General features: G+C 61.3%; 54 protein-coding genes and 1 pseudogene (2 of these 55 only partly in view). 31 read left to right on the plus strand and 24 right to left on the minus strand.

What is annotated here, in order from left to right; genetic code table 11:
• The 17 genes from PH256_RS03720 to PH256_RS03800 all read right to left on the minus strand — a co-directional run.
• On the minus strand, positions 1-274 hold the start of the coding sequence (locus PH256_RS03720; protein WP_270913031.1) for a 3-deoxy-manno-octulosonate cytidylyltransferase. Its footprint begins 467 nt before the window's first position; the window shows 274 of its 741 coding nt (coding positions 1-274); it begins with the start codon at positions 272-274; its stop codon lies off the left edge, out of view.
• 144 nt (positions 275-418) lie between these two features.
• Entirely contained in the window at positions 419-1,414 is a 996-nt protein-coding gene (locus PH256_RS03725; RefSeq protein ID WP_270913032.1) for a hypothetical protein, read from the minus strand.
• Between the two features lie 2 nt (positions 1,415-1,416).
• The gene (locus PH256_RS03730; RefSeq protein ID WP_087183469.1) at positions 1,417-2,718 is read right to left on the minus strand and encodes an ABC transporter ATP-binding protein; all 1,302 of its coding nucleotides are present in this window, start codon (positions 2,716-2,718) and stop codon (positions 1,417-1,419) included.
• A gap of 15 nt (positions 2,719-2,733) precedes the next feature.
• The gene (locus PH256_RS03735; RefSeq protein ID WP_087183468.1) at positions 2,734-3,603 is read right to left on the minus strand and encodes an ABC transporter permease; all 870 of its coding nucleotides are present in this window, start codon (positions 3,601-3,603) and stop codon (positions 2,734-2,736) included.
• Positions 3,604-3,687: 84 nt separating this feature from the next.
• A complete protein-coding gene (locus tag PH256_RS03740; protein WP_087183467.1) occupies positions 3,688-4,743 on the minus strand; it encodes a glycosyltransferase family 2 protein in 1,056 nt (351 codons plus the stop codon).
• A 43-nt stretch (positions 4,744-4,786) separates the two neighbouring features.
• Positions 4,787-6,175, minus strand: a complete 1,389-nt coding sequence (locus PH256_RS03745) for a glycosyltransferase family 39 protein (RefSeq protein ID WP_270913033.1) — start codon at positions 6,173-6,175, stop codon at positions 4,787-4,789.
• 42 nt (positions 6,176-6,217) lie between these two features.
• Positions 6,218-8,374, minus strand: coding sequence for a glycosyltransferase (locus PH256_RS03750; RefSeq protein ID WP_087183465.1), 2,157 nt, complete (start codon positions 8,372-8,374; stop codon positions 6,218-6,220).
• 1 nt (position 8,375) lies between these two features.
• The gene (locus tag PH256_RS03755; RefSeq protein ID WP_270913034.1) at positions 8,376-9,590 is read right to left on the minus strand and encodes a glycosyltransferase family 4 protein; all 1,215 of its coding nucleotides are present in this window, start codon (positions 9,588-9,590) and stop codon (positions 8,376-8,378) included.
• 4 nt (positions 9,591-9,594) lie between these two features.
• Positions 9,595-10,596: a glycosyltransferase family 2 protein gene (locus tag PH256_RS03760; protein ID WP_270913035.1), complete on the minus strand. Its 1,002-nt coding sequence runs from the start codon at positions 10,594-10,596 to the stop codon at positions 9,595-9,597.
• Between the two features lie 36 nt (positions 10,597-10,632).
• A complete protein-coding gene (locus PH256_RS03765; protein ID WP_270913036.1) occupies positions 10,633-11,634 on the minus strand; it encodes a glycosyltransferase family 2 protein in 1,002 nt (333 codons plus the stop codon).
• A 30-nt stretch (positions 11,635-11,664) separates the two neighbouring features.
• The gene (locus PH256_RS03770) at positions 11,665-12,678 is read right to left on the minus strand and encodes a glycosyltransferase family 2 protein (protein ID WP_270913038.1); all 1,014 of its coding nucleotides are present in this window, start codon (positions 12,676-12,678) and stop codon (positions 11,665-11,667) included.
• Positions 12,675-13,625, minus strand: a complete 951-nt coding sequence (locus tag PH256_RS03775) for a glycosyltransferase (RefSeq protein ID WP_270913039.1) — start codon at positions 13,623-13,625, stop codon at positions 12,675-12,677. The genes PH256_RS03770 and PH256_RS03775 overlap by 4 nt, the downstream gene beginning before the upstream one ends.
• Complete coding sequence (locus PH256_RS03780; protein WP_270913040.1) at positions 13,622-14,887, minus strand: glycosyltransferase family 4 protein; 1,266 nt, start codon at positions 14,885-14,887, stop codon at positions 13,622-13,624. The genes PH256_RS03775 and PH256_RS03780 overlap by 4 nt, the downstream gene beginning before the upstream one ends.
• A gap of 3 nt (positions 14,888-14,890) precedes the next feature.
• Complete coding sequence (locus PH256_RS03785; RefSeq protein WP_270913041.1) at positions 14,891-16,126, minus strand: glycosyltransferase; 1,236 nt, start codon at positions 16,124-16,126, stop codon at positions 14,891-14,893.
• Positions 16,127-16,150: 24 nt separating this feature from the next.
• Positions 16,151-17,131, minus strand: a complete 981-nt coding sequence (locus PH256_RS03790) for a glycosyltransferase family 2 protein (RefSeq protein ID WP_087183457.1) — start codon at positions 17,129-17,131, stop codon at positions 16,151-16,153.
• A 19-nt stretch (positions 17,132-17,150) separates the two neighbouring features.
• Positions 17,151-18,269, minus strand: a complete 1,119-nt coding sequence (locus tag PH256_RS03795; protein ID WP_270913043.1) for a glycosyltransferase family 1 protein — start codon at positions 18,267-18,269, stop codon at positions 17,151-17,153.
• Between the two features lie 152 nt (positions 18,270-18,421).
• The gene (locus PH256_RS03800) at positions 18,422-18,667 is read right to left on the minus strand and encodes an IreB family regulatory phosphoprotein (RefSeq protein ID WP_058963256.1); all 246 of its coding nucleotides are present in this window, start codon (positions 18,665-18,667) and stop codon (positions 18,422-18,424) included.
• Positions 18,668-18,843: 176 nt separating this feature from the next.
• Here PH256_RS03800 and PH256_RS03805 point away from each other — a divergent pair, with 176 nt between their 5' ends.
• The 15 genes from PH256_RS03805 to PH256_RS03875 all read left to right on the plus strand — a co-directional run bounded on the left by PH256_RS03805 (position 18,844) and on the right by PH256_RS03875 (position 34,842).
• Positions 18,844-20,553 carry a hypothetical protein gene (locus PH256_RS03805; RefSeq protein WP_270913044.1) on the plus strand — a complete coding sequence of 570 codons (1,710 nt, stop codon included), beginning with the start codon at positions 18,844-18,846 and terminating at the stop codon, positions 20,551-20,553.
• A 144-nt stretch (positions 20,554-20,697) separates the two neighbouring features.
• Positions 20,698-21,828, plus strand: coding sequence for a dTDP-4-amino-4,6-dideoxygalactose transaminase (rffA, locus tag PH256_RS03810; protein WP_270913045.1), 1,131 nt, complete (start codon positions 20,698-20,700; stop codon positions 21,826-21,828).
• Positions 21,829-21,830: 2 nt separating this feature from the next.
• Entirely contained in the window at positions 21,831-23,816 is a 1,986-nt protein-coding gene (locus PH256_RS03815) for a hypothetical protein (RefSeq protein WP_270913046.1), read from the plus strand.
• Positions 23,817-23,828: 12 nt separating this feature from the next.
• Positions 23,829-25,004, plus strand: coding sequence for a hypothetical protein (locus PH256_RS03820; RefSeq protein WP_270913047.1), 1,176 nt, complete (start codon positions 23,829-23,831; stop codon positions 25,002-25,004).
• 36 nt (positions 25,005-25,040) lie between these two features.
• The gene (locus PH256_RS03825; protein ID WP_270913049.1) at positions 25,041-26,000 is read left to right on the plus strand and encodes a glycosyltransferase family 2 protein; all 960 of its coding nucleotides are present in this window, start codon (positions 25,041-25,043) and stop codon (positions 25,998-26,000) included.
• Positions 26,001-26,013: 13 nt separating this feature from the next.
• Positions 26,014-27,195 carry an ATP-binding protein gene (locus PH256_RS03830; RefSeq protein WP_270913050.1) on the plus strand — a complete coding sequence of 394 codons (1,182 nt, stop codon included), beginning with the start codon at positions 26,014-26,016 and terminating at the stop codon, positions 27,193-27,195.
• Between the two features lie 30 nt (positions 27,196-27,225).
• The gene (locus PH256_RS03835) at positions 27,226-27,600 is read left to right on the plus strand and encodes an EamA family transporter (RefSeq protein ID WP_270913051.1); all 375 of its coding nucleotides are present in this window, start codon (positions 27,226-27,228) and stop codon (positions 27,598-27,600) included.
• On the plus strand, positions 27,593-27,949 hold the full coding sequence (locus PH256_RS03840; RefSeq protein ID WP_087183447.1) for an EamA family transporter: 357 nt from the start codon (positions 27,593-27,595) through the stop codon (positions 27,947-27,949). The genes PH256_RS03835 and PH256_RS03840 overlap by 8 nt, the downstream gene beginning before the upstream one ends.
• Positions 27,950-28,097: 148 nt before the next feature.
• The gene (locus tag PH256_RS03845) at positions 28,098-28,769 is read left to right on the plus strand and encodes a response regulator transcription factor (RefSeq protein ID WP_270913052.1); all 672 of its coding nucleotides are present in this window, start codon (positions 28,098-28,100) and stop codon (positions 28,767-28,769) included.
• Complete coding sequence (locus tag PH256_RS03850; RefSeq protein ID WP_270913054.1) at positions 28,762-29,700, plus strand: sensor histidine kinase; 939 nt, start codon at positions 28,762-28,764, stop codon at positions 29,698-29,700. The genes PH256_RS03845 and PH256_RS03850 overlap by 8 nt, the downstream gene beginning before the upstream one ends.
• Positions 29,701-29,775: 75 nt before the next feature.
• Positions 29,776-30,120, plus strand: a complete 345-nt coding sequence (locus PH256_RS03855; RefSeq protein ID WP_270913056.1) for an ATP-binding cassette domain-containing protein — start codon at positions 29,776-29,778, stop codon at positions 30,118-30,120.
• A 243-nt stretch (positions 30,121-30,363) separates the two neighbouring features.
• The gene (locus PH256_RS03860; RefSeq protein WP_333766264.1) at positions 30,364-31,911 is read left to right on the plus strand and encodes an ABC transporter permease; all 1,548 of its coding nucleotides are present in this window, start codon (positions 30,364-30,366) and stop codon (positions 31,909-31,911) included.
• An 80-nt stretch (positions 31,912-31,991) separates the two neighbouring features.
• Positions 31,992-32,372: a holo-ACP synthase gene (locus tag PH256_RS03865; protein WP_270913060.1), complete on the plus strand. Its 381-nt coding sequence runs from the start codon at positions 31,992-31,994 to the stop codon at positions 32,370-32,372.
• A 114-nt stretch (positions 32,373-32,486) separates the two neighbouring features.
• Positions 32,487-32,837: a type II toxin-antitoxin system PemK/MazF family toxin gene (locus PH256_RS03870; RefSeq protein ID WP_270913062.1), complete on the plus strand. Its 351-nt coding sequence runs from the start codon at positions 32,487-32,489 to the stop codon at positions 32,835-32,837.
• 121 nt (positions 32,838-32,958) lie between these two features.
• On the plus strand, positions 32,959-34,842 hold the full coding sequence (locus PH256_RS03875; protein ID WP_270913063.1) for a hypothetical protein: 1,884 nt from the start codon (positions 32,959-32,961) through the stop codon (positions 34,840-34,842).
• Between the two features lie 73 nt (positions 34,843-34,915).
• Here PH256_RS03875 and murC read toward each other — a convergent pair whose 3' ends face one another.
• Entirely contained in the window at positions 34,916-36,289 is a 1,374-nt protein-coding gene (gene murC / locus PH256_RS03880; RefSeq protein ID WP_270913064.1) for a UDP-N-acetylmuramate--L-alanine ligase, read from the minus strand.
• A 336-nt stretch (positions 36,290-36,625) separates the two neighbouring features.
• Between murC and PH256_RS03885 the strand changes: the two genes are divergently transcribed.
• Positions 36,626-37,426, plus strand: coding sequence for an NAD(P)-dependent oxidoreductase (locus tag PH256_RS03885; protein WP_270913065.1), 801 nt, complete (start codon positions 36,626-36,628; stop codon positions 37,424-37,426).
• Positions 37,423-37,998 carry a dipicolinate synthase subunit B gene (locus tag PH256_RS03890; RefSeq protein WP_087183438.1) on the plus strand — a complete coding sequence of 192 codons (576 nt, stop codon included), beginning with the start codon at positions 37,423-37,425 and terminating at the stop codon, positions 37,996-37,998. Before PH256_RS03885 ends, PH256_RS03890 begins: the two co-directional genes overlap by 4 nt.
• On the opposite strand, the gene PH256_RS03895 is transcribed toward PH256_RS03890, so the two are convergent.
• Positions 37,995-38,579, minus strand: coding sequence for a 5-formyltetrahydrofolate cyclo-ligase (locus tag PH256_RS03895; protein WP_270913066.1), 585 nt, complete (start codon positions 38,577-38,579; stop codon positions 37,995-37,997). The genes PH256_RS03890 and PH256_RS03895 overlap by 4 nt on opposite strands.
• Before the next feature lie 226 nt (positions 38,580-38,805).
• On the opposite strand from PH256_RS03895, the gene PH256_RS03900 reads away from it, so the two are divergent.
• From PH256_RS03900 to PH256_RS03945, 10 genes are all read left to right on the plus strand, one after another.
• Complete coding sequence (locus PH256_RS03900) at positions 38,806-40,239, plus strand: D-alanyl-D-alanine carboxypeptidase family protein (RefSeq protein ID WP_270913067.1); 1,434 nt, start codon at positions 38,806-38,808, stop codon at positions 40,237-40,239.
• Between the two features lie 235 nt (positions 40,240-40,474).
• Complete coding sequence (locus PH256_RS03905; RefSeq protein ID WP_087183435.1) at positions 40,475-41,575, plus strand: DegT/DnrJ/EryC1/StrS family aminotransferase; 1,101 nt, start codon at positions 40,475-40,477, stop codon at positions 41,573-41,575.
• A gap of 13 nt (positions 41,576-41,588) precedes the next feature.
• Entirely contained in the window at positions 41,589-42,029 is a 441-nt protein-coding gene (locus tag PH256_RS03910) for a sugar 3,4-ketoisomerase (RefSeq protein ID WP_087181605.1), read from the plus strand.
• Positions 42,030-42,063: 34 nt separating this feature from the next.
• Entirely contained in the window at positions 42,064-42,630 is a 567-nt protein-coding gene (rfbC, locus tag PH256_RS03915) for a dTDP-4-dehydrorhamnose 3,5-epimerase (RefSeq protein WP_270913068.1), read from the plus strand.
• 12 nt (positions 42,631-42,642) lie between these two features.
• Positions 42,643-43,437, plus strand: coding sequence for an ABC transporter permease (locus PH256_RS03920; protein WP_270913069.1), 795 nt, complete (start codon positions 42,643-42,645; stop codon positions 43,435-43,437).
• A gap of 50 nt (positions 43,438-43,487) precedes the next feature.
• Positions 43,488-44,204, plus strand: a complete 717-nt coding sequence (locus PH256_RS03925) for an ABC transporter ATP-binding protein (protein WP_087183528.1) — start codon at positions 43,488-43,490, stop codon at positions 44,202-44,204.
• Between the two features lie 78 nt (positions 44,205-44,282).
• Positions 44,283-46,160, plus strand: coding sequence for a glycosyltransferase family 2 protein (locus tag PH256_RS03930; RefSeq protein WP_270913070.1), 1,878 nt, complete (start codon positions 44,283-44,285; stop codon positions 46,158-46,160).
• A gap of 47 nt (positions 46,161-46,207) precedes the next feature.
• Positions 46,208-48,052 (plus strand): glycosyltransferase family 2 protein, encoded by a 1,845-nt coding sequence (locus tag PH256_RS03935; RefSeq protein WP_270913071.1) that lies wholly within the window; start codon positions 46,208-46,210, stop codon positions 48,050-48,052.
• Positions 48,053-48,068: 16 nt separating this feature from the next.
• Positions 48,069-48,323: a hypothetical protein gene (locus PH256_RS03940; RefSeq protein ID WP_270913072.1), complete on the plus strand. Its 255-nt coding sequence runs from the start codon at positions 48,069-48,071 to the stop codon at positions 48,321-48,323.
• 49 nt (positions 48,324-48,372) lie between these two features.
• Positions 48,373-48,645 (plus strand): GNAT family N-acetyltransferase, encoded by a 273-nt coding sequence (locus tag PH256_RS03945; RefSeq protein WP_087183429.1) that lies wholly within the window; start codon positions 48,373-48,375, stop codon positions 48,643-48,645.
• Positions 48,646-48,895: 250 nt separating this feature from the next.
• On the opposite strand, the pseudogene PH256_RS03950 reads toward PH256_RS03945, so the two are convergent.
• From PH256_RS03950 to PH256_RS03965, 4 genes and pseudogenes are all read right to left on the minus strand, one after another.
• A pseudogene (locus PH256_RS03950) lies at positions 48,896-49,456 on the minus strand (flavin reductase family protein); the annotation flags it as partial.
• A 42-nt stretch (positions 49,457-49,498) separates the two neighbouring features.
• Complete coding sequence (locus PH256_RS03955) at positions 49,499-50,545, minus strand: acyltransferase (protein ID WP_270913074.1); 1,047 nt, start codon at positions 50,543-50,545, stop codon at positions 49,499-49,501.
• A gap of 101 nt (positions 50,546-50,646) precedes the next feature.
• Positions 50,647-51,615 (minus strand): glycosyltransferase family 2 protein, encoded by a 969-nt coding sequence (locus PH256_RS03960; protein ID WP_087183425.1) that lies wholly within the window; start codon positions 51,613-51,615, stop codon positions 50,647-50,649.
• Between the two features lie 18 nt (positions 51,616-51,633).
• Positions 51,634-52,341 carry a Crp/Fnr family transcriptional regulator gene (locus tag PH256_RS03965; protein ID WP_242956099.1) on the minus strand — a complete coding sequence of 236 codons (708 nt, stop codon included), beginning with the start codon at positions 52,339-52,341 and terminating at the stop codon, positions 51,634-51,636.
• Between the two features lie 129 nt (positions 52,342-52,470).
• On the opposite strand from PH256_RS03965, the gene PH256_RS03970 reads away from it, so the two are divergent.
• The 4 genes from PH256_RS03970 (at position 52,471) to PH256_RS03985 (ending at position 56,694) form a co-directional block, all read left to right on the plus strand.
• The gene (locus PH256_RS03970; RefSeq protein WP_270913075.1) at positions 52,471-53,553 is read left to right on the plus strand and encodes an ABC transporter substrate-binding protein; all 1,083 of its coding nucleotides are present in this window, start codon (positions 52,471-52,473) and stop codon (positions 53,551-53,553) included.
• Positions 53,540-54,298, plus strand: a complete 759-nt coding sequence (locus tag PH256_RS03975) for an ABC transporter permease (protein WP_270913077.1) — start codon at positions 53,540-53,542, stop codon at positions 54,296-54,298. Before PH256_RS03970 ends, PH256_RS03975 begins: the two co-directional genes overlap by 14 nt.
• Positions 54,295-54,858 carry an ATP-binding cassette domain-containing protein gene (locus PH256_RS03980; RefSeq protein ID WP_270913078.1) on the plus strand — a complete coding sequence of 188 codons (564 nt, stop codon included), beginning with the start codon at positions 54,295-54,297 and terminating at the stop codon, positions 54,856-54,858. Before PH256_RS03975 ends, PH256_RS03980 begins: the two co-directional genes overlap by 4 nt.
• 231 nt (positions 54,859-55,089) lie before the next feature.
• Positions 55,090-56,694, plus strand: coding sequence for an MBL fold metallo-hydrolase RNA specificity domain-containing protein (locus PH256_RS03985; RefSeq protein WP_087183421.1), 1,605 nt, complete (start codon positions 55,090-55,092; stop codon positions 56,692-56,694).
• A 151-nt stretch (positions 56,695-56,845) separates the two neighbouring features.
• Here the strand turns inward: PH256_RS03985 and hemW are convergent, their stop codons facing one another.
• Positions 56,846-56,983: the 3' end of a radical SAM family heme chaperone HemW gene (gene hemW, locus PH256_RS03990; RefSeq protein ID WP_270913079.1), read on the minus strand. Its footprint extends 954 nt past the window's final position; only the last 138 of its 1,092 coding nucleotides appear in the window; its start codon lies off the right edge, out of view — the gene reads right to left on this strand; it ends in the stop codon at positions 56,846-56,848.

Consider the following 56,983-nt stretch of genomic DNA (forward strand, 5'->3'; position numbering starts at 1 on the left):
ACAGGTCCGCGTCCAGCATGCAGCTCACCTCATGGATGCGGGCGGTGGGGGTGTCGTGGTCGGCCCGGGTCATGAGAGCGGGCATGTCGTACCGGCGGCAGACCTCCATGATCCGCTCGTCGTCGGTGGCGATCACCAGATCGTCCAGCTTCTCACATTTCTTTGCCGCCTGGTACACCCACCAGATCATGGGTTTGCCCAGAATGTCCGCCAGCGGCTTGCCGGGCAAACGGCTGGACTGGTACCGGGCGGGAATCACGCCGATGATTTTCATAGGAACAACCTCCTTGCGGGCCCGTAATATGAACGATGGAACGGGCCGCTTGATTTCAAAGCATTCAGGGCAATGCCGCACAATTCCAGGTGGTGGAGCGCGCTGGAAAATTTTTTGTGAGCGGTGTTGCCTCCGGAAAACAGTTTATCCGAGCAGAGCCAGCGCCTGGTCAAGGCTCAGCTCCAGCTTTTCGTCCGCCACCTCCAGGGCCTTGAGCACGGTGGATTCCACCGTCACCGCCTTTTTGAACCGGAAGGGCAGCGCAAAATTCAGTACCTCGCTGGGCATGGTGCGCTCCAGGATGACTGCCTCCGGGAACAGGCGCGAATAGTCAAAGGAGTCCCGGGGATGGGTCTTGATGAAGAGAGGCCCGCCGGTGCAGTGAGCCTTCACCACGGCAGTGAACATCCTCTGCTGGGTCTCGCCGTCCAGCAAGCCGTCCGGCACAAAATCCCGGGGCAGAAACAGCACCGCGCCCTCGGCCTTTTCGGGCAGCGGCTGGGTGAGGAACACCTGCCGGATCAGCCCCTTCTGGGCCTCGGTAAGCCGGTGGAACCGGTCGGTTTTGGAATCCTCCCGAAGCTTTTGGGGGAACAGATTGGTCTTTGCAGCGCACTCAGTCTCCACCGCGCTGACCCGCTTGTAGTCGCCCCAGTACAGATAGCCGTAGCCCAGCTTCTGCCGCAGCCGGAAATGGGGCTGGGCCCGCTGCTCGTCGATGATGGGGTGGCTGGGGCGGCAGGTACTGGCCATGGTGTCCTCACAGAGCACGTAGGGGGCCTTCAGATCCTGCAGGTAGCGGCCCAGCACGCTCCAGTCGTTGTGAATGTAGATGGCTGCGTAGGCCTTGGGGTCAATGGAAAAGCCGTAGTATTTTTCCACGTTGCGGCGGCCCATGATCCGCTGCAACAGCAGCGTGCGCAGAAAACCGGGCTGAATAGCGCTGCCGCAGGCGTTTTCGTCAAAAACCCGTACACAGCGGAACAGGCCGGTGGCGGAAAGCCGCCCGGCCAGTTCTTCGGTGTTTGGAATGACACTGCTCAGGATGAGGTCGGGGGCCACTGTGTCCTCCATGGCCCGGACCATCTCCACCAGCACCTGATAGGCGGTGTGGCAGATGTATAAATTGGGCAGACCCATCGTCAGTTTACCTCGTTTGACTCAACGACCACCGGCGGGAAATGGATGTGACCCCAGCCGCTGGACCACTCCGGCAGGGTGCGGTCCATGTTGGTGATCTCGAAGGCGAATTCCTGGGCGGGCTTGTCCAGGCAGGCGGCGTTGGCCAGCTCCCGCTCGAACACGTCCAGATAGAAGAAATACTGCCCCTCGCTGAAGATGGAGGTGTCCACCGTGAACACAGTGGAGTAACGGCGGCCCGGCTGGGCCTCGCCCAGGGTGATGGGATGGGTGATGCCGATGGGCGTGGAATCCCGGTAATGGAAATTCAGCTTCAGGTTCACCGCGTCGAAGTGCTGCATGACCTGCCAGTCGATGCGGATGCGCAGAGGCTCGCCCGCGGCAAACACGCTGCTCTCCTTGTCCAGGAAGGTCAGCCGCTCCACCCGCAGCCGCTTGCCGGCGCTGGTGTTCATGCGGCCGATCTCGCGCAGGTCGTAATCCACCACGTTCACGTCGGTGGTGTCCATATAAACGGCGATGGCGTCGTCCACGTTGCCGTCGAAGATCACCTTGCCCTTGTCCAGCACCACGCAGCGGGTGCACAGCTGGCGGATGGTGCTCATGTTGTGGCTCACATACAGAACGGTGCGGCCCTCCTGGCCCGCCACGTCGCTCATCTTGCCCAGGCACTTCTGCTGAAACTTCATGTCGCCCACGGCCAGGACCTCGTCCATCACCATGATTTCACTGTCCAGATGGGCAGCCACCGCGAAGGCCAGCTTCACGAACATGCCGCTGGAATAACGCTTGACCGGGGTGTCGATGAAGTCGCCGCATTCGGAGAACTCGATGATCTGGTCCAGCTTGGAATCCACCTCGGCCTTGGTCATGCCCAGAATGGCGCCGTTCATGTAGATGTTTTCCCGGCCGGTCATCTCCTGGTTGAAGCCGGTGCCCACCTCCAGCATGCTGGCGATGCGGCCCTTGATCTTGATCTCGCCCTCAGTGGGTGCGGTGATGCGGCTGAGCAGCTTGAGCAGGGTGGACTTGCCCGCGCCGTTGCGGCCGATGATGCCCAGCGCCTCGCCCTTGTAAACGGTCAGGTCCACGCCGTTCAGCGCCATGAAGGTCTGGCCGAACAGGCGGGTGTCGGTGCCGATGGGCAGGTTGGGGTCCTCCTTGCCGCGGATGCGGGCCCACCAGCTCTGCAGGTCAGCGGTGAGGGTGCCGCCGCCGATCTGGCCCAGTTTGTATTGCTTTTTTACGCCGGATACCTGAATGACAGGCTCTTTGCTGTGTACCGGCTCGCTGTGATTGGACATGCAAAAATCCTCCTGTTACACGGTATCCATAAAGGTTTTTTCAATGCGGCTGAACAGCACCACGCCGATGGCCAGCAGCACCACGGTCACAATCAGGCTGTAGACCAGTCCGGTGGGGTCCACGCTGCCGCAGCCCAGCAGAGCCATGCGGAAGGCCTGCACCGGGGCGGTCATGGGGTTCAGGTTTACAATGGCGCTCAGGATCGGCTGGTTCGACAGGCTGGTGGTGGAGTACACCACGGGGGTGGCGTACATCCACAGCTGCACGCCGAAGGTCACGGCGATGGCCAGGTCACGGTATTTGGTGGTCAGGCTGGAAACGATGATGCCCACAGCAAGACCCAGCAGCATCACCTGGATGATGCACACCGGCAGGTAGACAAGCCACACGGTCATGCTCAGATGGCCGAAGGTCTCCTGATTGAAAAAGAAGAAGACCCAGAACACCAGGAACATGGCAAACTGAATGAAGAAGTTGATCGCCGCCGTGAGCACCTGGGACAGGGGAATGGTCAGCCGGGGGAAGTAGACCTTGCCGAACATGCCGGCGTTGGCCACGAAGGTGTTGGCGGTGTTGTTGATGCAGGCGGCGAACATGGTCCACAGGGTATTGCCGGCCATGATGAACAAAAAGCTGGGCGCGCCCTCGGTGGGCAGCCCGGCGATGCCGCCGAAGATCACATTGAACAGGATGGTGGTGATCAGCGGGTTCAGCAGAATCCACAGCGGGCCCAGAATGGTCTGCTTGTAGATCACCGCAAAGTTGCGCTTGGTGAACAGGGTCACCAGGTCCCGGTAATGCCAGAGCTCTTTCAGATCGATGTCGAACCAGCCGGTGCGGGGTTTCACAACGGTGGTCCACTGCGGTTCATTGGGCTTAGCCATCAGCGTATTTCCCTTTCTATTGCGTAATAAGGCAAGAAAAAACGATAAAATATCATGTAATTATACCATGCCGCGGCAAAAAAATCAAAAACGGGCCGGGCGGGCGAAGCGCTGGCCAATGGCCTCCAGCTTGCCGTAAAGATCGGGCTTTTCCTCCCGCAGTCTCCACAGCCGGGCCAAAAGGCCGGGCGAGTGCATGCGCATCGCCACCGCCAGGGGCGAAAAGCGGCCAGCCTTCTTTAAGCTTGCGCAGAGTGCAGCGGTCTGGGGCCAGGCCAGAACTTCCGCCGCCCGCTGTTTGCGCCGGGCCTTGCTGCCTTCGCCCCGGCGAAGGATATCCTGCACGCCGTCGGAGATGGTGCACAGCCAGCTGTGGCGGATGGCGGTCAGGTCGGCGGCGGGGCAGTGAAAGACCTGCTCGCAGTCGCCGGTCAGCCGGGTGAACAGCCGCATCCACAAATCGCAGAAATCCGCCCGGTAGCGCTGGGTCAGGCTGTTTTCATTCTCGGCGGTCTCGTAAAAGGTCTGGGGTTCGCGCAGCTTGAAAAAGCCCGCGCCCCCGGCGGCGAAAAAGGCCTTGCAGTAGTCCAGGCAGAACAGAAGGTCCTCGCCCAGCGAGTAGCTCGGGTCAAAGCGCAGCCCGGCGGCTTCGATGCGCTGGCGGTCAAACAGCTTGTTCCAGGGCATGGAAAGGCAGCAGTCCAGATACATCCAGCCGGTCTTTTCCACCCCGAAAATCTCGCCCTCGCGGCATATCTCCAGAGGCAGTGCGTCCTGCTGCAGGGCGTAGGGCCATACCACCAGCCGGTCCGGGTTTTGGGACTGGGCAGCCAGGGCACTTTCCAGTGCGTGGGGGGCCAGGGCGTCGTCCGCGTCCACGAACACCACCCAACGCCCCTCTGCGGCGGCAAGCCCTGCGTTGCGGGCGGCGGAAACGCCGCTGTTTTTCTGGTGGATCACCCGCACCCGTCCGTCGGCCAAAGCCAGGGCATCACACAGGCCGCCGCTGCCGTCGGCGGAGCCGTCGTCCACCAAAAGCAGCTCCAGGCTGGTATGGCTCTGGGCCAGGATGCTCTTGACGCAGCGGGGCAGGGTGGCCAATGCGTTGTACACCGGCACGATCACACTGATCAGATCCATGGGTCAGTCCTCCAATGCAGAGAAAATCAATGGCAGATCCGGATCAGCTGATCCGGTAGATGGTGAAATTGTACTGACGGTCGATGCCGCCGGTGAATTCCTCCTGGATATGGCTTTGGGGCAGCAGGGCCTGCAGCTCCTCCAGCGAGCGTTCCGTGAGGAACAGCCCCTTCAGATCAGGGGAGATTTCCGGCGTGTAGGCCACCGAAAGCTCCGGCAGATAGTAGGGCAGAATGGACCAGGTCAGGCTCTGAAAATCGGTGGTAAGAGTCTCGCCGCCGGTCAGCTCCTGCGCGGCATAGGACTTGAACTCCTCGGTGCCGGTGCTGTATTCCTGCTGGATGGCCTGCGGATAGGAGAAGAAAAAATTCACGGCCAGCAAGGCCACCAGGGCGTTGCGCAGCAGCAGGCGCTGGTCCAGCTGGTGCAGGGCGATGGCAAGGCCCACGAAGAGAAGCCCACAGGCGGGATACATGTACCGGTCCACATACAGCGGACGGATCAGCTTGGAAAGCACATACCCCACCAGAATGGTACCGGCAAAGGTGAGCATGCACAGGAGGGCAAACCAGGCGCCCGGGCGCACCGGGCGGGAGAGCAGCAGCTGGGCAAAGCCCACCAGAACCACCCCTGCAAGCAGCAGAAACAGGGTGACGAACTCTCCTCGGAACAGGTAAGACACGGTGTCGGTGATCTGGGTGAGGGCGAACTCCTCCAGCCACCAGCCGGTGCGCACCTGGGAGAACTGACGCACGAAAATCGGCAGCCAAGGGGCGTAAAGCACCACGGTGGCCAGGCAGAACACGACGCACTGCTTCCAGTTGCGCAGGTCCTTTTTCAGAAGAGCGATCATCAAAAACAGGTAGATGAAGCACTCGGTCACCACGCAGTAATAATGGGTGAATGCCGCGCAGACCCCGGAGAGGATGAACACCAGCAGGGTTATTTTGCTGGAAGGCCGTGCCCACAGGGCGTAGGCAGAAAGCCCGCTCAGGGTCACAAAGAACAGTCCCCAGGTGTACATGCGGATTTCCACATTCATTGTGAAGGCGGCGGGGCAGAAGCCGATGAGAAACACCGTGGCAAAGGCAAGCGAATGAAAGTGCTCGGGAAAATAGCGGCGGAAAAAGCCGGTGACCAGCAGGCAGGTGAGCACCACCGGAAGGATGGAAACCACTTTCACCACGGGCACCGAGCAGCCGAACACCATGGTGAACAGCTTTGCGATGTAATAATAAAGCGGAGGGTGCACGTCGGCGATGGTGCCCTGGGTGATCCCGGCAAAATCCTGGCGCAGAAGCACCATGGTAAAGGCCTCATCGGTCCATACCGAATCGTTGAAGCTCAGGGAAAGATACACCAGCGGAACGGCCAGCAGCAAAAGCAGCAGCAGTCCGTTTTTCAGGCGGGGGGAAATGGTCGGATTGTTCATAAAAAACCTTCTTCACGGTAAAGTTATCGTGTGCGGGCCCGGTCAGGAATGCTCCCGAGTTACGATCCGGTAGAAATCCCGGTAATAGTGCCCGGCGGTAAAGCTCTTGGCACGGTCCCTGCCTGCGGCGGACATTTCCGTCCGGCGTTCCGGGTCGCTTTGCAATGCGGTGATCGCCTGCGCGATGCGGGCGGAAAGACCGTCGCCCCGGGGCAACACAATGGCGCCGCTGCCTGCCACGTATTCCGGCAGGCCGCCGCTTTGGGTCACGATCAGAGGGCAGCCGGAGGCCATAGCCTCCACAGCCACCAGCCCGGCGGCCTCCTCGATCAGAGTGGGCACCACACAGACCTGGGCCGCCTGATAGTAGAGGGGCAGCACTTCGGCGGCAACCCGCCCGGCGAACCGGACACGGCCGTTCAGCTTATCCGCCCGGCGGCGCAGCTCGGCTTCAAAGGCATCGCTTTCGCCGTGCTCGCTCTGGCCCACAATCACCAGCTTTATCCGGGAATCCGGCAGCTGCTCCATGGCGGCCATCAGCTCGCCCACACCTTTCTGGGGCTCGATTCGCCCGCAGAACAGCACGAGAAAATCTTCCTCGGAAAGACCGGTTTCCCGGCGCAGCTGCCCGGCCTCCAGCGGGCGGGCAGGGACAAGGAATTCCGGTGCGATGCAGTTGTGCAGCAGCCGGACCTGTTCTGCGGCGTGGGTGCTGGTGCTCAGCCAGAGCTGCCGCACGTAATCGCTGATGGCAAGCACCAGACCGAACTGGCGGTCCAGCGCAGGGGTGCTCTCGGCGATGCCGTGCAGGTGTGCGGCCATCCGCTGCGGATCAAGCCGGGCGGAGGCCTCCTGCCAGGCGTCCAGCTGGCCGCCCTCCACAGAATACAGCTCCGCATTCAGCCGCTTCAGAAAGCCCAGCGCATGGTGCTGGTATTCCTGCCAGTAGACCGGGCGGCGGGCAAGCCGGGCCAGCCGGAAGCGAATCCGGTGCAGCAGAGTACGCACGGTCCCGGCGGGGGGAACAAAGTAGATCAGGCTTTGAGAAAAGCGGGCGCTGGCGGCGGCTGCCTGCTCGTTCTGCACGCAGACCAGGGCCAGCTCCAGTTCCTTATGCTTCTGATTTTCAGCCATCAGATGGGTGGCCAGACCCTCCACTGCCCCACCCTTTACCGCGGGTACGGGCAGACCGGGAGGCAAAAGCAGCGCCACCCGTTTTGCTTCGCTTTTCGGGGGCAGCGGCAAAGGCTGGGTGCACCAGCGCAGGCAGCTGAGCTTTTCCGGCAGAGTGAGCGCCTTGCACTGCTTCAAAAGAGGAAGCAGGCACCGCAGCTCCGCCTGCACCCCGTGCCATCGGGCAGCCACCGGCCAGGTCAGGTTATCCTGCGCGCCCGCACAGAGGGAGAGATACCGCCGGAAGCAGCCGGCCAGCGCTTTGTCCAGTATGGTGCGGTCAAAGCCCTCATCCCGGAAAAAGCGGCACCAGTCGGCGTGAGCGCTCACCCCGTCAAAGCTGCCGGGGGTGATGCCGTTGCGGCAGATGCTGCCCTGGCGAAGCCGGTAAAAATAAAGGGGCGTATCCAGGCAGACCACCTGCTCACAGGCCGCGTACAGCCGGTGGGCCACCGCGTCATCCTCATGGATGAGGCCCTCCGGGTAGCGCAGGCTCTGCCAGAGGCTGCGCCGGTACAGCTTGTTCCAGGCTACGGTGTAGCAGGTGGAGTTCTTGCCGAAGAATTCCGCCAGCAGCGCCCGGCCGGGGAAGACTCCGGCGGCGGTGGGGCGGGTAATATCGGGCTGGTCCAGAGGGGAGCCGTCCTCGTTCACGTCCTCCACGGCGCAGAGGGCCATGTCCGCCCCGGTGGAGCGCAGCGCGTGATAAAGCTGCTCCAGGTAATCCGGCGCAACAATATCGTCCGCATCCACGAAGGCGAGAAATTCGCCCCGGGCCGCCTCGATGCCGGAATTGCGGGCGGCGGAAAGCCCGCCGTTTTTTCGGTGGATCACCCGCACCCGGCCGTCCTGCGCGGCGTATGCGTCACAGAGGGCGGCGCAGCCGTCCGGGCTGCCGTCGTCCACCAGAATCAGCTCAAAGCCGGAAAAGCTCTGGGCGAGCAGACTCTCCACACAGGCGGGCAGAAAGCGCTCCACCTTGTATATCGGCACGATCACGCTGATGGTGCAGGCCGGGCTGTTCATATCAATTCACCTCGTCCTCCGGGCCAAGCAGCGCCCGGAGCATGTTGTCGTAATAGGCCGCACGGCTGAAAGCCCCAGCCCGTTCCAGACCGGCCCGGCGCATGGACTGCCGCCGCTGCGGGTCTTGCTTCAAGGCCAGAATGGCATCGGCCAGCGCATCGGCCAGCGCGGGAACGCCGGGAACCGGCGTAAAGCCGAAATCCCAGACCTCATCCCGGGGCAGCAGAACCGCGCCGCTGCCCTGTAAATATTCCGCCATGCCGCCGCTCTCGGTGGCAATCACCGGGCAGCCGCAGGCCATGGCCTCGATGGCGGTGATGCCCGCCGGCTCGTCCCACAAGGCGGGGAAGCAGGCGGCGTCCGCAGCCCGGTAGTAGGCAGGCATCTGGTCGTTGGGCACAAAGCCGGTGAAGATCACCCGCTCGCCCAAAGGCTTTGCATCCTGCTGCAGCTGGTCGAAAAAGGGGCTCTGGTGCTGGGAGTCAAAGAAGGGGCTGCCAGCGATCACCAGCTTCACATGGGGATCGGCAATCTGTTTCAGCGCCTCCACCAGCTTGTGGGGGCCTTTCTCCGGGCAGATACGCCCGCAGAACAGCACCAGAAAATCCTCCGGCGCAAGGCCCAGCTTCTGGCGCAGAGCCTGCCGCTCCGGCGCAGGGCCGGGGCAAAAACGGTTCAGGTCCACGCAGTTGGGCACCAGAGCGGTGCGCACGTTCGTACCGGCCCAGCGGTCGGCCACATATTGACTGATGGCCAGCACTCCGCCGTACATGGAGTCGGTGAGCGGGCTGGCCGCGATCTGCATGTGCAGATGGGCCCACATTTTCTCCCGGCCCACACAGGCGGCAATGGCCTGGGGCTCATTCAGATCGCCGCCCTCGGCCACGATCAGATCCGGCTGCTCCCGGCGGATCAGGCGAAGCACCTGATTGTACCAGGGGTCCAGCGGGGCGGGACGTCCGGCGCGGCGCAGAAGCCCACACATCGGCCCCCACAGGCCTCGGTTTTCCCGGTGGGGAAGATAATGGATGACGGTGTGCTTGTATTCCTTCGAGCGCTCCATGGCCTTCGGGTCCGGAATGCTCACGCAGACCAGACGCACCCGGCCCTGGCGCTCGTTTTCCTCGATCAGATGGGTGAGCAGCCCCTCAACCGCGCCGCCCCGCACTGCGGGCACCGGCAGGGCGGGAGGGGGCAGAAGAAAGATGGTTTTCATCCGCTTACTTCTCCCCGCTCATCCGGCCCCGGGCGGCGGCCAGCTTGTAGCACAGCGCGGGGCTTACGCAGAACAGCACCGCCCGCAGCTTTTCAAACCCGGCCACGTGGGGGTTCGAGAGAATGCGGGGCAGCAGCTTGTTCAGCTTTTTCTTGTGCAGGGCAAAGCCTGCTTTCAGTTCACCGGACAGCGGCCCCGCCAGATTGGCGTGTACGTAGAACAGGTAGAACACCTGCCAGTAACGGGCCACCGCCCAGGCCGCCAGATCCTCGTAGCCGGTCTTGCCGGTGAAGAAGTCCACCCAGCCGCCGTACAGGCGCAGATCGTCCAGCCGCTTGGCCGAGAAGGCCAGGGCGGTCATGCTGCCGGTGCGGGTGCGGTAGTAGTAGAGCGGCTCGTTGGAAAGCACGATCTCGTTGCCGTCATAGATCTTGTCCATGATGTTGGCGTCGTCGCCGTAGAACATGGTCTCGTCGTGGCGCACGTTTTTGAACAGCCGCGCGTCGTACAGCTTGTTCCAGGTGACCATGGAGTACATGCCGCCGTTCTTGAACACATCCAGAAACTGCTCCAGCGCGTCGTGGCGGCCCAGGAATTCCTCGGGCAGGGTCACGCCCCGCTCGAGAAAATTGCCTTCCTCGTCGATGCACACCGCGCCGCAGGACGCCAGCGGGCAGCCGCTTTCCTTCACGGTGCTGTACAGGGTTTTCAGAAAATCCGGGTGCAGCAGGTCGTCGGAATCCACATAGCTGATGTAGTCGCCGGTGGCGGCATCCAGTCCGGCGTTGGCGGCGGATGCGGGACCGCCGTTTTTCTTGTGTACCACCCGGATGCGGGGGTCGGTTTTCGCCAGCTGGTCGCAGAGCTCGCCGCAGCCGTTGGGGCTGCCGTCCTCCACGAGGATCAGCTCAAAATCGGTAAAGCTCTGGGCAAGGATGCTCTGCACGGTCAGGGGCAGATAGTCCTTGGCGTCGTATACAGTGGTGATGATGCTGATGGCGGGCATGGGGTGCCTCCTTCTTCAATCAATCGGGCAATCGGGTCAGCGCTTGCCCTTCAGGCGCAGGGGCAGCAGGACGCGCCCGGCGTTTTTCTTGGCGGCGGCTTTGCGCAGCCAGCCGTTGTAAAGACCCTCCCGGCCCTCCAGCCGGGTCATCAGGGCAGTGTGCCACATGGGGTTGGCGAACAGCTTTTCCAGCCCGGCCTTGCGCTCCTCCAGCGTATAGGGCTTGGAGGAGTCGGTGAGCAGGTCGAAGAAGTTCACCGCGTCCCAGGGCAGCTGAGCGGCGGCCAGCTGGGGGTACAGCTCGCTCTGGCCGCACTGCTCCAGAAAGCGCCGCACCCCGTGCAGCACCCGCTGGCTGGTCTCCATGTTGTCCAGGGTGGCGGCGCGGGTCAGGGTCTGGGCGTGCCGCCAGTATTCGTAATAGATGCCGTCCAGGTGCTCCATCTTGCCCAGGTTGGCAAAGTAGGCGAAGTTGAACTGGATGTCCTCGCCGGTGCGCAGGCTCTCGTCCAGTTTAAGGCCCAGCCCCTTGATGAGCTGGGCGCGATAGACCTTGTTGCACAGTGAGAAGAACTGATTGGCCCGGTAGTAGTCGATGAAGTGGGGCCAGAACTCCTCCAGCGAGGCGGCGGCAAAGGCCGGGTAGACCGCCTCGGTGAAGCCGGTGTCGCTGCAGAAGGAGAAGTTGAAGCTCACCAGATCCAGCTCACGGTTCTCCATGGCCTGCACGGTCTTTTCAAAGGCCTTGGGCAGCAGCATGTCATCCGCGTCCACAAAGGTGATGTAACGGCCTTCGGCCGCCTGGATGCCCGCGTTCCGGGCCGCTGCCGCGCCCTTGTTGGGCTGGGTCAGCACCCGCACCCGCTCGTCCTTGCGGGCGAACTCAGCGCACAGATCGGCGGTGCGGTCGGTGGAACCGTCGTTCACCAGAATCAGCTCGAACCAGGCAAAGCTCTGGTCCAGCACGCTCTGCACGCTTTTTTCAAGATATTCCTCCCCGTTGTACACGGGCATGATACAGCTCAATACAGCCGCCATAAATATGTTTGCCTCCTTGGGAAAAAAGAATCATAGGGCATGGCTGGTGCTGCACCGCAGCCAGCACCAAAATGCCATGGGAAAGGCCAGCCGCAGCCCCACACAGATGCGGTAGGGCAGGGCCATCAGCCGGTTTTGGTCCGCCGCCAGCCAGGCAGCCAGTGCTTTGCGGGCAGCGGGCAGGGCCAGCATCCGGGCAAAGGCCTTCCGGTAGCCCCGCAGGGAAAGGGGACCCTTCCGGCTCATCAGAACCGACATCTGCGCCACTGCCACGTTGCCCTGCCGGGCAGCGGCCAGAGCCTGGGCCCGGGCCTCATCCAGCCCGTAGTGGGCCGCGAACGCGAGCAGCGCCGCCCGGGTGGCCTGCTCGGCGTCCAGCAGGTCCGCGCGCAGCGACCGGGAGAGCGAGCCCTCGCCGGTATGGTCGCAGGCGTAGAAGTTGGTGGGAATAAAACGCACCGGCCCGCAGCGCCGCAGGGCCAGCAGGTTGAACAGAAGGTCCTCGTTGATCTTGAGAGCCGGGTCAAAGCGCACCGGCCCGATCACCTGGGCCTTGTAGATTTTATTGTAAGGGGCCGCGAACTGGCCGGTGGTAACCAGATACCGCTCGAACTGATCCGCCAGGCCGGCGAGGCTTTTGTAAGCCGCATCCGGCAGAGACGGCTCCGGGGTATAGCCAATGTTCTCCACCCCGAAGAACAGCACGTCCGCGCCGTTTTCCAGGATGGGCAGCGCGGTCTCATACAGGCCGGGCAGCACCCAGTCGTCCGCGTCCACAAATTGCAGATAGCGCCCGGCGGCGGCGTCCAGGCCCGCGTTGCGGGCGGCGCTGGCCCCGGAATTTTTCTGATGGATCACCCGCACCCGGCCGTCCTGTGCAGCAAGCCGGTCGCACAGCGCGCCGCTGCCGTCCGGGCTGCCGTCGTCCACTAAAATCAGCTCCAGGTCGGCGGGCGCCTGGCAAAGGATGCTCCGGGCGCACTTTTCCAGAGTGCCCTCGGCCTTGTAGACCGGCACGATCACGCTGATCGAAGGCTGGTTCATGCTTTTCTCCCTCCCGTGAGTTTATGAAGCACAAGCGAAAGGCAGCGCCCCGCAAAATAGAAGGGGAACAGCAGTTTTGCGGAAAGGGGCATGCCGCCCATCAGCTGCACAAAGGGCCGCAGATCACCGTACTTGATCCGGTCAATGAAGGGGTAAAAGCTGCCCGCGCACAGGCATTTGGCAAAGGAGTATTTGCCCTGCCAGTAACGGCGGCTGGCGTTCACCACATCCAGAAAATCCGCGTATTTTTTCAGTGCGCTCTGGGTGCCGTTGTAGTTCTGGTGGTTTTCGTCGGTGCCCGCCACACGGTAGGCGGAAAGGGCCTCGTTCATCACGAACACCTTGCCCTTGTCCAGATACAGCATGCACAGCGCAAAGTCCGCGATGCTCCGGTTGGCGGTCACGTAGTCGTAGAGGGTCTTGTCTGCCGGATCAAAGATGTTTTTCACAAGGCAGGCGGTGCAGGAATAGGTCACCCCGGAAAGAAACAGCGCCATGGTGGCGTCCTTGCCCAGAATGCGCTGATCGTCCGGCAGGGTGCCGTAGGTGTTGCCCGCGTCGTCGGTGAGCAGCAGGGTGTGGCTCACCGCCAGATAGTCCGGGTGCGCGCGCAGAAAGTCCACCTGCTTTTGCAGCTTGTGGTCGTCCCGCCACCAGTCGTCGCCCTCCAGGGTGCAGACATACTGCCCCCGGGCGGCGCAGAGGCCCTCGTACCAGTTGCGGCTGATGCCCACGTTCTTTTCGCGCAGGTTCAGCCGGATGATTTCCGGGAAGCGGGCGGCGTAGTCCTGCAGAATGGCGCGGGTGCCGTCCGAGCCGCAGTCCTCGGAGATGTAGATTTCAAAGGGAAAATCGGTCTTCTGGGCCAGCACACTGTCGATGGCCGTGCCGATGTAGCGTTCCTGATTGTAGGTGGTGATGAGTACCGTCACCAAGGGCTGGTTCACGGTCTGACCTCCTTTGCTTCGCAAAGCTGGTGGTAAAGGGACATCTGCGCGGCGGCGATGGCCTTGGGGTCATGGTCTGCCAGTGCCCGGGCCCGGGCGGCCTTGCCCATGGCCTCGGCGGCAATGGGATCATCCAGCAGGGTCAGTACCGTCTCGGCCAGCTGGCCGGGCTGGGCTGGGTCGAAGAGCAGACCTTCTTTTCCATTCTCCAGCATGCTGGGGATGCCGCCCACGTTTGCGGCGGCGCAGGGCATTCCCAGAAGCATGGCCTCGCCCAGCGAGTTGGGGCTGTTCTCCACGCTGCTGGGCATCAAAAAGACGCTGCTCTGCAAAAAGCAGGTCTTCATAGCGTCGGCGCTCAGCACACCGGTGTAACGGATGCGGTCGGCCACACCCAGACGGCGGGCCAGTGAATCCAGATAGCCGGAATACTCCGCCAGCCAGTTCATCACCGGCTGCAGCAGCGCACCCTTCTGGGGCGGGGGCCAGCCCGCCACATCCACCTGTACGTCCGGGTAGCGGGCGGCGATGGCGGGCAGCGCCTCGATTACCCGGTGCAGCCCCTTCAGGGGAATGTTGCCCTGGCTCACAAAGATGCGGGGGCGGCGCAGCACATCCCGCTGCCAGCCGCCCTGGTAAAAGGCCGGGCGGAGAATCTCATTCAGCTTGTAATACCGGGCGGCGGGATTCACCGAGGCGGCAAAGGCCTTGTCCCATTCGGTGCGGCCCAGCAGGTTGTGGGCCAGCAGAAAGGCCTTTTTCTCTGCCTCGCCTTTTTCCAGAAGGCCCTCCCGCAGCTGGCGCACGGTGGCGCCGCCGGTCTTGGCGGCCAGGTACTCCTTCAGCCGCTGGCGGCGCAGAAAGCGGGGCGGCAGGCCGTCGGCCATATGCTCGCCGCAGGGCCCGGCCAGTCCCTGGATATAAAGCAGCGTTTTCTGGGGTGCAAAGCTTTCCAGCGCCCACACCGCGTGGTCGTTTTCGGTGCCGAAGATCTGCAAAAGGTCCGGCTGTTCGGCGGCCAGCGCCGCCTGCAGGGCCTCCTTGCCGCCCGCGGCGGGCAGGGCCAGATACACCGCCCCGCCGATCTCCCGCCGCTGGGGCTCGCTCACCGCCGGGCTGTAGGCGCACAGGACGAGCCGCACCGGCTGACCCTCCAGCGCCTGCTGCAGGGCCATCACCCAGCTGCCGCTGGCCTGCACCGGCAGGTCCAGCGCCCGGGCCATGGGCGGGGGCAGAAAATTCAAAAGCCAGAATACCGTCATGGTTCAGCCTCCAAGGGTTTCCTCCAGGCAGCGGGCCGCCGCCTGGGGCGTGTTGGATTCAAATAGTCGTGCCGCTTCCTCAAAGGGCAGGCGGCTGCGCCCCTTTTCGGCCAGAAAAGCCGAAAGCCGGGCAAGAACCTCCGGCCCGGTGCCCTCGGACTCCAGCAGGGTCAGGGCCAGGGGCCAGCGGTCGAAGTAGGGGCGGCAGGGGTCGTTTTTCAGCTTGGCCAGGTGCAGCACCGGCCGGCCCGCCGCGAAATATTCAAAAATTTTGCTGGGCACTTGATTATCCACTCCGTTGCCCAGGCTCAGCAGCACGTCCGCCCTGGCCACCTCCTCTGCTGCTCTGGCAGCAGGCAGAGGGCCGGTGACGATCAGCCGGTCGCCCAGAATCTTCCGGTAGGGCTCCAGCAGGTTGGCGGGATAGTTCTCCCAGCCGCCGCCCACGAACACCAGCTCCAGATTCGGGTCGTTCAGTGCGCTAAACAGCTCCAGCGCGTAGTGGGGGGTGCGCAGGGCGGGGTACAGGCTGCCCACAAACACGCAGCGCAGCCGCCCGCCTTCCTTCTGCACCCGGGGCGCGGGGGGCGGGGGCACCAGGCTGGGAAAATCCAGCACATGGGCCTTGGCCGCATAGCCCTCCAGCAGCGCGCCGGGGGCGTAATATTGGGTCATGGCCGGGGCAATGAACACCGCATCCAGTGCGTTCAGCAGCTCCTTCTCCCGTTCAAATGCGCCGGGGGCGGAGTAGCTGTGGTTGGCCGCGTAGGGGTCCATCTGCCAGCTGGCCTTTTTGCCGCCGAAATCGGCAGCGGCCAAAGCGAAGCTGCCCGCGTAGGGAGCGGCCACCGCCACCGCCGCGTCAAAGTGATACCGGCGGTCCAGCGCCTCAATGGCCTTTTTCGCCGCTGAGATGCGCCGGGGCTTTTTCAGGGCGATCTGCCGCACCGCGGCCAGCGCTGCCGCCGGATGGGCGCAGAGCTTCAACAGACGCAGCGGCACCGGGGTGCCGCCCGGATTGCCGAATTCCAGCACCCGGTTCATCACCCGCTCGTCCGCAAAGGGCAGCAGGGTCCGGCAGCAGTCGGGCTGCTCAGGGGGGACGGTCTCGCCGTCATACAGTTCCAGAAAATGAACCGTGTGCCCCTGCTGCGCCAGCAGCGCCGCCGCCCGCCGGGCGATGGCCGGGGTAGGGGCGAGGGGGAATTCCACACTGTCCAGAATGCAAAGCAGTTTCATGCAAAAACCTCAGAACACGGCCGGTCAGCGCCGGTCGGTGAGCATCAGCCGGCACAGCCCGGCGTAGAATACGCCGCCCCAGCAGGAGAGCAGGGCAGCCAGCTTCATGGCGCGGGAAAGATGTGGGTTTTTCAGCGCCTTGCCAAGGCCCGCCCGGATCTCTTTTTTCAGCGAGCGGTGCTCGGCGGTAAAATCCTTTGCGTTTGCCTGACGCAGGATCATGCTGTTCAGATACAAAAGCTTCTCGTAATAGAACGCCTCGGCCGATGCCTCCAGCGGGCCGCCGCGGGCGGTGTCCAGAATGGTGCGGGCCACGAAGATCTGGTCGGTAAGCACCCGGTCTTTCAGGGGCCGGTGGGTGGTGGAGGCCGCGTGCTGGCGGTAGTAGTAGCCGATGAAATCCGCAAAGGCCATACCACGGGCGTGCTGCAGAATGTTCCAGTTCAGATACAGGTCCTCGTTGTAGACCACCGGGGAATAGAAGGGGATATTGTCGAACAGATGGCGGGCGTACAGCTTGTTGCACAGGCTGTATTCCACCCGCTTGTCGTGCATCAGGGCATCCAGATGGGCCGGGCTCTCGAAGGTGAGGCAGTCGTCCGGGCAGGGGCCGGGCTCCGGCGGTGGGCCGAAGAAGGGGATGAACCGGCAGCAGCTCACCGGCAGATCAGTCTTGAGGCATTCGTCCAGCAGCAGCTGGATCATCTCCGGGTGCAAAAGGTCATCGCCGTCCACAAAGGCCAGGTATTCGCCCCGGCTGTGGGTCACGCCGGTGCCCCGGCCGCCAATGATGCCCAGGTTTTCCTGGTGGATGGTGCGAAAGCGGCTGTCCTTTGTGGCGTATTCGTCGCATACCCGGCCGGAGCCGTCCTGGCTGCCATTGTCGATCATCAGCACCTCCAGGTTGTGGTAGGTCTGGGCGGCGATGCTCTCCAGGCAGGGAGGGAGATACTCGCCGGTGTTGTACACCAGCACCACCACCGAGACAAGGGGCGTTTGGTTCATAAAAGCATCCTCCTGGGATTCAGTCGTTGGGATGGGTCAGGCCCAGATAGAAGTTGGTCAGCCAGCCGGCGGTCTGGCGGATGTCGTATCCAGCCGCGGCAATCTGGGCCCGGGGCGAAGTGCGCACCGGCCGGTTCTGCACCGCCTGCTCCAGGGCGGTGTCCGCCCAGCGCTCATTGGAATCCTCCAGCGAAAGCTGGCGCACCAGCGGTGTCACGCACACCTCGCTGGTGATGGTGGAGGCGGCGGTGACGGGCAGGCCGGAGGCCTGGGCCTCGATCAGGGTCACCGGCAGTCCCTCGTGCAGCGAGGGAAACAGAAAAACGTCCATGCCCTGCAAAAGCCGGGGAACGTCCTCCCGGCTGCCCAGAAAATGCACACAGTCCACAAGGCCCAGCCGGGCAGTCTTCTGGCGCATCTCATCCAGCAGTGGGCCGGTGCCCGCCAGCAGCAAGGTGCTGTCCGGTGCCTTCTGGTGAACAACGGAAAAGATATCCAGAATCCGGTCGTGATTTTTCTGGGGGGTGAACCTGCCCACATGGCCGAACACCAGGCATTCGTCCGAAAGACCGAACTCCTCCCGCACGCTGGCGCGGGCCACCTCGCTCACCGCAAAGCGCTCCGGGTCGATGCCGTTGAGCACAATGTGTGCCCGGGCCGCCTCGGTGCCGAACATCCAGTCCGCCGCCGCTTTGGAGCAGGCGAACAGATGGGTGGCGTTGGGCAGCACCATTTTGCCGTAGTAGTCCTTGACCACCTGGAAAGCAAGCCCGCCCTCGTTCTGGGTGTTGTGGCTGTGGGCGATGCGCACCGGGATGCCGGCCTTTTTAGCCTCGCGCATCACAAGGCCGCTGAATTTATCCATATGGGAATGTACGATGGGATAGCGGGGGCTTTCGGTGAGCACCCGGTCCAGCGCATGGGTGTAGACGAAGGGGCCCTTCTGGGTGATGAAGGGAATGCGGTGGATCACACCGCCCAGCGCCTCGATCTCACTTTCATACACGCCGGGAAAGGAGCTTACAAAATCGAACTGCACCGCATCGCGGTCGATGCAGCGGTACAGGTTCATGATCAGGCTTTCGTATCCGCCATGGGCCAGACCTGCCACGCAGTGAAGCACACGCACAGCCGCCATAAAAAGCACCTCGCTTTGCGCGGGGGAAAAGCCAGTGGCTATTTTCGCCCGCAATAATACAGTTTATAGTATAACAAAAAGCCCGGGCTTTGCAAAGCCCGGGCACAAAGGAAAAACCGGCCCCGTGCGGTGCACGGAACCGGTTTGAAGGATCAGGGGTTGACGTAATTGCGAACCAGCGCCTGCAGCAGATCGTCGCGGTCCACACGGCGGATCAGCGAGCGGGCGTTTTTATAGGTGGTGATGTAGGTGGGGTCCTCGGACAGGATGTAACCCACCAGCTGGTTGATGGGGTTGTACCCCTTTTCCTTCAGCGCGTCGTAGACCTCCTGCACAACGGCACGGATCTCCCGGTCGCGGTCATCATAAATGGAGAATACAGCGGTAGGATCAGACATGAAACGGCCCCCCTTTTTGCAGGAATCAATTTAGATACAGTATACCCCATTTGGCCGAAGATTGCAAGGCTGGCTGAGGCAAAAGTGCAAAAAGATACAGCGGGACGTTGAAAAAAAAGGCAGATATGCTATCATAAAAACGACAAATCATCCCAAAAACGGAGCGATCAAACATTATGAAATACAAAAGCAGACAGGCGATGTGCCCTGCCCTTGCATGGGGGCTGTTTGTTGTGCTGGCCGCGGCGCTGATCTTCCGCGCCCAGTGGTGCATGAACGGGCCGGACGAAAGCTACTATCTGGCCAAGACCTACGCCATGCTGATGGGCGTGCGCCCTCTGGCGGATATCAGCGCCCTGACCCAGATCAGCAATATCCTTTTGCTGCCGCTGATGTGGCTGTACCGGCTGGTCACAGGCGGGCTGGATGGCGTGTACCTGGCAAGCCGGGTAGCGGCAGTGCTGCTGCAGACCTGCGCGGCGCTTGCCGTGTGGCGCTGGCTGCGGCAGATCACCGGGGAATGGGCGGCGCTGGCCGGAGGCCTGCTGTGCCAGCTGTTTATCCCGCTGAACCTGACGGCGCTGTCTTACAACAGTATGGGGCTGTTTTTCATTCTGCTGTTTTTTGCCTGCGCCGAGCCTCTTGCCCGCCGTGCCGGGTTCTGGCGCGCTTTTGGAGCAGGGGTCTGCTTTGCGCTGGCCGCCGCGGCCTATCCGCCGCTGGTGGTCACCGCACCGGTGGCTCTGGTGCTGGTCTGGCGGACCGAACGCTCCTGCCGATTGCTGGCTCTGGGCGGTCTGTGTGCAGGAGGGGCTGTGCCCGCGGCGGTGGTGCTGGGCTGGCTCACCGCCCGGCTGGGCCCGGCCGGCCTGCTTGAGTCGCTGCCCAACCTCTTTGCGAAGGATGTGGCGCATCAGGGTTCCGGCGGCCTTTTGGCCAGTGCCCGGCAGTATCTGAGCGACTTTGTCTGGTGGTTCGGCCTTGCCTATCTGGCGGCGGTGGTGCTGGTCGCCCTGCTGGCCGCTGCGCTGCGCTTTCTGCCCGGCGCGGCCCGGCTGCGGCCGGTGTTCTGGGCGGGCTTTGCCCTGGTGGCGGTCTGGGGCCTGGTGATGCGGCCGGGTGGTCTGTTCTGGATCAACTTCAAGCTAGTGCCGCTGGCGCTGCTGGGACCTGCACTCTTTCTGGCGGTGCGGCCTCAAAAGCCCGCCGTGGGGCTATTGCTTTGGACTGCGGGCGTTCTTTACAGCGGCGGCATCGCCCTGGGCACCGACGTGGGCCTGGTGAACGCCAGTTACGGTTTTTTGCTGTGTAATCTGGCGGCCATGCTCTGGTTGGAAGAGGAGGTCTGCCGCCACACCGGCGCCTGCCTGCGCCGGTGGGTGGGGGCTTCGGCTCTGTTGGCTGCGTTGGTGCTGGCGCAGCTGGCCGGTATCCGCTTTTTTACCGACTATGCGGGCGATCTGTTTGCCTGCCGGGTGCGCATTGAAAACGGTCCCAGCGCCGGAATGTGGGACACTGCCGATACCGTGAGCTATTACAATCAGACCTGCGAGGATCTGCGCGAACAGGTGCAGCCCGGCGGAAGTCTGTTCGTGATGAATGTGCTGCCCTGGGCCTATATGGCCTGCGACAGCCTGCCCAACACGCCGGACTACTGGATTCACAGCGCGGCGGACCCCATGATCCAGTGGTACTACGAGCAGCCGGGGCGGCAGCTGCCCCAGGTGGTGTATCTGGCAGGCCCCCTGCCGGATGGACGCGCCAATTACAATCTGGAACAGCCGCTGGCCGAGTGTCTGGAGCAGAGCTGGATTCGGGACCGTCTGCTGGCGGATTACAGCCCCCGGCCCGGCCGGATGGGAACCTTCTATCTTCGCACAGAATGAATGACGGGTTTTGTTGAAAAATGCACATTGCAATGCTATAATTCTGTTGTATCATGCGCAAATGCATCGTTTTATAAGGAAAGCAAGCCTGCGCGGAGTAAGCGCTTCGGGCAGAATAAAGCCGAAAGGCGGAGGAATACAAGAATGATTACGTTCAATATCCCACCCTATGTGGGCAGCGAGCTGGACTATGTGAAGCAGGCGGTGGAGAATCACAAGATCTGCGGCGACGGCCCCTTCACCAAGCAGTGCAACCAGTGGCTGAGCGAGCGGTTCGGCAGTCAGAAGGTGCTGCTGACCACCAGCGGCACCACCGCGCTGGAGATGGCGGCGCTGCTGTGTGACCTGCAGCCCGGCGATGAGGTGATCCTGCCCAGCTTCACCTTCTCTTCCACTGCCACCGCCTTTGTGCTGGCAGGGGCCAAGCTGGTGTTCGTGGATGTCCGTCCCGACACCATGAACATCGACGAAACAAAGATCGAGGCGGCCATCACCGACAAGACCAAGGTCATCTGTGCCATGCATTACGCGGGCGTGGCCTGTGAGATGGATACTATCATGGATATTGCCGCACGCCACGGCCTGAAGGTGGTGGAGGACGCCGCCCAGGGTGTGATGAGTACCTACAAGGGCAAGGCGCTGGGCACCATCGGTGATTTCGGCTGCTTCTCCTTCCACGAGACCAAGAACTATTCCATGGGCGAGGGCGGCGCGCTGCTCATCCGGGACCCGGAATACAACGAGCGGGCGGAGATCCTGCGGGAGAAGGGCACCAACCGGGCCAAGTTCTTCCGGGGCCAGGTGGACAAGTACACCTGGGTGGACTACGGTTCCAGCTACCTGCCCAGCGAGATGAACGCCGCCTACCTGTGGGGCCAGCTGCAGGCTGCGGACCAGATCAACAACGACCGTCTGGCCAGCTGGAACGATTACTACCAGGCGCTGCGTCCGCTGGAGCAGGCCGGCAAGCTGGAGCTGCCCGCCATCCCGGAGGACTGCGTACATAATGCGCATATGTTCTGGGTGAAGTGCCGGGATCTGGAGGAGCGCACCGCCTTTATCCAGCATCTGAAGGACAACGGCGTTCTGGCTGTGTTCCATTACATTCCGCTGCACAGCGCGCCCGCCGGCCTGCGGTACGGCCGGTTCAGCGGTGAGGATGTGTATACCACCAAAGAAAGCGACCGGCTGGTCCGCCTGCCGCTGTACTACGGCCTCACTGCTCAGGACCGGCAGCAGGTGATTCAGGCTGTAAAGGCGTTTTTTGAGGTGTAACGATGCCGCTGCTTGAGCAAAAGATGCGCCCCCGGCTGAGCGGGCGCACTGGCCGCTGGGTGTTTGTGATGGCCACCACTGCAGTTCTGGCGGTGGCGGCCATCTTTTCGCAGCCCCATGCCTTCCCGGACGATGACTGGACCATCGCCCAGGTACTGGCTGGGCTGTACGGTCCCACCTGGCTGTGCCCCTTTTTGAATGTGCTGTTCAGCGCACCGGTGGCTCTGCTGGGGCGGCTGCTGCCCGGGCTGGACTGGTATACCGTGACCGTATTGATGCTGAGCGTTCTGGCGGTGGGCTTTGTTCGTTACGGGCTGTGGAGCCGTCTGGCGACTCCGGTGGCCTGCGTGGCGGACGGACTGGTCCTGCTCGCCTTCTGGCCGGGGCTTGTGGTAGAGACTAATTTTACCCGCAGCGCAGGACTGTTTGCCGCTGCGGGCTTTGTTTTGCTTACCCTCTATGCCCGGGGCTGGATGGGCCGCCGGGCGCTGGCTGCCGGCCTGGCGCTTTTCCTGGCAGGGCTGTGCCTGCGCCAGAACGCCGCGCTGCTGGGGCTGCCCTTTGGGGGGCTGGCCCTGTTGTGGGCGGTGCTGGCCTCGGAACCCGGGCTCAAACAGCGGGCCCGGCGGGCCGTGGCCGCGGCGTGCGGTATGGCGGTGCTGTTCGCCGCTGCGGTGGGCATCAACGAGCTGGCCTGGCAGAGCAGCAGCCAATGGCGGGATTACAGGGATTTCAACAGTGCCCGGTCAGTGCTGTCGGATTATCCCATGCCCGGCTGGGAAGAGGCTGCCGGGGAGCTGAGCGCCATGGGCGTGAGCGAGAATGACTACGAGCTGCTGCTCAGCTGGGTGAGCTGCGACAGCGATTTTTTCACCACCGAAAGGCTGGAGCAGGTGGGCCAGCTGCGGGGGCAGTTGACTTTTGTGCCGGACCTGGCCCAGGCTGCCAGCCATTTTGCCAAGGGCGCATTGAGCAATAAACCCAGCACCGCCTTCTGGCTGCTGCTGGCTGCGGCGGTGGTTTGCTGCTCCGGGCGGGACCGGCTGGCCGCGCTGCTGGCTGGCGGCGGAGCATTGGTGATCAATACCTTCTTCCTCTGGACTGGCCGCCTGCCCACCCGCGTGGAAGACAGTGTGAACTTCTACGCGGTATGCGTATTTTTGCTGGCGCTCAGCGGTGCCAAACGCTTTTGCACCCGGCGCTGGCTTGCGCCAGGCGCACTGGCGGGGGCATGTTTTGCCCTGCTGCTTCTGGTGCGCATGGGCCAGCAGTTCCAGCTGCCCGCCGCGCGCGCCAGTCAGGCGGGCGCCACCGGCAACCAGCTGGTGGACCACATGGAAACAAACCCGGACGATATCTTTTTGCTGAACACCGAGGATGCCAGTTATCTGACCGGCGTGTATGACGCCCGGGTGCTGCCCTGGCAGGACCATTACCGGAACCTGGTGAGCCTGGGCGGCTGGACCAGCGGCAGCGGGCTGTATCAGAAAAATCTGGAACAGATGGGCCTTACCCTGCCGCTGAAAAACTGGGCCGAGCAGGACGAGATCTACCTCTTTGACGAGACCAGCCCGGAGAAAAAGCTGCGCTATGTGCAGGAGCATCACTACCCGGAGGCGGCGCTCAGCGCCGGACGGCAGGTGGGCTCGTTTTTGCTGTGGCAGGCGGTGCTGCCCTATGAGGGAAGCGCCGAACCACTGGAAGGCCAGTGGTGCCTGAGCAAACTGGAAGAAGCGGAACGGGGGCCCGGTTGGTACCGGCTCCGGGCGGAACTGCCGGAGAGCGAAGTGCCCCAGCGGGCCTGGCTGGAGTTGAACAGCCAGGGCGAGACCCGGCGGGTATGCCTGTATCAAACCGGCGAGGGCGACTGGCAGGCGGTGTTCTATCTGGATTGGGCACAGCTCGAGCAGCTGGAAAGCGCCGCCCTGCTGATGCAGACCGAAAACGGATGGCAAAGAAGCGGCGAAGTGCCGCTGGGCCAACGCTGAGCGGAGGAAACTATGAAAGAACGTTTGAATAAGGCCGCTGCCCTGCAGTGGGCGGGTGTGATGGCGCTATATGCTGTTACGGCTGCCATGGTTTGGAAAATCCTTCAAATCCAGGTCGACAATTTGTACGCAGGGGATTTTCTGGCGCACATCCAAACAGCGCTAAACCCGGATGAGACCGGCTATAGCGCTCTGAATCAGGTGTACCAGTTGATCTGGGCTTTTACGGGCAGTTACGATAGCATGGTACTGTTCGTGCTGCTTATGTGTCTAGGAGGTATTGCCGCTTCCGGCTGGTTTCTGCACCGGTACGCGGGCACCGGCATTTTTGCCAGCGGTCTGCTGGGCTGGTGCTGCTTCTGCGCAGACCCAATCTATCTGCCCTTTTTGAACGATTACCGTGTTCTTGGAGTGCAGGCCTTCGGGGTGTGGCATAACCCCACCCTCATCGGCATCAAGCTGCTGGGCGTGTTCGTGCTGGCACTGTACCTGCGCATGGTGCGGCAGTTCGACGAGGGGGTGCGCTGGTGTGACTGGCTGGCCTTTCTGGTGCTGCTGGCACTGGCCACCGGCGTCAAGCCCAGCCTGCTGTTCTGCTTTGCCCCGGCCATGGCAGTGCTCATGCTGTGGGATTTTGTGCGGGGACGCTGCCAGCGGTTCGGCCGCTACGTGTGGTTTGGATGCGCGGTACTTCCGGCACTGGCGGTAGTGTTTGCTCAGTATCTGGTGCTGTTCGCGGGTGGTCCGCAGCAACATGAGGAAAGCGGTCTGGCTTTTTCGCTGGGGGCGAACCTGCTGCAGCGTACCCAGCACCCCATCGCATCTATTTTTCAGTCTGTTGTATTCGTGCTGGTGGTAGCAGGTTTGTGTGTGGGACAGCTGCTTAAAGACCGCATGCTCTGTATGACTTGGGGAATGACCGGCTTTGCTTACCTGCAGCATATCTTTCTGGTGGAGACCGGTCCCCGCGCCTCGGACGGTAACTGGACCTGGGGCACCAGCGTCAGCCTGTTTTTGCTGTTCCTGGCCAGTACGGTCCGTCTGTGGCAGCAGACCGGCCGCTGGAAGGAACAGACGCCGCTGCGCAAGGGGCTGATCTGCCTGTGCTGGCTGTTGTTTGCCTGGCAGAGCCTGTGCGGGCTGCAGTATATGATCCTGTTTATCAAAAACGGCACATTCTATCTGTAAAAAGCGCCGAACGGGCGCCTGAAGAGGAGAGGCATCATGGAAAACAAGGAAACGGTATCGGTAATCATTCCGTGCTATTATTCCGAAAAGACCATCGCCAAGGCGGTGCATCTGGCCCGGGAGGAGCTGCTCCGGCTGGGCTATGACTACGAATTCGTGCTGGTAAACGACGGCTCCACCGACGGTACCTTCGCCCAGATCCGGGCCCTCTGCGCCGAGGATGCGAAGGTGAAGGGCGTGGACCTGAGCCGGAACTTCGGCCAGCACAGTGCGCTTATGGCAGCGCTTGCGTATGTAACCGGCGACTATGTGATGGGAATGGATGATGATCTTCAGACGCATCCATCTCAATTTTCGCGCCTGCTTCAGAAGATGGAAGAAGGGGAATATGACATTGTGTATGGCTGGTACCCCAAAAAGCATCATAGTTGGTTCCGGAATTTTGGATCATCCTTTGAACGCTGGACGATGCAGGTACTCACAGGACGTCCAAAGTGGCTTCATACAAGCAGCTTTTGGATCGCTCGCAGTTTTGTGTGTCGCGAAGCATTGCGATATGCTGGACCATATCCGCATCTATCTGGGTTGCTGCTGCGCGTTACGCGGAATGTGGCGAATGTGGAATTGGAGCATTTCGACCGAATGGAAGGCCATTCTGGGTACAACCTAAAAAGCCTGATTCGCCTATGGAGTACAGCGACCAATTTCTCAGTTTTACCCCTTCGCTTTTCGCTATTGTGTGGTGCATTGTTCGGTGCTGCTGGTATTATTGGAGCCATTCTGGTGGTAATCCAGAAACTGCTGGATCCAACGGTTCTTACTGGCTGGAGTTCACTGATGGTGGTGATTTTGCTGGCTGCCGGTATGAATTTGATCTGTCTTGGTCTCGTGGGAGAGTACGTGGGACGGATGTTTATGATCGCAAATCATCAGCCCCAGTATGTGGTTCGAACAGAATTGAATATGGGAACAGAGAACTGTCAGACGAAAAAATGAGGAGGAACGCTCGATGAAGAAAATCCTGATTCTGGGAGCGGGCATTTATCAGGTACCGTTGATTGATACAGCGCGCAGAATGGGGCTGTACACTATAGTGGCCAGCATACCGGGCAACTATCCTGGTTTTTCTCATGCAGATGAAGTCGCATATATCAATACAACGGACGTGGAATCTGTTCTGAAGTTTGCCCGTGAAAAAGAAATCGATGCGATCACCACCTGTGGTACAGACGTGGCGGTGGCAACAATTGGAACGGTTTGTGAGGCCATGGGTTTGGCGGGAGTGAGCAGAAGCGCTGCACTTTTGTGCACGGATAAGGCAAAAATGAAAAAAGCCCTATGGGATGCGGGTGTTCGAACCTCGGAATTTGTTTCGGTTATGAGCGAGGAAGAGGCGTGTAAAGCGGCAGAACGGTTGGGCTGGCCGGTCATGTTCAAATGCCCGGATAGTTCCGGGAGTCGTGGCGTAATCCGGGTAAATGATGTGCAAGAGATCCCTGAGGCTTTTAGGTATGCCATGCAGGCCTCGAGAGGTGGACATATTTTGGTGGAGCGCTTTGTGTCAGGTCATGAAATTGGCCTGGACGGGGTGGTACAGGGAGACAAAATCGTGCTGTGGCCCCATGATAAGCTGACACGCAGTAACGGATTGACGGATGTTCCGATAGGCCATGTTGTGCCATTGGAGTTGGGGCCGGAGGAAATGCGGGACATTAGACAGCAGGCCTGTACAGCCGTCAGAGCGTTGGGAATCGATCAGAGCTTTTTTAATATGGACATAATGCTTTGTGAAGGCAAAGCGTATATTATCGAGATTGGCGCGCGCATTGGAGCAACCTGTATTCCGGAAGTAATTGGAGCTGCAGGTGGGTTTGATTGCTATGAGGAGATTGTGCGGTGTGCACTGGGGCAAAAGCTGGAGCTTACCGATGAAGTGAGCAGTGTGGCAGCGGCACAGCTTCTGTGTTCGGATCGGAACGGAGTGCTGGAAAGTGTTGACGCTGGTAATGTGCCGGAAGATGCCCGCTGGACTCTTGATGTGAAGCCAGGGGAGCAGGTGCGCAGGTTCCGTGTGGGACCGGATCGTATCGGCCAGGTGGTTGTGGTGGATGGCGACCGAGCTGCTGCCCTGCGAAAATTGAAAAAAGCGGTGGAAAGCATTCATTTGAACTATACTGCGGAAACAATCTGATGTTAGTCTGTTAGTGCAGGAGATTTAAATATGATGAAAAAGCACAATTCCTACGCCCTCACCCTGATCGGGCTGCATCTTTTGCTGGCGGTGTATTCCCTCAGCGGATTTTTCAGCAAAAATGCCGCCGCCCAGCCTTTTCTGAGCTGGCAGTACATTGCCTTCTACTGCGGTATGATGGCCATTCTGGTGCTGTATGCCGTGGGCTGGCAGCAGGTGATCAAGCGGCTGCCTTTGACCCTGGCCTTCGCCAACAAGGCGGTCACGGTGGTGTGGGGCATTTTGTGGGGAGCGCTGTTTTTCCACGAGTCCATCACGCCCGGCAAGCTGATCGGCGCAGCCGTGATCGTGGCCGGTGTGGTGCTGTTTGTGAAAGCGGACGGAGATGAGAAGCGCCATGAATGATACCATCCAGCCGCTGTACGCGCTGATCTATCTGCTGGGAGTGTTTCTGGCTGCTGTGTCTCAGGTGCTGCTGAAAAAGGCGGCCATGCGCCCACATAAGAATTTCATTATGGAATATCTGGACTGGCGGGTCATTTTGGGCTACGGCATCTTTGTGGGCTGCACCCTGCTGAGCATCCTGGCCTATAAGGGCATCCCCATGAGCCTGGGCCCGGTGCTGGAAGCTACCAGTTATCTGTATGTCACAGTGTTCGGTGTGACCATCTTCAAAGAGAAACTCAGCCGGAAAAAGTGCATCGCACTGGCACTGATCCTGGTGGGGATTCTTATTTATGCCCTGGCGGGCTGAATCGGATAAAAGCGGCGGAGCCGGTTTGCAGACAATGCAGGCCGGCTCCGTTTTTTTGCGGGAACAAGGGAAGGAAAGTGACGGAGCTGTCACCCAGACAAAGGTGTTTTCCGCTATAATGAAACAGGAAAGAAAGGGGGAGGAGCCTGTGCGGATTCTTCTTGTGGAGGACGAGGCGGCCATCGCACAGCCGCTGCAAAAGCTGCTGGAGCGCCAGGGCTGGCTTGTCACGGCTGCCGCCACGGTGGCCGGGGCGCGAAAGGCCATGGAACGGGAGAGCTTCGACGCGGCGCTGGTGGACTTGGGCCTGCCGGACGGCAGCGGCGAAGAGGTTTGCTGCGCGCTGCGCGGGCGGGGCGACGCAGCCATTCTGATCCTCACCGCCCGGGCGGACGAGGGCAGCGTGGTCCGGGCGCTGGAGGGCGGCGCGGACGATTACATCATCAAGCCCTTCCGGGCCGGGGAGCTGATCAGCCGGGTGAAGGCGGTGCTGCGCCGCCGCAAGGGGCCGGAGCTGCTGTGCTTCGGCGGGCTCACGGTGGACCGGCGCAGCGCCCGGGTGTTTGTGGGCGAAACCCAGATTCCCCTCACGGCCCAGGAGTACCGGCTGCTGCTGGTGTTCCTTTCCAATCCCGGCCAGATTCTGGAGCGGGGCCAGCTGCTGCAGGCACTGTGGGACCAGGAGGGCAATTTTGTGAACGATAACACCCTCACTGTCACCGTGAAGCGGCTGCGGGAAAAGCTGGCGGAGGGCTGCGGCTGGCACATTGCCACGGTGCGGGGCCTGGGCTACCGCTGGGAGGAGGAGCCGGATGCATAGCAGGGAATTTTACCGGATGCTGGCGGTCATGCTGGCCCTGACGGCGGCCGCGGCCGTTGGCCAGGGCATTGCCTGGGGTGTGCCCGGCGCAGCTGCCGCACTGCTGCTTGGCGGGGCGCTCACCGCCCTTGCTGCGGTATACACCCTGCGGCGGTACCGGCGCATCGGGCAGCTGTCGGAATATCTGGCCCAGGTCTACACCGGGGGCCAGCCGCCCCGGCTCAGCGGCCAGACCCCGGGAGAATTGAGTGCCTTGCAGGACGATCTTTACAAAATTACCAGCATCCTGCAGCAGCAGGCAGCGGCGCTGGAGGCGGACAAGCGCTTTCTGGCGGACAGCCTGAGCGACATCGCCCACCAGCTGCGCACGCCCCTTTCCGCCATTTTGCTGCAATGCGATTTTCTGCGGGAGGAGCTGCCGCCCGGGGACGCGGAGGAGGCCCTTGACCAGATTGAGACCCAGACCGGCCGCATCCGCTGGCTGGTGGAGGCGCTGCTGCGTCTTTCCCGGCAGGTGCTCCAGCGGGCGGCGGGCGGTCTGGCGGAACTTTATCTGAAACGCGGGGTGGAGCTGCAGGTGGATTGCCCGGAGACTCTTTTCTGCGTCTGCGACCTGGAATGGACCGCCGAGGCACTGGCGAACCTGTTGAAAAACGCCGCCGAGCACACTCCGCCCGGCGGCCGGGTGCGGGTGGAGTGCAGCTGCCAGGCGCTGTATTTTGAATTCCGGGTGCAGAACCAGGGAACGGCCATTCCGCAGGAGGAGCTGCCCCGCTTGTTCGAGCGGTTCTGGCGGGGTGCCTCGGCCAGCCCGGGCAGTGTGGGCATCGGCCTGCCGCTGGCCCGCAGCATCGCCCGGGGCCAGCAGGGGGATGTGACCGCCGAAAACACCCCGGAGGGCCCGCTTTTTCGGCTGCGGTTGTTTCGGTGACAAAACCGTCAGCGGGCAGTCACCGGCCTGTCACCGGGGCGGGGTATTCTTAGGGCAGGAAAGGAGGTGGTCCGCTTGCCGTTTCTGGAAGTGGAGCATCTGACAAAGATCTATGGGACCGGGGCAAATCAGGTAAAAGCCCTGGACGATGTGAGTTTTACCGTGGAGAAGGGCCAGTTTGTGGCCATTGTGGGGCCGTCCGGCTCCGGCAAATCCACCCTGCTGCTGGCGGATGAGCCCACAGGTAATCTGGACGGAGCCAACACCGCCCAGGTGATGGAGCTGCTGCGGGCCATCCACAAGGGCACCGGTCAGACCATCCTGATGATTACCCACGACCGAGAGCTGGCCCAGCAGGCCCAGCGGATTCTGGTGATCGGGGACGGCCGTCTGCAGAGAGACGAGGTGATCCGTCCATGAGAGCCATCTGGTCGGTCACGGTGCGCCAGTTGCTGCGCGGGAAGGTGAGCACAGGGTTTGCCTTTCTGAGTGTGCTGCTCAGTTCGGTGCTGCTGAGTGCGGTGCTGCTGGGGGGCGATTCTCTGGTGTATACCCTGAATGTGGAATATTACAGCGAGTTCGCGCTGGTTGCGCTGGCGGCGGTGAAGCTGCTGCTGTGCGTTTTGCTGGCGGGCACTGCGCTGATGATCCTTCTGGCTCTCGCTGGAGCGGCGCACCCGGATGCTGGGCCAGCTGGCCAGCGTGGGGGCCACCCCGGCTCAGCTGCGGGCCAGCGTGCTGCTGGAGGCGGCCCTGCTTGGCGTGGTGGCCATCCCGTTGGGAATGCTGTTTGCAATGCTGGGGCTGCGGGTGGGCTTCTTTGCCATGAACCAGACCCAGGGCATCCAGACCATCACCAACGGGCAGGGCATTCGACTGGCGGTGCAGGCCGGTCGCCTTGCCGCGGCGGCGCTCTGGTGTGCGCTGGCGCTGCTGCTGGCTGCCTGGGGTCCGGCCCGGCGGGCGGCGCGGCTTTCGCCCATGCAGGCCATGCAGCCCCAGCTGCAACGCGCGCCCAAAGGGAAGGGCAGCCGCACCCCGGCAGATGCGGTGCGCCTGCTGGCAAAGCGCAGTCGCCAGCGGGCCCCCGGACGCTACCGGGTGCTGAGCCTGGGCCTTGCGGTCAGCGCAGCCCTGATTTTCATGGCTTTCACCTTCAATCAGGCGCTGGTGCGCAACTATGATGTGAGCCACGCACCTTTTTCTTACAGGGTCTACCTCTGGGGAGACGAAAACGCCCAATATCCCGCCGAACTGCTGCAGCAGCTGGCCGGAGCGGCTCCGGACAGACCGGGCACCGTGACCGAGCTGGTGGAAAAATTTTACGGAGTGCGGGAGGAACGCATGGTCAATACCCTTCAGATCGTACTGGAGGACGAGGATTTTGAACGTTGGTACGGTCAGCCGTTGACCGGCGAGCAGGGCGTCGTGCCGGTGGTCTGGGCCAAGGCGGCTTCCGACCTTTCGCCGGAGGAGCTGGGGGAGGAAACACTGCTCTGGAGCTTCGCCGGGCCGCAAATGGTGGTGGCCGGTGCCAGTGACACGCCGCTGCCGAACGGCATCCGGCAGAAAGGTGCGGAAGATGACCGGTTCACACTGGTACTGGTCACCAGCCGCAGCGCCTTTGAAGCCAGCGGCATTTCCTTTGAACAGGGAGAGGTTCGCAGCTATGCGGTTTATTGGGATGCGGATGACGGCCGCGCCGTTACCAAAGTGGTGGCGCCGGTTCTGGCCGGGTGCGGGCTGACGTATGAGATTCAGGACTATACCCCCACCGGTCAGACAGTTTTGCTGGGCAGCGGGGTGCGTATTCTGCTCACGGTGTTCTGCGGCGGCTTCGCGGCGGTGGTGTTGCTCACCAGTGCGGCCAACATCCTGAGCACCGTCAGCAGCAGTATGCTGCAGCGGCGGCGGGAGTTATCGCTGCTGCTGTCCGCAGGTATGAGCCGCCGCCAGCTGGCCCGTATGCTGGCCTGGGAGTGTTTGGGCTATGGCGTCCGGGGAATTCTTTGGGGCTTTCCGGCGGGAGTTGTGCTTGCCTGGCTTCTGGCAGATCGGATGCTGGGCATCCCGCTGTCCAGCGCATTGAGCCCGGCGGCGCTGCTTACCCCGGTGGTCTGCGTGGGGGTGGTGGGGGCGATGGCGCTGCTGGTCTCGCTGCGGATGCTGCGCCGGTTTTCCATTCTGGAGGGCCTTGCCCAGCGGGACTGACCGCTTGCGCCGGTCCCGGAGGTTCCGTATAATAAAAAGCGAGAAACGGCCCCGGCGGGGCAAACGAGGGGGAACAGCCAATGATCTACGGCATCGGCACCGATCTGGTGCGCACTGACCGGATGGAAAAAAGCCTGGCCAGCCCGGCTTTTCTGCGGCGGGTGTTCGGCGAGGAGGAGCGGGCCTTTCTGCTGAGCCTTTCTCCCCGCAAGCAGCCGGAAAGCGCCGGGGCGAACTTTGCTGCCAAGGAAGCCTTTTTAAAGGCCTGCGGCACCGGCATCGGCGGCTTTGCCCTTTGTGAAATCCAGGTGCTGCGCAAAGAGAGCGGCGCGCCCTACTATGCCCTCACCGGGCAGGCGGCAGCCTGGCTGGAGGAAAACCGAATTACTGCCCACCTGAGCCTGAGTCACGACGGCGGCCTTGCCCAGGCCTTCACGATTCTGGAGCAAACCGGCGATTAAGGGCCGGGCAAGGCGGGCATACTACCACCAGAACACATCCAAACAGCCCCGCAGCGGCGGGGGCACATAGGCGTGCGCCGTGCTTCGGGGCGGATCACTGGAGGGAGTATGACCATGGAAGTGCATAGAGGCGAAGTGTTTTACGCGGACCTGAGCCCGGTGGTGGGCTCGGAGCAGGGCGGCATCCGCCCGGTGCTGATTCTGCAGAACGATGTGGGCAATCGCCACAGCCCCACCGTGATTGCGGCGGCCATTACATCAAAGCAGGACAAAACCCATATGCCCACCCACATCGGCCTGCAGGCCCAGACCTGCGGCCTGACCCGCAACAGCATCGTGCTGCTGGAGCAGATTCGCACGCTGGACAAGCGCCGCCTGCGGGAAAAGGCGGGCCGCCTGAGCGAAAGCGACCAGCGGCGGGTGGACCAGGCCCTGGGCATCAGTGTGGGGCTTGTAAGCATGTGAATCACAAAATAACGAAGAACGCCGTTCCGGGAAAATTCGGGGCGGCGTTCTTCGTTACCAGTGGAATTGCCGCCCGCTTCGTGGTATGATAAAACAAAAATGCACGGGAAGTGAGAAGCAAGTGATTTATCTGTATTGGGTGGCGGTGTTTGCGGTCATCGCGCTGGCGCTGGCGGTGCAGTTCGGCCGCAGGCTGGAGCAGACCTTTGCCCCGGCCCTGTTCATCGGAATTCTGGTGCTGTATCTGTTCGGGCTGGCGGGTCCTCTGCTGTGGGGCCTTGGGGCGGTAAGCCTTCTGGGCGGCGCGGCCGGTGTCTGGCTGGTGGTGCAGGCGGTGCGCCGCAAACAGCTGTTTGTGCACCGGTGGCTGACCCCCGGCGCGGTGGTGCTGGTGGGCATGGTGTTTTTCATCGCCTGGATGCAGGCGGGGCGGCTGGCCATTGGCAACGATGAATTCAGCCACTGGGCCTACACCGTTAAGATCATGACCAATCACGACCAGCTCAGCGTCTGGCATGCGTCGGAGGCGGGCTTTGGCGAATATCCCCCGGCGCTGGCGCTGCTGGAGTATCTGTTCGTCCGGCTGACCCCCGGCTTCACCGAGGGCTATCTCTACCGGGCCATGATGCTGTTCCAGGTAAGTCTGCTGCTGCCGGTGCTGTCCCGGTTTGGCTGGAAGCGGCTGGGCGGAGCGCTGGCGGGCTTTGCGGGCGTGTTCCTGCTGCCTCTGGCCTTTTACGGACAGTTTTACAGCGATCTGTGTGTGGACGGCACCCTGGCGCTGCTGTTTGCCTATCTGCTGTACGCCTGGCTGAGTACCCGGCGGCTGCAGGGCTTTGTGACCCTGCAGCTGAGCCTGGGCACCGCGGTGCTGGTGCTCACCAAGGAGAGCGGGGTGATCTTCGCGCTGGCGGCTCTGGGCTTTGTGGCCTGGGACGGTCTGCGTCTGGCCCGGGCGGGCGGCCAGCCCGGCGCGGTGCGCCAGTGTGCGGTACAGCTGGCCTTCCCGGCGGGTGCTCTGGTGCTGGCCCGGCTGAGCTGGGGCATCGTGGTGGCCATGCAGGGCCTCACCGCGGGCGGCAGCGGCAACACGCTGGAACGGCTGCTTTCCCTGGCAGGCCCCTGGCCGGAAAAGTGGACCCTGACCCTGTCGGCATTCCTGGAGCATCTGTTCCTGCCGGTGAAGAACGAAAGTGTGCTGCCCCTTTCCCCGGCGGCATGGCTGGTGTTGGGCCTGGTGGCCGTCTGGGCGCTGCGGCGGGCACTGCCCCGTCTGGAGCAAAGTCTGCGGCGGCTGAGCCTGGGGCTCGCGGCAGGCTTTGCAGTGTACTGCATCGGGCTTTTGTATCTGTACTTCTTCCAGTTCTCGGACTACGAGGCCACCCGTGTGGCCAGCCTGGAGCGGTATCTGGGCAGCTGGCTGCTGGCGGTGGTGCTGCTGGCGGCGTATCTGGCTCTGGCCGCCTGGGGCCGGGCCGAGGGCAAACGGCTGCTGGGCCCGGGCTGTGTGCTGGCGGCTGCGCTGCTGGTGATGCCCGGCACCAGCGCCGAGATTCAGCGTCTGGTGGCACCGGGCAAGGGCGCGGCTCAGGAACAGCAGCAGCGGGCGGCTTACTTCACCCCGCAATCCTTCCCGATGGAATGGAGCGAGAACGATAAGCTGTATTTTGTGGCGGAGGACACCGCCTCCTATGAGGTGCTCTGCGCGAACTATAGCTTCTATCCCCGGGCCATCGGTTCTTCTGCTGGTTATAACTTCAATACCGAGGGTGACTGGGTCACCTGGGCCAGTGAAGTGACTGCCGAGCAGTGGGCCGACACCCTGACCGGTGAGGGTTATACCTACGTGTATCTTTACCAGATCAGCCCCTCCTTCGCGGGCAAATACAGCGAGCTGTTCGCCGACCCCGGTGACATTGTGGGCGGCGCGCTCTACGCGGTGCAGACCACAGAGGACGGCGGTGTACAGCTGGCCCGCGTCTGGCCCGCCCTGGCCGAAGGCTGAGCCTGCCGGAAAATGAAATAAAAAACGCCCGGAACATCCTGCGATGTTCCGGGCGTTTTGCTTTGCAAAGAAATTACTCCAGCATCATGTGAGCGGCCTTGTAGATGTCGCCGCAGCCCATGGTGATCACAAAATCGCCGGGCTGTGCGTGCTCCTTCACGTAATCGGCGGCCTCCTTCAGACCGGCAACCACTACGCTGCCGGGAATCTTGGCGGCCAGGTCTTCGCTCTTCACGCTGCCGTCGTCCACTTCACGGCTGCCCATGATGGGGGTCAGCACCACATGATCGGTGTCCGCCAGAACCTTGGCGAAATCATCCAGCAGCTCGCGGGTGCGGCTGTAGGTGAAGGGCTGATGCACCGCCCATACCTTGTTGTAGCCCAGCGCGTGGGCGGTCTTCAGGGTGGCGGCGATCTCGGTGGGATGGTGGGCGTAGTCATCCGCCACGGTCACACCGTTGAACTCGCCCAGAATCTCGAACCGGCGGCCCGCGCCTTTGAAGCTCTCAGCGGCTGCAGCGGCGTCCTCGCCGGTCAGGCCCACGGTGAAGCAGCAGGCGGCCATGGCCAGCGCGTTGTAGATGTTGTGGTAGCCGGGGGCACTCAGCTTCAGGTGAGCCACCGGGTAACCCCACTCCAGCACATCGAACTCATAGAAGCCGGGTTTGTGCTCCCGGATGTTCACTGCTTGGTAGTCTGCCTCCGATTGAATGCCGAAGGTCCGTACGGTGCGGTCCAGGCTGTTGATCACCTGTACCACGTTGGCATCGTCTGCGTTGGCCACGATGGTGTGGCGGGCCATCAGGGCAAACTTCTTGAAGGCGAACTTCAACTGGCCCATGGTGCCGTAATAGTCCAGATGGTCGTTGTCGATGTTCAGCAGCACCGCAATGTCCGGTGTCAGGTGCAGGAAGGTTTCGGCAAACTCGCAGGCCTCGATCACAATGGTGTTGCCGCTGCCGTTCTTGCCGTAGCCGCCGATCAGGGGCAGCTTGCCGCCGATCACCGCGGCAGGGTCCTGCCCGGCCAGCTCCAGCAGGCTGGTGATCATGGAGGTGGCAGTGGTCTTGCCGTGGGTGCCCGCCACGCAGATGCTGCGGGGGTACAGCCGGCTCACATAGCCCAAGAGAACGCTGCGCTCCAGCATGGGAATGCCACGGGCATCCGCTTCCCGCAGCTCGGGGTTGTCCTTGTGAATGGCGGCGGAATACACGATCATATCCGCACCCAGCACGTTTTTGGCGTCGTGCCCCATGAACACCTCGATGCCCATGGCACGCTCCGAGTCGATGATGCTGCCCTCGTTCACATCACTTCCGGTGATGGTATAGCCCCGGGCATGCAGGATCTGCACCAGCGGATACATACCGCTGCCGCCGATGCCGATGAAATGGAGGCGCTTCACGCCGTCCAGCAAGTTGGCATTAAAGCCGCTCAGGAAGTTCATTATGGTCCACCTCTCCTTAGCATGATGGTATCCCGAAAAAAGGGTCCCGGCGGCCCCAGTGGGAGCCGCCGCACATGTGCCCGGCACGCGAAACGCGCCGAATATGGATTTCTGTAGCTATCATTATATAATTTTTGCTCCACAAAATAAACACTTTAAGGGCATTTTTTGGGATGTGTTCGATGAATTTTTCTGTTTTGGCGAAAAACGAACCGGTTTTTTTACCAAAATGCCAAGGCAAAGCGAAGCCGCACACTTGCAGGCGGGCAGGCATAGCATGGGCAAAAGCAGCGCGGCCCCTGGCCGCGAATCCATACAAAAGGGGGAGCGCAAACGATGGCAAGCGAAAAAAAGATGGTGTTTGCCGTGCTGGGGGCGGATGCCCGCCAGCGGGCCGCGGCGGACCACCTGCGCCAGCAGGGCTGGCAGGTGGTGGGGCGGGAACGCCTGAACGCGGCGGATGTGATTCTGCTGCCCATGCCGCTGAGCGGCGAGAGCGAGGAACTGGTCCGGCTGCTGGCGGGGGCAAAGCCCGGAGTGCAGGCCTTTGGCGGCAGGGTGGGCCCGGCCGCCCGGCAGGCCGCCGCCCAGGCGGGAATTCCGCTGCGGGATTATCTGGAGCGGGAGGAGCTGGCGGTGCTGAACGCGGTGCCCACTGCGGAAGGCTGCATCGCCCTGCTGCTGCAGAACCGCACCCGCACGCTCTGGAACAGTCCGGTGCTGGTGCTGGGCTATGGCCGGTGCGGTGCGGCGCTGGCGGTGCGGCTGGCGGCGCTGGGGGCCCGGGTCACGGTGGCGGCCCGAAGCCCCGGCCAGCGGGCCCAGGCCGAAAGCCAGGCCCTGACTGCCTGCGGGCTGGACCGGCTGGCGCAGCTGCTGCCCGGGTTTGAAACGGTGGTGAATACCATCCCGGCGCCGGTGCTGGACCGGCGGACGCTGGCGGCGCTGGCGGCAGGCAGCCTGGTGATCGACCTGGCCAGCCTGCCCGGCGGGGTGGATCTGGAGGCGGCGGAGGCACTGGGAGTCCGGGCCATCCGGGCGCTGAGTCTGCCGGCCCGCTGCGCCCCGGTGACCGCCGGGGAATTTGTGGCCGATACGGTACTGGCCATGCTGCGTGAGGAGGGAGTGTGCGTATGAACGAGAAAACTGTGGTGTGGGCGCTGTGCGGCAGCTTCTGCACCTTCGAAAGCATCTTGCCGCGCATGGAGGAGCTGGTGAAAAGCGGGGTGCGGGTGCTGCCGCTGATGAGCTTCAATGCCGCCGGGCTGGACACCCGGTTCGGCGCGGCGGCGGACTGGAAGCGGCGGCTGGAGCAGCTGTGCGGTATGCCGCCCATCGAAACTCTGCAGGGGGCCGAGCCGCTGGGACCCAAGAACATGGCCCAGGCGATGGTCATTGCACCCTGCACCGGAAATACCATGGCAAAGCTGGCCCACGGCATCAGCGACACGCCGGTCACCCTGGGGGCAAAAAGCATGCTGCGCAGCGGCAGGCCGGTGGTCATCGCCCTTTCCACCAATGACGGACTGGCCGCCAGCTTTGAAAATCTGGCGGCGCTGACCAACCGCAAGCATTATTATATTGTGCCTTTCGCCCAGGACGATTACCTGAAAAAGCCCAGCAGTCTGCAGAGCGACTTTTCCCTGATTGGCGACACACTGGAATCCGCCCTGCGGGGCCGCCAGCTGGGGCCGATTTTAAACATTTAGCCTTCGGAAAGAAAGCCCTGCTCGGTGAGCACAAAATCGGCCCGGCGGTCATGGGGTTCAGCGGGCAGATCATTTTGCACCAGTGCGGCGGGGCAGAGCAGCACCACCGGACAGCGGCACCGGGGCAGAAAACGGTCGTAGTAGCCGCCTCCCTGGCCCAGCCGCAGACCGTCCGGGGCGGCCATCAGGCAGGGGGCGATGACCAGGTCCAGCTGACCGGGGTCAAGGGCGGGCAGGCCGGGCGCGGGCTCCAGCAGGCCGAAGCGGGCGGGGGCCAGCTGTTCCAGGCCGATGATGGGCACCGCTTCCATGAAGCCATCCGGTCCGGTGCGGGGCACACAGAGCGTCTTGCCCTGGGCCAGCGCCAGCTCCAGCAGCGGCCGGGTGGAGGGCTCACGGCTGGTGCTCACAAAGCAGAATACCGCCCCGGCCTGTTTCCATAATTCGCTTTTCGTCAGATGTTCCGCCATAGCCAGGCCCCAGGCGGAGGTACGCTCCGGGCCAGCCTGGCTCAGGAGGGCCCGGGCCTGCGCCCGAAGGTCGGCTTTGCGGGTGGTGATCAGGTCGGAATGATGTTCCATAAAAAGGGGAGCCTCCGTTTCGGCAAGCGCACCGGCTTGCGGGTTTTGATTGTATCATAGCATAAAATCCGCCGCCCCCGCGTGCCGGGATGCAAACATTCTGTGGAAATTTTGTGCAGAACTTGAACCGGGGGCGGGCGGTAGGCTATAATAAACCAGTTAAAGCACTATATTGTAAAATTGCGAAAGCAAACGGAAAAACCAACAGATAAAGGATGTATTCGGTTTGAAAAAACTGTTTTCAATATTGGCCGCAGCTGTGCTGGGCGCAGCTGTGCTGGCTCCTTGTGCCGCGGCGGAGGACCTGCCCCAGGTAACCTGCGAGGCCTATGTGGTCATGGATGCAGACACCGGCCAGGTCATCATGGAAAAGAACCCGGACGAGGTGCTGTATCCGGCCTCGATCACCAAAATCATGACGCTGGGCCTGACCATGGAAAAGGCCCAGGGCGACTGGTCCGCCCAGCTGACCATTGACTACGATGTGGCCCACAGCCTGGAGTCCAACTCCACCCACATTGCTCTTCTGCCCGGAGAGGTGGTCACGCTGGAGGACGTGATCTACGGCACCCAGATGGAGAGCGCCAACGATGGGGCCAACGCCCTGGCGGAATACTTCGGCGACGACGGTACCATTGCCAGCGGCGTGGAAAAGATGAACGCCAAGGCCGAAGAATTGGGCCTGACCAACACCCATTATGCCAACCCCCACGGCCTGTACGATGAAAACCATTACACCAGCGCCCGGGATATGGCCAATCTGACCCGCTGGGCCATGCAGCAGCCGGGCTTTATGGATGTGTTCTGCCGCAACGATGAATGGCGCATGGCTGCCACCAACCTGCAGCCCGAACGGGCTTTCCACTGCACCGACTGGCTGCGTGTGGGCGGGCCGCTGCTGTACCGGGCCTATGAAAAGGGCGGAAAGAGCGGCTTTCACGACCAGGCAGGCTATACCTACGTGGGCTATGCCGAGCAGGACGGCCTGAACCTGATCGTGGTGGTGCTGAAATCCGTGGGCCTCAACGGCAACTACAAGGATGCCGCGGCCCTGCTGGATTACGCCTTCGCCCATTACCGGCGGGTGACCATCGCCAGCCCGCAGGAGACCTATGAGGTCCCCCTGGTGGGCGGCGGCTTCGAGAGTCTGGGCAATGTGCAGGTGTCCGCCCAGGGAGCCGACGTGCTGCTGAACGACGCCTTCACCGAGGCGGATGTGACCGCCCAGTTCGATATCCCCGAGCAGTATGTGCTGGGGCAGGGCTTCTCGGCCACAGTGACGTATCTCTTGGCGGAAAATGCCCTTCAGCCCACGGCCCTGCGCACGGTGGCTCTTTCGGTGAGCGGTCTGGAGCAGATCCTGCAGGCCAACACCTATGTGCCCCAGAAGACGGCGGGCGACGGACGGATGTATCTGGGCATCGGCGTGGCGGTGGCCGCGGCAGCGGTGGCCATTCTGCTGGCGCTGCGTCTGGTGCGCAGCGGCGGCGGACTGCAGAGCTTTGCCGCAAAGCGGGCGCAGGAGACCGGTCTGCCCGCAGACTTCCAGATCATCACCCGCAGCGGCCCGGTGAATTCCGCGCCGGTGCGCACGCTGGATGTGCGCCGTTCCTCCACCAAGGAAGGGCACGACGACCGCACCGATCTGCCCCGGCGCTGAGCGTATAAGCCCAATCCAATAAAATCAGGCGGCCCGCCGCCCCGGAATTTGTTTTCCTGGGGTGGCGGGCTTTTTTTGTGCTTTCGGCAAAACAGCAAAAGCCTCTGATCTGGCGGGCAGGGGCTTTTGCTGGAATTGCTGTTGCGCTTTGAGACGGGATGGGGTAAAATATACCATGAATATGTTTGTCCTGCCGCACGGGCGGGACCGTTTACAGCGGGAGGGAATTGCGTTGATGAACATCATGCCCAATGATCTGGGCCGCCAGTACAGCCTGCACGCGGCGGAGTATGAGGAAAAAGCCCTGCAGGTGCTGCGCAGCGGCTGGTATGTGCTTGGCAAAGAGGTGGAGGCCTTTGAAAAGGAATGGGCCGAATACATCGGCGCGAAGCATTGCGTGGGTTTGGCCAGCGGGCTGGACGCGCTGTGGATCAGCTTCCGCTTGCTGGGCGTGGGCGCGGGCGACGAGGTGATCGTCTGCTCCAATGCTTACATCGCCTGCGTGATGGGCATCTCCATGAACGGGGCCACCCCGGTGTTCGTGGAGCCGGACGAATACGACAACATCGACGCGGAAAAAATCGAGGCCGCCATCACCCCCAAAACCAAGGCCATTCTGGCAGTGCATCTGTATGGCCAATCCTGCGACATGACCCGCATCATGGGCATTGCGAAGGCCCATGATCTGAAGGTGGTGGAGGACTGCGCCCAGAGCCACGGCAACCACTGGCAGGGCCAGACCGTGGGCACCTTCGGCGACGTGGGCTGCTTCTCGTTCTACCCCACCAAGGGCTGCGGCGCCTTTGGTGACGCGGGCTGCATCGTGACGAACAGCGACGAGCTGGCGCAGAAGTTCCGGGTCTACCGCAACTACGGCAGCGAAAAGCGCTATCACAACCAGGTGGTTGGCACCAACTCCCGGCTGGACGAGTTGCAGGCAGGCCTGCTGCGGGTGAAGCTGAGCCATCTGGACGGCTTTAACGCCGAGCGCTGCACCATTGCCGAGACCTACAATAAGGAATTGAAAAATCCCCACGTTCATCTGCCCAAGATCCGCCCCGGGGCAGACTGCACCTGGCATCAGTACGTGGTGCATGTGCCCAAGGGACGCGATGCTCTGGCTGCTTATCTGAAGGAAAAGGGCATTGGCACCATCATCCATTACCCCATCCCGCCGCATCTGTCCGAGGCATATGCCTATCTGGGCTTCGGTGTGGGGGATTTCCCCATCGCCGAGCGCTATGCCGGCGAGGTGCTCAGCCTGCCCATGTACAACGGTATGACCGAAGAAGAGCAGCGCTATGTGATCGACGCTATCAACCAGTGGGAGCCGTGAGGAAAAACAGCTGATGAAACAAAACACAAATTACGATAAAGTGAAGCTGCTGCGCTTCGGCGATTTGGGCGACGAGCGGGGCAGCCTGATCGTGGTGGAGGGCGAGCGGGACGTGCCCTTTGCCATCCAGCGGGTGTTCTATATCTACGGCAGTGACGCCACCGTGATGCGGGGCCAGCACGCCAACCGGAACACCGAGTTCGTGCTGGTGAATGTGGCGGGCAAGAGCAAGGTGCGGGTGGACGACGGCCTGGGCCGTGAGCAGGTCTATCACCTGGATCAGCCCAACACCGGCATCTACATTCCTCGCATGGTGTGGAAGGATATGTACGATTTTTCGCCGGACAGTGTGCTGCTGGTTCTTTGCAGCGAACACTATGATGGAGAAGAATATATCCGCGATTACGAGGCGTTCCGGGCCGAGATGGCCCGTGAAAGCGAATCGGACCGCTGAGAGCCAAAACAACAAAACAAGGAGACATACGAAAATGGGGAAGTTTACGTTTGTTGAGACCGGGCTGCCCGGTGTGCTGGTGATCGAGCCCACCGTCTTCGGCGATGCCCGCGGCTATTTTATGGAGACCTTCCAGAAGGAAGAGTTTGCCGCCGCCGGTATCACCGACGAGTTCGTACAGGACAACCAGTCCAAGTCCAGCCGGGGCGTGCTGCGGGGGCTGCACTTCCAGAAGGAGCACACCCAGGGCAAGCTGGTTCGGGTGACCAAAGGCGAGGTGTTCGACGTGGCCGTGGACTGCCGCCCGAACAGCGCCACCTTCGGCAAATGGGTGGGCGTGACCCTGAGCGACGAGAACAAAAAGCAGTTCTACGTGCCCAAGGGCTTTGCTCACGGCTTCCTGGTGCTGAGCGATGAGGCCGAGTTCTGCTACAAGTGCACCGACTACTACGACCCCACCGCCGAGGGCGGCATCCCTTACAACGACCCCACCGTGAACGTGGAATGGCCGGACTGCGGCTGTGAGTATCTGCTGAGCGAAAAGGACAAAAAGCACGAGCCTTTTGCTGCCCAGAACTTCGAGTATTTCAACAAGTGGTAAGGGAGCGCCGGTATGCTGAAACTTTATGTGCAGGATTTTTTGCGCTACCGCTACCTGCTGTACAATCTGATTAGCCGTGATTTCAAGCTGAAATACCGCCGCAGTGTGCTGGGTGTGGCCTGGAGCGTGCTCAACCCGCTGATGATGTGTGCGGTGATGTTCGTGATCTTCAACACCCTGATGGCAGGCATGCGGGGCGAGGGCATCGAGAACTTTGCGGTGTATCTGGTGATCGGCCAGCTGCTGTTCAACTTCTTCCGCGAGTCCACCACCATGGCCATGTCCAGCGTGATGAACAACGCCATGCTGCTGCGCAAGGTGTATATCCCGAAATACATCTTCCCGCTGCAGAAGATCTGCTTCGGTCTGGTGAACTGCCTGTTCAGCTTCATCGCCCTGATCATCGTGATGCTTATCACCCGGGCACCGCTGCATCCCACCATCCTGCTGGGGCTGTATCCGCTGCTTACGCTGGCGGTGTTCAGCCTGGGCATCGGCATGGTACTGTCCGCCTTGGCCGTGTTCTTCCGGGATGTGATCCATCTGTGGGAGGTATTCACCACCATTCTCATGTGGTTCTCGGCCATCTTCTACACTCCTGAGCAGTTCGGCAATGCCCTGCTGGAGGGCCTGATTGCCCTGAATCCCCTGTACCAGTACATCACCGCCTTCCGCGATACTGTGATGTACGGCCAGCTGCTGAGCGGTGCGCAGATTCTGATCTGTGCCGCCTGGGCGCTGGTCATGCTGGCGCTGGGTCTGCTTGTGTTCAAAAAGACCCAGGATAAATTTGTTCTGTATATGTAAGGAGGCGCGGGAAATTGCAGCAGCCTATCATTGAAGTCAATAATGTTTCCATGCGCTTCAACCTGGCCAAGGAAAAAAGCGAGAGCCTGAAGGAATACTTTCTGCAGCTGGTCAAGGGCAAATTGCGGTTTGATGAGTTTTTTGCTCTGAAGGACGTGAGCCTGCAGGTGCAGCCCGGCGATTTTTACGGCCTGATCGGTCTGAACGGCAGCGGCAAATCCACCCTGCTCAAGGTTATTTCCGGCGTGTACAAGCCCAGCAGCGGCACCTGCAAGGTCCGGGGTACCGTTGCGCCCCTGATCGAGCTGGGCGCGGGTTTTGACATGGACCTGACCGCCCGGGAGAATATCTACCTGAACGGCACGGTTCTGGGCTTCAGTCCCAAGTACATCGACGCTCATTTTGAGGAGATCGTGGAATTCAGCGAGCTGCGGGACTTTCTGGACGTGCCGCTGAAGAACTACTCCAGCGGCATGGTGGCTCGCCTGGCCTTTGCGGTGGCCACCATCACCAAGCCGGACGTGCTGATTGCCGACGAGATTCTGGCAGTGGGTGACTTTCTGTTCCAGGAAAAGTGCGAGCAGCGCATGCAGAAGCTGATGAGCGGCGGCACCACCGTGATTCTGGTGAGCCACTCCATCGAGCAGATCGAGCGTATGTGCAACAAGGTAGCCTGGCTGGAGCATGGCCGCATCAAGATGAACGGCCCTACCCAGGAGGTCTGCGAGGCTTATAAGCAGACCACCCGTGAGGATGGCAGCCACTGAAAATAAAACGCAGCCAAGGCGGCACGGGGCGGTCAGCCACGCGCCTGACCTTGGCTGTTTTCAAAAGGAATGTGCGAAATGGCAAAGCAAAACAACAACCAGCCCCTGCCCGCGGATGTTGCCCAAAAGGACAGCGTGGGCGGTATGGCGAGGCGCCTGCTGGACCCGGCCCATGTGAAGCAGCTGGCCGCCTGGTGTGCTCAGGTGGCCAAAGAGGAGGGTGGCCAGGCCCTGTGGCGGGAGATCAGCTTCCGGGTGAATCTGGCGCTGCACCGGGATACCTGGCAGTACCGGGCGGACCTGCCCACCCGCCGGATGCTCAAGCACCAGCGGGCCGAGGGCGTACCCGGCGGGCCGAAGATCAGCGTGGTGGTGCCCCTTTACAACACTCCGCTGCCCTTTTTGAAGCAGATGATCGAGAGCGTGACCGGCCAGAGCTACCAGAACTGGCAGCTGGTGCTGGCCGATGCTTCGGACGAAGCACACGCTAATGTGGGTGCGGTGGCCCGAAAGTATGCCGCAAGGGACGAGCGCATCACCTACAAAAAGCTGGCGGAAAATCAGGGCATCGCAGGCAACACCAACCAGGGCTACGCGCTGGCAAACGGCGACTGGCTGACCCTGCTGGACCATGACGACGTGCTCTACCGCAACGCCCTGCACGAGGTGGCAAAGGCCGCCGTGGCGGGCGCGGACTTCGTCTACTCGGACGAGATTGTGCTCAGCGCGGATTTAAAGCATCTGGTGGACTACCACTTCAAGCCGGATTTTGAGCCGGACTATCTGCGGGGCTGCAACTACATCACCCACCTGGCAGCCTTCTCCCGGGGCCTGTTTGAGGCTACCGGCGGCGGAGAGCGGGTGGAGTACGACGGCAGCCAGGACTTCGAGCTGATTCTGCGCCTTACCGAAAAAGCCAAAAAGATTGTGCACATCCCCTATGCCCTTTACATCTGGCGCAGCCACGCCGCCTCCACCGCTTCCTCCATGGACGCAAAGCCCTATGCACTGGCGGCGGGCGAGCGGGCCCTCAACGACCACCTGAAACGAGTGGGGCTTGCGGGTGAGGCAACCCGCATTCCGGGCTGCCCCGGCGCCTACCGGGTTCGGTATGAACTGACTGGCACCCCGCTCATCAGCATCATGATTCCCAACAAGGATCATGTGGAGGACCTGTCCCGCTGTCTGGAAAGCCTGTACAAATATGCGGGCTACAGCCGGTTTGAGGTCATCGTGATCGAGAACAACTCCACCGATCCGGCCACCTTCAAATATTACGAAAAGGCCAAGCAGCAGTTTGCCAACCTGCAGGTGGTAAAGTACGAGGGCGGGTTCAATTTCTCCGCCATCAACAACTTCGGCCGCAAATTTGCCAAGGGCGAGCAGCTGCTGCTTTTGAACAACGACGTGGAGCTGCTCAGCGAGGGCTTCCTGGCCGAGATGCTCATGTACAGTCAGCGGCCGGACGTGGGCTGCGTGGGCGCGAAGCTCTACTTCCCGGACGATACCATCCAGCACGCCGGTGTGTTCCTGGGCATCAACGGCACCGCGGGCCACAGCCATAAGAGTCACCCCCGCGCTTCGGCGGGCGATCTGTACCGGCTGGCCACCCCGCAGGATCTGATGGCGGTGACCGGCGCCTGCCTGATGGTGAAGGCCTCCCTCTACGATGCCTGCGGCGGCCTGGATGAGGAAAAATTCGCCGTGGCCTACAACGACATTGACCTGTGCCTGAAGCTCTGGCAGCAGGGGCTGCTCAACGTGTTTACCCCCTTTGCCGAGGCCTATCACCACGAAAGCAAGAGCCGCGGCCTGGATACCCTGAGCGAGAACGCCAAGCGCTACGAGCGGGAAAAGGCGAACTTCATCGAGAAGTACACCCCGCTCATCCAGAAGGGCGACCCCTATTACAACCGGCATTTCAACCTGCTGTTTGAAAATTACGGCCTGAAATAAGGCCGCGTGCCCCAAAATTCAAATCCATCAAAGGAGAGGACCCTCCATTGAATCTGAAACTGAAACGCATCAAAGAGCTGATGGCCTACACCCTCCAGGTGCTGAAGGAGGAGGGAATCGGGCCGGTGCTGCGGCGGGCCATTGGCTTCATCAAGCGGCGCTTCTTTGGCAAAAAGGCCCGCTATCTGCCGAAAAAACAGGTGCTGGAGGCCCAGCGCAGGGAGTGCGCCCAGGGCGCGCCGGGGCCGGTGATCTCCATCTGTGTGCCGCTGTACAATACGCCGGAACCCTTCCTGCGCCAGCTGCTGGACAGTGTGCTGAACCAGACCAGCCCCGGTTGGGAACTGTGCCTGGCGGATGCCTCCGACGATGCTCACCGCCCGGCGGTGAAAAAGCTGGTAGACGCGGCGGCCCAGAAGGCGGGCGAGCGCATCCGCTATAAGGTGATCGAGAACAAGGGCATCAGCCACAACACCAACCACGCGGCGGCGCTGGCCACCGGGGAATATCTGGCCCTGGCGGACCACGACGACGTGCTGGCTCCACACGCCATCTATACCGTGCAGAAGGCCATTGCCGAGACCGGCGCGGCCTTCCTGTACAGCGACGAGGCCCTGTTCACCAAGAAGATCGAAAAGCCCACGGTGGGCCACTTCAAGCCGGATTATGCCCCGGACTACCTGCTCTGCTGCAACTACATCTGCCATCTGGCGGGGTTCCGCCGGTCAGAATTTCTGGCGGTGGGCGGCGAGCGGCCGGAGTGCGACGGCAGCCAGGACCACGATTTGTTCCTGCGGCTGCTGGAGCGGCTGAAGCCCAGTCAGATCTGCCACATTCCCCAGGTGCTTTATTACTGGCGGGTGCATGCGGCCAGCACCAGCGGCGGTGTGGCGGCCAAGCCCTATGTGGCCAAGGCGGCGAAGAAGGCCATTGCGGACCATCTGCAGCGCACCGGCCAGCAGGGTGAGGTGAAGGACGGCATCTTCCCCAGCACCTACAAGGTGGACTGGGTCATCCCCGGCGAGCCGCTGGTGAGCATCCTGATCCCCAACAAGGACCACACCGACGACCTGGAAAAGTGCCTTGCCTCGGTTTACGGAAAAACCACCTGGCAGCGCTTTGAAGTAATCGTGATCGAGAACAACTCCACCGACCCGGCCACCTTCGAGTATTATGAAAAGGCGAAGGAACGGTTTGCCAATCTGCAGGTGGTGAAGTTCGAGGACGGCTTCAACTTCTCAGCCATCAACAACTTCGGACGCAAGTTTGCCAAGGGCGAGTATCTGCTGCTGCTCAACAACGACGTGGAGATCATCAACGGTGAATGGCTCACCGAGATGCTCATGCAGGCCAGCCGCCCCGGCGCGGCCATCTGTGGCGCCATGCTCTATTACCCGGACGATACCATCCAGCACGCGGGCATCATCACCGGTCTGGGCGGCTATGCGGGCCACAGCCACAAGTACAAAAAGGCCGGCGGCAGCGGCTACATGTTCCGTCTGGCCACCGTGCAGGATTTTTCCGCCGTTACCGCCGCCTGCCTGCTGGTGCGCAGCGAGGTGTACGACGAGATGGGCGGCCTGGATGAGGGCTTCACCGTGGCCTTCAACGACGTGGACTTCTGCCTGCGGGTGCGGGATGCGGGTTACCGGATCGTCTGGACCCCTTACGCCCGGCTGTATCACTACGAGAGCAAGAGCCGTGGCAGCGATGAGAAGGACAAAGCCAAGAAGGAGCGGTTCGCCACCGAGCAAAAGCGCCTGACCGACCGCTTTACCCGTTACGGCCTGACCCACGATCCCTATTACAACCCCAGTCTGACGCTGGACCGGGAGGATTTTTCCGAGAGTGCCGATCTGCGAAACCTGAAGGACCCGAAGGCCGCCTTGTAAAAGAGAGGAAACAAAAATGAAAAAGCTTTCGCGCCGCAGGGCGCGGTTTGTAATCCTGGCCTTCTGGGCGGGCATGGCACTGGTGATTGCCGGTGGCTGCCTGAGGCAGTTTGTCCTGTTTGAGCTGGGCCTGGCGACGGTGGTGGCCGCCTGGATGGTCAAGCAATTCGGACTGCGCTGCCCCCACTGCGGCTACCCCGGTGTGCTGCCCCGCTGGAAGGGCAAGGGCGGCTGCATCCGCTGCGGCCGCACCGTGGAATTTGACGACTGACCGGTTTTAAACCGGCAGAAAATTTACCCCCAAAAAAGAGGTGTATCCTATGGAATTCAAGATCAACGAAAACAGCATTGTATACGGCGACGAGACCCGGGAACTGGCCCGGATCACCTTCCCCCAGGTGGCGCCCGGCGTGGTCGACATTGACCACACCTTCGTGGGCGAGGAGCTGCGGGGCCAGGGCATGGCCGGTCAGCTGATGGAGCAGTGCGTGGCCCAGCTGCGTGCAACCGGCCGTAAGGCCCGCACCAGCTGCAGCTACGCCGCAAAGTGGTTTGAAAAGCATCCCGAAGAAGCGGATCTGCTGGACAAGTAAAAAATAAGGCCGCCGGTTTTCCCTGAGCAGGGAAGACCGGCGGCCTTTGTTTTGTGTGGATTTATGGCAACATCGCGCAATTCAAAGCAAACGCCGCCTGCAATTGTGCGGTGCTGTCTTATTTCTTTTTGGGGCGGCGGGGGGCATAGCCTGCCTTTTTGGGTGCCGGGCCGCGCTTTGCCTCACCTGCTCTGCGGGGCGCTTTTTCGAAGCCGGGCTTTTTTGGTGCCGAACCTTTTTTGACCGGAGGCTGTTTTTTTCGCACGCTCCAGCCGAAGGTGCCCAGCTCCTCGCCCAGGCTGTAGTACTGGCCGTGGGCGTAGGCCAGAAGGCCTGCCCGCTCCAGATGCAGTTTGCCTGCCGCATCCAGCAGGTTTTCGCTCACATTTACAGCCACCACGTCCGCCAGAAACAGATCGTGGGTGCCCAGAGGGATCTGCTGGAACACCTTGCATTCCAGATTCACCGGGCTTTCTCCCACCAGGGGGCAGCCCACCTGACTGGCAGGCAAAGCAGTCAGGCCCATGGCCTCGAATTTGTTCACGTCCCGGCCGCTCTTTACGCCGCACCAGTCTACGGCCCGGGCCAGGGCGGTGGTGGGCAGATTGATGACGAACGCGCCGCTTTCCTGGATCAGCCCGTAGCTGTGGCGGCTGGGCCGCACCGAGATGGAGACCCGGGGTGGGTGGGTGTTCACAATGCCCGCCCAGGCCACGGTGAACACGTTGGGAGCCTCCGGCGTGCCGCAGCTGACCAGCACCGGGGGAATGGGGCCAAGCAGTACGCTGCCCTTCCAGGTGATCTTGTTCATTTGTCGTTGCCTTTCGCTATTGAAGTTGATGTTGCTTCCGGATTAGAAAGAGAAAAGCTTTCGGGTCAGGGGGATTTTTTTCGCGACCCAGATAATCAGAAGGGAAGCTGCAATCATCCAGATGCTTTTGACTGTATTCAAAACGATGCCGCAGGGGAAATTAAACCGGAATTGTATTTTGAGAAAAACAATTCCCACGAGCATGTGCAGCATATAAATGCCCCAGGTGTTTTGAGAAATATACTGGATCAATCTGTTTTTTCGGTCTTTCAGTGTTGTACAGAAAACATAGAATAAGGATACGCACATCAATGCCGTTGCAATGGAAAAATATCCATCGATCACAATGCAGTTTACATCTGCACTAAGGTTCTGAAAACGATTGATACCCAGCAGAAGCAGCCAACCGGTACCAAAGGTGCAAAGTGCCGGAATCAAGTAACTGGTGCTGTGGTGCTTTTGCGTGAATTCGTACAATTCACCACCGAGTAAGAACCAAACAATGCAGTATCCGTAGGTGCCGAAAATGTAAAAGCTTTGCATATAAGAAAAGCTGAAACTGCTCTGTAATTTGAAAATATGGCAGAAAACATCCCATAAAAGAGAAATTCCGTTCAAACCGAAGGTGAAAAAAGCAATGATGCCAAGAAGATAACGCGTTGCAGTTCGCCCGGCGGAAGAATCCCAGCTGCATTTTAGCAATGGATAAATGCAATAAATTCCAACAAGAGCATACAGATACCAGAAATGCCCCAGTTCAAAACCATCCAGAGTGTTTTTCCCAATCAAAAAAGAAAGGATATCGCCGGGAGCAAGCGCACTCAGGTCTTTGTTCCAGGCAAGTGCCTGCACGAGCATGCTCAGAAGTTTCCAGAGTGCACAGAGCAGAATGATCCGCAGTGTTTTCTGGTAGTGACGGTGAATATCACATTTTCCGCGGTTCAACAGCAAAGCTCCGTTTACCATAAAAAACAGCGGCACGCCCATGCAGGAAGTAATGGCAATAAAATTATCAAAAATGGAAGTGTTGAAATGCATATAATGGGTTTGACACACCAGATAAATTGCCAGGGCTTTGATGGCATCCAATGCAAAATCTCGTTTGCGCGGCTGCACAGAAGTGGAGGAAGTGCCAAGCGAAGCTGAACTACACAATACAAAACTCTCCTTAATAGTTAAAGCTGGTTTCGTTATTTTTGGGAATTTTCACGGTTCCATGTGCACTTCTCGATGATATAACGGGGGCGCTGCTTTGTCTCCAGATAGATCTTGCCGATGTACTCGCCGATCACGCCCAGGCACAGCAGCTGGATGCCGCCCATGAAGCAGACGATGCTGGTGGTGGAAGCCCAGCCTGCCACCGTGCTGCCCAGAATGGCTTCCACCACGGCCCAGATCACGCCCACAAAGCTGATCACGGAAATCAGTGCGCCGAAGCCGGTAATCAGCCGGATGGGTTTCACCGACAGGCTGGTGATGCCGTCAAAGGCCAGAGCCAGCATCTTTTTCAGAGGATAGTGGCTTTCGCCCGCGATGCGCTCGGCCCGCTCGTAGTACACACTGGTGCTCTTGAAGCCAACCAGCGGCACCATGCCCCGCAGGAAAATGTTGACCTCCTTGAAGTTGGCAAACTCGTTCAACACCCGGCTGCTCATCAGCCGGTAGTCCGCATGGTTGAATACCACCTGCGCGCCCATCCAGTTCATCAGCTTGTAGAAGCCCTCGGCGGTAAAGCGCTTGAAGAAGGTGTCGGTGTCCCGCTTGGAGCGCACGCCGTACACCACCTCGCAGCCGTCCCAGTAGGCATCCACCATGGCGTCCATGGCGTTGATGTCATCCTGGCCGTCGCAGTCGATGCTGATGGTGATGTCACACCGGTCCTTCACGGTCATCAAACCGCCCAGCAGGGCGTTCTGATGACCCCGGTTGCGGGAAAGACAGACTCCCTCGAAGTGCTCGTCGCTTTTGGCCAGCTCCTGAATGATGTTCCAGGTATTGTCCTTGGAGCCGTCGTTCACAAAAACCACCCGGCTTTCGGGGGCAACCCGACCCTTTTCAATCAGGCTGTTGATCTTTTCCAGGAACATGCCGCTGGTTACGGGCAGAACCTCCTGCTCGTTGTAGCAGGGAATAACAATGTATAAAATGGGGGCTTTCATAATAGCTTATATCTCCTTTTAACAGTGATATTGACGGGTCAGTTCCGCCTTATTCAGCAGCTTGAAGCTGTTTTTGTAGGTTTCAATCAGGCCCTCATCCCGCATGCGGGAGATCTCCCGGCTGAGCGCGCTGCGTTCGCAGTTCAGGTAATCCGCCAGCCCGGCACGGGAAAAGGGGATAGTAAAGGTGTCAGCTCCGGCCCGGGCGGCCTCCTCCAGCAGATAGGCGCACAGTTTGCTGCGCAGGCTCTTTAAAATCAGCAGGTCCACCCGGCGGTTCAAAGCGAAGTATTTGTCCGAAATGGTGCACACCAGATTCTGCATCAGCTGAAAATGACTGCCGTGCATCCGAGCGCAGGGGTGCAAAATCTTCTGATAGGGGACGAACAGCACCTGGCAGTCGGTTTTGGCGATCACCGTGACCGGGCTTTTTGTGCTGCTGCCGCTGAGTACGTCGCCGAACAGACTTCCTGCTTCCATCAGGGTGATGGCTACGCTGCCGCCGTCCGGTGTGTTTTTTACCGCCTCCACCTGCCCGGCCAGCACGATGCCCACATCCCGCATTTCATAGCCGGAAAGCAGCACGATCTCGCCCTTGGAAAAAGCGCGGGCGGCGGGCTGGAAACACTCCATGGTCATGCGCAGCTCCGCCAGGCTCAGGCCCCGGAACAGGGTGGTTTGCAGCAGGATGGGAAGGTGATCTTCCAGTAGAATGGAATTGCGCATGGCATTGGCTCCTTTGTGCGGGTGGTTGGTTGCCGCCGCAACGGCATAATTTCTTTTATTATAGTAGAATACAAATAAAAAGGCAAACCGGATCTTACCGGAACAACTGCCCAGAAGGAGAGAACTTTCATGAAACGTTTGTTGAGCATGGTAATGGCGGCCGCGATGGCCCTGAGCCTGGCTGCCTGCGGCAGCACCGGCACTCCCAGCAGTACCGCGTCTTCCCAGGCGGCTTCCTCTCAGGCTGCGTCCAGCGCGCCTGCCTCCAGCCAGGCGGAAAGCACTGCCGCAAGTGCTTCTGAGAGCACCGCCGCCGACGGCGCCATGCGCATTGCGGGCCTGCAGGGTCCCACCACCATGGGTATGGTCAAGCTGATGAAGGACCAGGAGAGCATGGAGAGCCCCTTGTATGAGGTGACCATGTACGGCGCAGCGGATGAGATTGTGCCGCTGCTCACCAAGGGCGAGCTGGACGCGGCGGCCATCCCCGCCAACCTGGCCGCTACCCTGTACCAGAAGACCGAGGGCCAGATTCAGGTGGCTGCGGTGAACACCCTGGGCGTTCTGTATGTGGTGACCACCGGCGACGAGGTGGCCAGTGTAGCCGACCTGGCCGGCAAGACCATCTACTCCACCGGCAAGGGCACCACCCCCGAGTACGTGCTCAACTACATCCTCAGTGAAAACGGCATTGACCCGGCCAAGGATGTGACCATCGAGTACAAGAGCGAGGCCACCGAGGTACTGTCCACGCTGCAGAGCGCGGGCGAAGGCGCCGTGGCGGTTCTGCCCCAGCCCTATGTGACTGCCGCCCAGGCTCAGGTAGAGGGCCTGACCGTGGCGCTGGACCTGACCGAGGAATGGAATAAGATTGACCCGGATTCCCAGCTGATCACCGGTGTGCTGGCTGTGCGCAGCGACTACGCCGAGCAGCATCCCGAGGAGCTGGAGGCCTTCCTGGCGGACTACCGCAGCAGCATTGAGTGGGTGACCGCCAACACCGCCGATGCGGCCCAGCTGGTGGCGGAGTATGGCATCGTGGCCAAGGCCCCCCTGGCCGAGAAGGCTCTGCCCGCCTGCAACATCACCTACATGGACGGCGCGGACATGAAGCAGGCCCTGAGCGGCTATCTGGACGTGCTGTACCAGCAGGATGCCGCTTCGGTGGGCGGCGCACTGCCGGGCGACGACTTCTACTATGGAGTGGAATAAACGAATCAAACAAGCGGCCGCCATCCTGTTTTGGGTGGCGGTCTGGCAGTTTGGGGCCATGGCGATTCCCCAGAAATTTCTGCTGGCCTCCCCTCTGGAAACCCTGGAAAAGCTGGTGGGCCTTGTGCCCACCGCAGTGTTCTGGCAGCGGGTGGGCTTCAGCGCCCTGCGTATTCTGGCGGGCTTTTTCAGCGCGCTGGCGGCGGGTGTGGTGCTGGCGGCGGCCAGCGCCTGGCTGGAGCCGGTGCGGGTGCTGATCCAGCCGCTGATGCAGCTGATCAAGGCGGTGCCGGTGGCCAGCTTTATCATCCTGGCTCTTTTGTGGGTGCGCAGTGCCAACCTGGCGGTGCTCATCGGCTTTTTGATGGTGCTGCCGGTGGTGTATACCGCGGTGCTGGAGGGCATCCAGCAGACCGACCGGCAGCTGCTGGAAATGGCGAAGGTGTTCTGTATTCCCTTTTCCCGGGCTTTGTGGGCCATCTGGCTGCCCCAGGTCTGGCCCTATTTTGTGCAGAGCTGTACCGTGGGCATGGGCCTTGCCTGGAAAAGCGGCATTGCCGCCGAGGTCATCGGCCTTCCGGACGGCAGCATCGGCGAGGCGCTGTATCAGGCAAAGCTCTATCTGGAGACCGGCGAGCTGTTCGCCTGGACGGCGGTGATCGTACTGGTGAGCGGTGCGTTTGAAGCAGTGTTTGTCCGGCTGCTGGCGGCAGCGGGCAGGCGGCTGGAAGGAGGCGGCGCATGAAGGCGGTGCTGAGCGGCGTGAGCAAGCGTTACGGGGACCAATGGGTGCTGCGGGACCTGAACCTGACCCTGGAGGGCACCAACGTGCTGATGGCACCTTCCGGCCGGGGCAAGACCACCCTGGCCCGGCTGTTGTTGGGACTGGAAGCGCCGGATGCGGGCCGGGTGGAAACCGACGGCCGGATCGTGGCCCAGTTCCAGGAGGACCGGCTCTGCGGCCAGCTCACAGCAGTGGGCAATGTGGCCCTGTGCTGCCCCCAGCTGCGGCGGGAACAGATCGAAACGGCTCTAACCCAGCTGGGCCTTTGCGAAGAGGACTGGTCCAAGCCTGCACGGCAGCTGTCCGGCGGGCAGGCCCGGCGGGTGGCATTGGCCCGGGCGGTGCTGGCCCCGGCAGAGGGTGTGATTCTGGACGAGCCCTTTAAGGGTCTGGACGAGGAAACGCGCCAGCGGGCCATGAACTGGGTGAGCCGGATGATGGAAGGCCGCTGGCTGCTGCTCATCACACACGACGAGCAGGAGGGCGAAGCCTTCGGAGGAGCCAGTGTGGAAATTTTGTAAACTGCAGAAAAACGGATAAAAAGCAAACAGATTGTATCAGGCAGTTTTGCCCGCACCTTCATCTTAAATTGTGCGGTATTGCCTAAAATTTACAATCTGTTTGCTTTTGTTTTTGACAATTTGCTTGTAAGCGCCGGGGTCAAAGACTATAATAAAGGTAACGACAGGACCGGCCCGCGCCGCCCCGTTCGGGTGTAGGTGCGGGCGGCAATAAAGGAGGCCCCGCAGGATATGAAGCTTACATTTTTGGGCGCAGCCCATGAGGTCACCGGAAGCTGTTATCTGCTTCAGGCAAACGACCAGAACATCATGATCGACTGCGGCATGGAGCAGGGCAAGGATATTTATGAAAATCAGCCCCTACCGCTGGCACCCGGCCAGGTGGACAGCCTGCTGCTCACCCACGCCCACATCGACCATTCCGGCCGCATCCCGCTGATGGTGAAAAACGGGTATCGGGGGCCGGTGTTTGCCACCACCGCCACCGCCGAGCTGTGCAACATCATGCTGCGCGACTCCGCCCACATCCAGGAATTTGAGGCGGAATGGCGCAACCGTAAGGCAAAGCGTTCGGGCGCGGCGGAATACGAGCCCATCTACACCATGCAGGATGCGGAGGACGCACTGAAGCTGTTTGAACCGATTGATTACGGCGAGACCTTTAATGTGGCCCACGGCGTGAAGGGCCGGTTTGTGGATGTGGGCCATCTACTGGGCTCGGCCAGCATCGAACTATGGGTTACCGAGGGAGAAGTCACCAAAAAGCTGGTCTTCTCGGGCGACATCGGCAACGACCACCAGCCGCTGCTCAAGGACCCGCAATACATTTCCGAAGCGGACTATGTGGTGATGGAATCCACCTACGGCGACCGGAGCCACGGTCCCCGGCCGGATTACGTGACCGAGCTGGCGGGGGTCATTCAGGAGACCTTCGACCGGGGCGGCAATCTGGTCATCCCCAGCTTCGCGGTGGGCCGTACCCAGGAAATGCTGTATTTCCTGCGGCAGATCAAGGAGCAGAACCTGGTGAAGGGCTACGGCGACTTCACCGTCTATGTGGACAGTCCGCTGGCCGTGGAGGCCACCCATATCTTCCGGGATCAGTGGTCGGAATGCTACGACGAGGAGGCTCGGGCACTGGTGCAGCAGGGGGTCAATCCCATCAGCTTCAAGGGCCTGAAGCTGGCCGTGAGCAGCGACGATTCCAAGGCCATCAACTTTGACCAGAGCCGCAAGGTGATTCTTTCTGCCAGCGGTATGTGTGAGGCGGGACGCATCCGCCATCACCTGAAGCATAACCTGTGGCAGCCCCAGTGCACCGTGCTCTTCGTGGGATACCAGAGCCCCGGCACCCTGGGCCGCGCTCTGGTGGAAGGCGCCAAGGAGGTCCGGCTGTTCGGCGAGACCATTGAGGTGCGGGCTCAGATCAAGGTGCTGGCAGGCGTTTCCGGCCACGCAGACAACGAGGGCCTGATGCGCTGGGCCGCCGCCTTCAAGGACCATAAGCCTCAGCATGTGTTTGTGACCCATGGTGAAGACACCGTCTGCGATATCTTTGCCAACCGGCTGATGGCCGAGCTGGGCTACTCCGCCAGCGCTCCCTACAACGGCGCGATTTACGATCTGGTAAGCGGTCACTGCCTGGCTTTGGGCAACCGCAAGCGCATCGAGGAGAAGAAGGCAGGCCTGCGCAGTCAGAACCCGGTGTTCCGCCGCCTGCTGGATGCCGGTCATCGCCTGCTGAACATCATCAAGGCCAAGGAGGGGCACGCCAACAAGGAGCTGGCCCGCATGGCAAGCCAGGTGGAAGCTCTGTGCGAGAAATGGGAGGATTGACCCGGAAAACTGTAGAAAATAATAAAAAGTATACGATTTGTAAAAAAGCTGTATAAAAAGTCCACCCGCTTTCGAACAAAACCGAAGGCGGGCGGATTTTTAACGGTGTAATATTCTCCGTGAAGATTGGAGGAAAGCTGCAGATGCAGCTTCAGTCCAACAATTCGCACAGGATGCTGTTCTGAATAATCAACCCGGCAGGGGTGAGGGTGAGCACGTTGTTTTGAAAGCGGGCATACCCGGCGGTCACACATTTTTCTACAAAACGCAATTGCTTTTGCGAAAATTC

This window comes from Allofournierella sp. CML151, from assembly GCF_027853465.1.
Lineage (GTDB): Bacteria > Bacillota > Clostridia > Oscillospirales > Ruminococcaceae > Allofournierella.

Excerpts from the sequence above, each read along its gene's own strand:
- PH256_RS03725 (WP_270913032.1), bottom strand. The coding sequence starts at position 1,414 with ATGGGTCTGCCCAATTTATACATCTGCCACACCGCCTATCAGGTGCTG.
- PH256_RS03730 (WP_087183469.1), bottom strand. The coding sequence starts at position 2,718 with ATGTCCAATCACAGCGAGCCGGTACACAGCAAAGAGCCTGTCATTCAG.
- PH256_RS03735 (WP_087183468.1), bottom strand. The coding sequence starts at position 3,603 with ATGGCTAAGCCCAATGAACCGCAGTGGACCACCGTTGTGAAACCCCGC.
- PH256_RS03740 (WP_087183467.1), bottom strand. The coding sequence starts at position 4,743 with ATGGATCTGATCAGTGTGATCGTGCCGGTGTACAACGCATTGGCCACC.
- PH256_RS03745 (WP_270913033.1), bottom strand. The coding sequence starts at position 6,175 with ATGAACAATCCGACCATTTCCCCCCGCCTGAAAAACGGACTGCTGCTG.
- PH256_RS03750 (WP_087183465.1), bottom strand. The coding sequence starts at position 8,374 with ATGAACAGCCCGGCCTGCACCATCAGCGTGATCGTGCCGATATACAAG.
- PH256_RS03755 (WP_270913034.1), bottom strand. The coding sequence starts at position 9,590 with ATGAAAACCATCTTTCTTCTGCCCCCTCCCGCCCTGCCGGTGCCCGCA.
- PH256_RS03760 (WP_270913035.1), bottom strand. The coding sequence starts at position 10,596 with ATGCCCGCCATCAGCATCATCACCACTGTATACGACGCCAAGGACTAT.
- PH256_RS03765 (WP_270913036.1), bottom strand. The coding sequence starts at position 11,634 with ATGGCGGCTGTATTGAGCTGTATCATGCCCGTGTACAACGGGGAGGAA.
- PH256_RS03770 (WP_270913038.1), bottom strand. The coding sequence starts at position 12,678 with ATGAACCAGCCTTCGATCAGCGTGATCGTGCCGGTCTACAAGGCCGAG.
- PH256_RS03780 (WP_270913040.1), bottom strand. The coding sequence starts at position 14,887 with ATGACGGTATTCTGGCTTTTGAATTTTCTGCCCCCGCCCATGGCCCGG.
- PH256_RS03785 (WP_270913041.1), bottom strand. The coding sequence starts at position 16,126 with ATGAAACTGCTTTGCATTCTGGACAGTGTGGAATTCCCCCTCGCCCCT.
- PH256_RS03790 (WP_087183457.1), bottom strand. The coding sequence starts at position 17,131 with ATGAACCAAACGCCCCTTGTCTCGGTGGTGGTGCTGGTGTACAACACC.
- PH256_RS03795 (WP_270913043.1), bottom strand. The coding sequence starts at position 18,269 with ATGGCGGCTGTGCGTGTGCTTCACTGCGTGGCAGGTCTGGCCCATGGC.
- PH256_RS03800 (WP_058963256.1), bottom strand. The coding sequence starts at position 18,667 with ATGTCTGATCCTACCGCTGTATTCTCCATTTATGATGACCGCGACCGG.
- PH256_RS03805 (WP_270913044.1), top strand. The coding sequence starts at position 18,844 with ATGAAATACAAAAGCAGACAGGCGATGTGCCCTGCCCTTGCATGGGGG.
- rffA (WP_270913045.1), top strand. The coding sequence starts at position 20,698 with ATGATTACGTTCAATATCCCACCCTATGTGGGCAGCGAGCTGGACTAT.
- PH256_RS03815 (WP_270913046.1), top strand. The coding sequence starts at position 21,831 with ATGCCGCTGCTTGAGCAAAAGATGCGCCCCCGGCTGAGCGGGCGCACT.
- PH256_RS03820 (WP_270913047.1), top strand. The coding sequence starts at position 23,829 with ATGAAAGAACGTTTGAATAAGGCCGCTGCCCTGCAGTGGGCGGGTGTG.
- PH256_RS03825 (WP_270913049.1), top strand. The coding sequence starts at position 25,041 with ATGGAAAACAAGGAAACGGTATCGGTAATCATTCCGTGCTATTATTCC.
- PH256_RS03830 (WP_270913050.1), top strand. The coding sequence starts at position 26,014 with ATGAAGAAAATCCTGATTCTGGGAGCGGGCATTTATCAGGTACCGTTG.
- PH256_RS03835 (WP_270913051.1), top strand. The coding sequence starts at position 27,226 with ATGATGAAAAAGCACAATTCCTACGCCCTCACCCTGATCGGGCTGCAT.
- PH256_RS03840 (WP_087183447.1), top strand. The coding sequence starts at position 27,593 with ATGAATGATACCATCCAGCCGCTGTACGCGCTGATCTATCTGCTGGGA.
- PH256_RS03850 (WP_270913054.1), top strand. The coding sequence starts at position 28,762 with ATGCATAGCAGGGAATTTTACCGGATGCTGGCGGTCATGCTGGCCCTG.
- PH256_RS03865 (WP_270913060.1), top strand. The coding sequence starts at position 31,992 with ATGATCTACGGCATCGGCACCGATCTGGTGCGCACTGACCGGATGGAA.
- PH256_RS03870 (WP_270913062.1), top strand. The coding sequence starts at position 32,487 with ATGGAAGTGCATAGAGGCGAAGTGTTTTACGCGGACCTGAGCCCGGTG.
- murC (WP_270913064.1), bottom strand. The coding sequence starts at position 36,289 with ATGAACTTCCTGAGCGGCTTTAATGCCAACTTGCTGGACGGCGTGAAG.
- PH256_RS03885 (WP_270913065.1), top strand. The coding sequence starts at position 36,626 with ATGGCAAGCGAAAAAAAGATGGTGTTTGCCGTGCTGGGGGCGGATGCC.
- PH256_RS03890 (WP_087183438.1), top strand. The coding sequence starts at position 37,423 with ATGAACGAGAAAACTGTGGTGTGGGCGCTGTGCGGCAGCTTCTGCACC.
- PH256_RS03895 (WP_270913066.1), bottom strand. The coding sequence starts at position 38,579 with ATGGAACATCATTCCGACCTGATCACCACCCGCAAAGCCGACCTTCGG.
- PH256_RS03905 (WP_087183435.1), top strand. The coding sequence starts at position 40,475 with ATGAACATCATGCCCAATGATCTGGGCCGCCAGTACAGCCTGCACGCG.
- PH256_RS03910 (WP_087181605.1), top strand. The coding sequence starts at position 41,589 with ATGAAACAAAACACAAATTACGATAAAGTGAAGCTGCTGCGCTTCGGC.
- rfbC (WP_270913068.1), top strand. The coding sequence starts at position 42,064 with ATGGGGAAGTTTACGTTTGTTGAGACCGGGCTGCCCGGTGTGCTGGTG.
- PH256_RS03920 (WP_270913069.1), top strand. The coding sequence starts at position 42,643 with ATGCTGAAACTTTATGTGCAGGATTTTTTGCGCTACCGCTACCTGCTG.
- PH256_RS03925 (WP_087183528.1), top strand. The coding sequence starts at position 43,488 with ATGCGCTTCAACCTGGCCAAGGAAAAAAGCGAGAGCCTGAAGGAATAC.
- PH256_RS03930 (WP_270913070.1), top strand. The coding sequence starts at position 44,283 with ATGGCAAAGCAAAACAACAACCAGCCCCTGCCCGCGGATGTTGCCCAA.
- PH256_RS03940 (WP_270913072.1), top strand. The coding sequence starts at position 48,069 with ATGAAAAAGCTTTCGCGCCGCAGGGCGCGGTTTGTAATCCTGGCCTTC.
- PH256_RS03945 (WP_087183429.1), top strand. The coding sequence starts at position 48,373 with ATGGAATTCAAGATCAACGAAAACAGCATTGTATACGGCGACGAGACC.
- PH256_RS03960 (WP_087183425.1), bottom strand. The coding sequence starts at position 51,615 with ATGAAAGCCCCCATTTTATACATTGTTATTCCCTGCTACAACGAGCAG.
- PH256_RS03965 (WP_242956099.1), bottom strand. The coding sequence starts at position 52,341 with ATGCGCAATTCCATTCTACTGGAAGATCACCTTCCCATCCTGCTGCAA.
- PH256_RS03970 (WP_270913075.1), top strand. The coding sequence starts at position 52,471 with ATGAAACGTTTGTTGAGCATGGTAATGGCGGCCGCGATGGCCCTGAGC.
- PH256_RS03975 (WP_270913077.1), top strand. The coding sequence starts at position 53,540 with ATGGAGTGGAATAAACGAATCAAACAAGCGGCCGCCATCCTGTTTTGG.
- PH256_RS03980 (WP_270913078.1), top strand. The coding sequence starts at position 54,295 with ATGAAGGCGGTGCTGAGCGGCGTGAGCAAGCGTTACGGGGACCAATGG.
- PH256_RS03985 (WP_087183421.1), top strand. The coding sequence starts at position 55,090 with ATGAAGCTTACATTTTTGGGCGCAGCCCATGAGGTCACCGGAAGCTGT.